The sequence below is a fragment of the Luteibacter aegosomaticola genome (assembly GCF_023078475.1).
Classification (GTDB): domain Bacteria; phylum Pseudomonadota; class Gammaproteobacteria; order Xanthomonadales; family Rhodanobacteraceae; genus Luteibacter; species Luteibacter aegosomaticola.
This window is the reverse complement of record NZ_CP095741.1, coordinates 4220604-4274314: the sequence shown is the minus strand read 5'-3', so window position 1 is coordinate 4274314 and position 53711 is coordinate 4220604. Positions and strand designations below refer to the sequence as shown.

The window sequence follows — 53711 nt, the reverse complement described above, 5'->3', positions numbered from 1 at the left end:
ACCTCGCCAAAGAAGGCCGAGATGAACGTGTCGAGTAGCGGTGAGGAGGTACTTGATTGCGCTGCTTCGGTCAGGACCGGGGTTGGCATGCAGCCGCTATCGCGCAGCCAGCGCAGAAGGTGCCCTCGTGAGAGATCGGTCGGAACGTCATCAATGCCGAGCTTCGGAATGATTTCCAGTGACCTCTCACCAAGTGAAACTATGCCGCAGTAATGTTTCAGGCGAATCCCGCCGTACGAAGCCTCGCAGAGTCCGGGACGCTTTTGGCTCAGTGTGCGGAGGCTGTCAAACTCTTGTAGTGAGATTCCTGTCGAAGCGGAATTTGTGACGGGTAGCCATTGGTACTCTCGCGCCACAAGAGGGGCGCGAGAGTACCGCTTTTCAGGGAGCAAGCCGTCAACCATAGATCGCGACGAAGTCGGCAGCTTTCCAATCTTCCGGCGTGCTCATGCCGACCTGACTTGTTCTTTGCGGCACGCCCTGACTTAGGTTGTGTGCAAACAAGTCGCCTGCGACGATCACCTTCTCAGACACGAAAACGCACGAGCCGTTTTGGTTCGAAAGAACGGCAGCTATGCGATCTCTTTGGTCGAAAAAGAATTCTTCGAGCAAAGGTATGAGTTGAAGGGCGAAGACGGAACGAAGATCGTCTAGCGACCTCACTTTGGCAAGATACCCGTGACCGATGCAGTGGTCTGAGCCAAGTAGAAACTCGAGCCTTTCATTAATCCGCCTCAGCATGCGGCCCAAATCGATACCATCGACGTGCTCTGATAGTACGTCGTAGTCGGTAGCCATCTCGACGAAGCGGAATCGTCGTCGTAGGGCGACATCCATGAGTGCGATCGAGCGATCTGCAGTGTTCATCGTCCCGTAGATGTCGACATTGGAAGGTACGCCGAATGTCTCGCCGCTTGGCAAGTGGATGCGTAGTCCCGACCCAGTGCCCTCTTTCCCAGGTGATATGCGCTTGTCGCCTTCGATAAGCGTAATGAGCTCGCCGAATACCTTCGATACATTAGCGCGGTTGATCTCATCGATGAACATGGCGTAGCGCTGCGAAGGGTCGTGCAGCGCGAGGTCGCAAAGCGTCTTGAACGCACCATCGACCTTTCGGAACGCGATCTCACCGAGTTCATCCTCGGCCGGCCGAATTCCTTGCACAAAGTCCTCGTAACCGTAGCTCGGATGGAACGTGACCATACGATACCGCTGTACAGCGGCGGTCCCGGCGCTTGGATTTGCCTTCCAGAGTTTAAGTAGGCTGAGAGCCTCGGGCAGAGATTCCTGCCAATCGTCTGCGAGAGTCCAATCGCCCGTAGGAAGGCGATCAAATACCAGTGGCTGCCGACGAACGAGGCTCGGCGGAATGGTCACAGACTCGACGCTGTGTTCGAGAAGGTATCCGCTAATGGGGGGCGCGACGGACCGATTTCGCTTTGCGCTGGGTCTCCCCTTGGCGAGGGCGAGCTCGGAGCTTGCGATGTCTACCGCGCGCATCGGCTTTCCGATGCGCGCCATAATTGCAACGAATACGGCCAGCCACCCTTCATCAGCTACCAATTCATCCAGCCACGCTTCTCGGTTAAGGGTTGCCAGCGTGTTTGTATACAGTGCTCGTAATCCATCGATTCTCCGCGTCTTCCCTGTGCCGGGCGGCCCAAAGAAGATTATATTTGTCGGATCGGTAGGTAGAACGAACTCGCCGGCAGTGTGGCCTGCGTCGCCAGTGTCTGGAGAATCTGCGTCGGCTGGCTTCTCGGAGGCCTTGCGCTCCTGCCAATCTTCTTTCAGTGGCGACTCATAGAAATCGAGAACATCTGTTCCGAGTTCGGTCCCGAGACGGGCCCGCAATGCTAAAAGTGCGTCGTCCAGGTCAAGATCCGACCACTTGAAAGACTCGTCTTGCTGGATGTTGGCAAATGCTTCGAGAACATCGCGACGGTTGCGATTGCTCGACATGCGTTCGACGTCCTTGGGGAAGACGAAGTAACGGAACATGTGCCGGTACTGACGGTCTTCTTTAGCGTTCATCTGCGCTTCGAGCCACGGTGTGAATCGGGCGCGATCCTCCATGAGGCTGATCCTCTCATCGCGCGGCATGCGCTTGAGCGCGCTGAATACTGCTGTGGCGTAGACCACCTCGCGCCAGAAATACTGTTGATAGCCAGTGCCGCCAGAGCCGATTCCTCGGAGGACCTCTTTCGACAACCAGCGTTCGCCGCCGGAAGTGTCAAACCTGGCGACGTCTGCGAATTGCCGAAAAAGCTTAACTTTCGTCTCTGCGCGAAGATTGCTCGGGAAAAGCTGGAGAGCCCAATAGAGCTCAGCAAGAAGGGCTTTGACTCGACTGGTTGTTGGCGCAGTCTGCTCGAGCAGCTTGTCGATAAATGAGCCATCCCCAGCGATGGGATGGTCGGCAATAGCTCGATGAAGTTCCTCGATATTTTCGAGAGTCCAGATCTGGTCGGACGTGAACATCGAGCCATCGGCATGGATGCACGTGTTGATCCACTCACGCGCGGCAGAAAGGATGGCCGAGAAGTCCGATCCCGGTGCAGAAGTTGCCATTTCGAATATTCCCCTGATTACTTCTGGTGACGCGGCGGAATATAGCTGCCTTTTTTGGAAGTGAATGTAGGGTTTTGCCTACACTTCCTCCGGGAAGCGCCTTTCTGATTCAGAGCTCCCGGCCGCCATCGTTGGTAATGTCGGCGGCCGGCGGCCGGCGACCGGCGGTACAGCGGGTGGCCTAGCCGTTCACCGCAAAAGAGCGCGACCCCGCTGAGTTACCGCGTCGAAGCTAAACACGTGCTCCCGCGGACTGTCGGAACAGCAGCCAACGAGCCTACCAGGGAAGGCAGTGCCACCTTCGCGAACTTCGATGGCTCCCGCACATACCGGACAACTCGCGTAGAAGCGGACAAGGGAAAATCGCCCGCCGGCCTTCTTCTCGCTGTCTCGAGTTAGGCGGAATTGGGCGTACATCTGCTTCGTGCTGATAAGCCAGTCTGGGGCGATCGTCACGCGGAGGGTGGGTAGGTCCCAAATAGGCTTGAAGGCGCGAAGGGCGATTGCGGAGATGGTCACCGCTAACACGAAAGGGCCAATGTGCTTTAAGAAATTGACGGAGGACGTCGCAAGCCACACCGCGCTTATGATCCCGCAAAAAATAAGAACGGCAAGCGGTAGGCTAACTATAACGAGGAACAACACGCCCTTTGCAGACTTCATAGAGAAAGGTTTGCCAATGACAGGGCGCCAGAGGAGGGCGCTTTCTGCCTGCTCGACCGAATATGTGATCAGGTCTGGAGAAGGCTTAACGGTATGGGGGGCGCCGTCCGTAGAGCGGAAATCCTCCTGTTCTTGACTGGAGGCGGATTCTGGAAACGCGAATCGATACGTCGTGGGATTGCCCCGCCCGCCGCCCAGATCAATGATTAGGTCGACGTCACGCTGGGCCTTTGCCCCTTGTAGAAACTGTCGACGACTGTTTTGTTGGCCCTCCCACCACGTCCGAACCTGGGAGGCGGGGAGCCACTTTCCAGTGATGGGGTCGTTGGCGGCAGGACCTCCTGCTTGATCCCGGTACAAGGCATGGAGCTGATTTACATCCGCCGTAGGCGGCTCGCCACCGCGTTCTAGCGCCTCGCGGGTCTGCGCCGCGAAGGCCATTAGCACCTGTCGGACCTTTCCCTGGGGTGGCTCGGCCTCGAGCCAGCGGGCGAACGCGTCCAATGCGTAAAGCGTCGTGTTACCTGATTCGGTCTGTTCGTCCATGTTTCCCCTTCCATGGAAAGTAGAGTCTCAGCCCACTTCTTAACGGTGGAGCGGAGACATGGCAAGTCGAATTAGTGAAGGCGGGCCGGGGGCAATACAAACGGTGGGGATTCCGGTTGGGCTGAGGAATGGGCGCATGGTGCTCGTCTCAGAGGTCGCCCGAGGACTGGCGTGTGGCTGTACTTGTCCAGGTTGTGGTGCCCGACTGGTCGCCAAGCTGGGAGAGGTACGTCGGCCTCATTTCGCGCACGACGGGCGGGTAGAAGGGCCAGGGTGTCTAGAGACGGCGATCCATCGATTTGCGAAGCAGATTGTGGCTGAGGCGGATCATCTGACGTTGCCCGCCTGGTCAGGGGCAAAAGGCGTCGAGAACCCACCGACGTTCAGGGGTGCCGACGGCATCCTTCGGTATGGGGCGGAGCTCCGGCTGCCGTCCAAAGTCGGCTCTGTTTGGGGCGGTCAGGTGGAGCGGCCGCTTGAGGAGCTTCGGCCCGACGTCGTGCTGATGGATGATGCTGGGAGCCTCTATGTCGAGATCCACGTCCGCCACCTTGTCGACGAGGCGAAAGCCGATAGGGTCAGGGCGTTAGATGTCCGCATGGTTGAGATCGACCTGTCTGAGTTTCAGTCCGGTCCAATTAACGATCTGGCGGGGTTGTCCGATTGGATACTTAATGACGCGCCAAGAACTTGGATCTGGCTACCTGAGGCGGTCCGTCAGCTGGAGGACGAGCGTGCGAGCCTCATGGCACGTTTTTCCGCCCTGCCAGTGGTCCCCGCACAGATACCTAGCCATTTCGTTTCACGTCGGTCCGTTGACCCGAGAGTGTTGCGTCGATCGGTTAATGACCGTCTTATGGAACCGCGTAGGGGGCGTAAGGACTTGGCCGACCCGCGGATAGGTTGTTGGATCTGGGTCGAAGGACGAGGGGCCGCAGAAATCACTCGCAGGCTCACCGTCGCAGGGGGCGTCTACGAAGCTAGGCTCCTCAGTGGCGAGCATCGCATTGTGTATCTCGGGCGTGACGCGCAGCTACACCGAACGTGGGCATCGCTTCCTTGAAAGATGTCGATCCGGCTGTCCGCTTCCGCCCGGATTGAGTGAGGCACTAGCTGTTTGGATGGAATACCCTGCTTGCCGTCGAGGCCGATGACTTGGTGGCCAGAGCGATCTCAATGAACTTGCCAAACGGAAGAAAATCGTTTCGCAACCACGTGCCTGAGATTCGCTAGCCGCCGATCTTCTGATCCTCAGGACATGACACCGGGAGGCCGACCGCCGACTTGGGTATCGCGACGGTCGTGTCCGGATCCAACGTCATTGCTCGGACGAACCGGTACTCGTCGATAACTGGCGTGACGAAGGAGAGTTCAACAGTTGTTCCGCTGTGGGTACTCCTGAGGATAGCGGGAATCTTCTCCTTCTCGGTCGCAACGATTGGAAGAACCGCGCATTTCATGCCGTTCATGCCCATGATCTGAATCGGGATATACAGCAGGCGTGCACCGAGTGGCGCGATGGCAGCGACCACGACGAGCAGGCCCTGGGCGAGAAATAGCGATCGAAGAACGATGTTCTTGCGCGCTGCAAGAGACCGGAATAGTCCGATAAGCACCACCTGCGCACCCGAGAGGGGCCCGGCGACGAGCGCGACCGCAATGAAACTCTTCATGCCGTTGGCAAAAGTCACTGCCCGATCGTCCCCAAGTACGAAGGGGATGACCCATAGGGCAACCGGCACTGATAGCTGGAACTGAGCCATCATTGAACCGACGATTAGTGCCTGAAAATCAAACGACTGGTTACCACCCACCCATTTGGCAAAAGCGGCTGACGGAAATGCAACCGCAGTAACCAGAAATAGAAATATTGCCCAATCCTCACTGCCCTTAAAGTAGGACATGCCGAGCGGCACGAAAGTGGCGCCTGAGATTAGGGCGACCTGGAGGCAGGTGATAACCATCCAGCGGATGGCGGACCTTTTAGGTACGCGAAGGACATTTCGGTCTGTGGCGTTGAGGCGCTTTGGCGTGTCTAGATCGATGAGCTTCGGGCGACCCTCGCCCACTGGGACCAGCAGAAGTGCAGTAGGCATAAGGAATGCCAGAGTAAGGCCTATGCATAGCAAGACGGAGCACAATAGCAATGATGGGAGCGCACCTAGCACGCTGCCAGAGAACACGCCGATGCCCAGGCCATATTTTGCGGAAAAGTCCAGCCATAGCCAGGTAGTTGTTCCTAACGCTATTGCCCCCAGAGTTACCGACCGCTCTTGCACCCACTTCATTGCTTCACTGAGCTCCTTGAGGAGCATCGAATAGCTGTATTTGACTCTGGGATTGGGATCTCGTGTTGGGCCATTGACGGCCGATGCGGCCTTCGGCGTCTTCTTCGCGGCAAACATCTACGTTCCTTGTCGGGCCAAGAGTGGTAACTCGGCAGATTCGTCCCGATCTTTAGTAATCCGAGAATGTGAGGGGCGTGCGCGGCCTCTGGTTCCACTTAACGCCGCACTATGAAACGGCGAGCACCAAACGCCCGTGACAACCACCCCCAAACCCGTCACCATCCACCCCGTAAGGCAGCCACAGGACGGTCTGCACACAGGGGGAAAACATGCTGAAGCAACGGCGCTTACTGATCCTGCCGAGCCTGGCGCTCTGCATGATGCTCATCGCTGCTGCCCTTGGCTACCAGACGACGCTGCCAGCTCCGGTTGGGCAGGTCGGGACAGTCAGCCAGGTCGAACAGCAAAAGCCGCTTGATGCCGATGCCCAGGCCATCCGTGCCAGGCAGGAGGCACTTAAACGGCAACAACGCCTTTACACCCAGTTTTCCTATGGCATCGGCGCGCTCCTCTTCGTGGGCATCCCGCTATTGGGCCTCTACGTGGCGTCCATGGTGCGCAGGTCACCGAGCGCGGGTACGGATGTGGCCATGTATGGGCTTATCTGCCTGGCTTCCGTCACTGCCGCTATTTTCAGCGGGATCTTCCTTGGCTCCGTAGCCTGGATAGCGGCCTATGCATTGTTCATCGTTGCGCTATGCGCGGCGATAGCGGGTTCGATCAAGCTGGTCGCCGCGCTACCCGCCCGGAACCGGGACTGACCAGAACGTGGTTATCACTACTTAGGGAGATAGATGTATGCGGAAGATGTTCGGATTGGCCGTACTGAGCCTGGTCGCACTGAGCGGTTGTTCGGTCAAGTCGGTATGGGCGATAAGCAGGGCAGACCAAGATTCCGGAACTGTGGGCCTCTCCTACAACCGCAACGAGTTCCACAACCCGGCCATGAGCGCCGACCAGGCGAAGCAGATGGCTTCGACTCAGTGCAAGAAGTGGGGCTACCAGGGCGCTGAAGTCGCCGGTACCGAGGACACGGAATGCCTCACGCGCCGTGGGTTCGGTAACTGCGGCTTGCGGCAGATCACCGTGCCTTACAAGTGCGTTGGTGCGCCGGCTCACTAAGGGAGCCGCACCTGGCCAGCGAATAGCCGCCACTCACCATGGCGGCGACACCAGGGGATCAGCATGTCATCGAGAGACAAGGAATGAACGGACCGGAAAAATCTACATCCGCAGTTGGTCTCCAAGAAGACGGAACGTTGATACCGGCGTCGCCCGCGGTGGGCTTCGTAGTCATCTACAGGTGGCGTGTACACACCGGACGAGAAGCATACTTCATCGCTGCATGGTCGACGATCACAGGCTGCTTGAAGCGTGACCGTGGATCCCTCGGAGCACGTCTCCACCGCGGACAGGACGGCATCTGGTACAGCTATGCCCAATGGCCCACCGTGGCAGCTCGAGAAGCAGCGTTCGCCCTCGGCGACGTAGACGCAAGAGCACAGGCTGCCATGAACGAAGCAATCAAGGAGCATCTTCCCGTGATCTTGCTGGAGCCTGTCGCTGATCAGCTGGTCGTGGGATAGCCCTGCGTTACTCCATTGGCGAGCTTAGGCCGTCAGCATGAATCCAAATCGCCCCTGAGAAATTGCCTCAGCTCAGAAGTTCGCTGAAGCAGGCCCGTGCCTTCTCCTTCGGCCCTTGGCGGTGGGTTTCCCCAGTTGCCTAGTCGGCCGCGGCCTCCCCGTCGTTTTGATGGACTTCATGGCTGCAGCCTCGGCGTACCTGCTATGGCGCCTGGCCCGAAGAAGCCGGGCGAGCGCCCACCGCCAGGTTAGGTTGCGGCCATGTCTAAGTGGCTCAAGTGGCGGGTCCTCGGAGGCGCGGAAAAACTCACTCCTTGTCCGCAGGCGATCTGAGGGGTGGGAAGGTGCCGACGTATTTCCAGTTACGTATGAGCTCGTACTCACCAATTGAGAGGTCGTCAGACAGCGCTTCCAGAGGAACAAGATAGTCCACATTTCCGTGAACAATGTGGAAGTCGGCGCTCTCCATCGGGCCGCATACCCTCCCGCGAACAAGAATACGGGCAAGTCCATCGCTGACTTGGTGTTCCGAGCGATAGCGAACAACTCTGCGATACGGGTTTAGCTTGATTCCCTCCGGTGGCACCAACAACTCGGAGGTGAACTCATCCGAGAAGATCTCGATACCAGCTACGAAGTTTGAATAGATCGACCGCATGATTCCGAGGAAATAGGGGCCGTCGCCCAAGTCGGACTTCAAATACATGACTATGGCGGTGTAGAAGCTTCCAACCGCGTCCAACGTCATTCTGACGCGATAGGGTGTTTTATTGTGGGAGTAGTTGATATCGATGTAACCATCAACAATGGAGAACGATGACGAATTGTGGACAAGCGAGTTCCGCATGACCTTCGCGACGCGGAATAGCTCACGAAACATCAAATCGTAGTCGTCGTCTGAAGGAATTGATTTGTATTTCTGCCGGAACGACTTGCCCTCCATGTCGGGGTATGTCACATCAATGTGGAAATCGAGGACGGAGAAGACCATCATCAACTTCATGTGTTGATTCTGTTCGAGGAGTACCCGTCGTCCGGGGCGGGATGTGGCGAATAGCGAGCGCGCCTCGTTCGCGCGGATCCAGTCGACCTCAGGATAGTCGACGGACATGCCGGCATCTTCCAGAAGCATCAGGCTGTGTTGAATGAAGTTCATAAGCAGGCCTTGCTACCGATGCCGCCAATGCGACAGAGCATGTTGAGAGTGTCACAGTTTTGAGACGGCCAAATCGCTGATTGACGGCATCGCTCGCCCAGTCTAGCGTCTCTCGGCGCTGCCAGGTGGCAGCCAGTATCTCCGTATGGGCATCCCCAGAAAGTTTGGGGACTGGTTGGTATTGCCAGAGGATGCGCAGAAATGAGCTACGTAGACGATCTGTCGGTCAACGGGCCGCCAACTGAGCGGGACAGCGCCATCATCGATGGTGCCTTGGAGAGCTTCCATGGCGCCAAGGAGCCCGACGCCAGTGGCATCTTTGAGGGACCACTTACGGACCTTGCGCGAGGGATTGCGCAGCGCTACCGCAGATCACACGAGCATCAGTGGCTAAGTGAGTTGGCGAAGCTCACCCACGCGACGGCGATGATCGAAGCCGAGAATATAAGCGCTATTGCAGACTCGCTTCTTTCTGAGAGTCAAGGTTTGGCTGCGCTTCGACGTAGCAGATTGTTCGATCTGAGGAGCTATACCCCAGAGGATTCAATCTATGCTCCAGTTGATGTTTCGGGAGCCCGGCTCATAGCCACGGCCAATGCCTATAGGATGACATTGCTAGGAAACCCCATATTCCTAGGTACGCTCGAATTGCTAGACGAGGACCGGAAGACAAAGGATAGCTTTAAGTTCGCCACGGGCGGCGGCTCTCAGAGTCACGAGATTACCAACGGGCCTTGCCCGCCAGGTCGGTACACCGCAAGCGGACTTCGCTTGCGGAATGACCTCGGATTTACGGTCGGGAACGTTGGTTACTCTATCAACATCGACCCATGCGATGGGACTCAGGTCTTCGGCCGGAAATATTTTCGTGTACATCCAGACGGGTGGCCCATCGGGACGAAAGGATGCATCGGAATCCAGGGCGATGAAGAGGAACAGCGAAGGTCGATGAACGCACTTAAAGATATGTTGGATAAGAGCGTTGTCCATTCGGTTCTCCTCGCTGTTAGATATACGCGCGACTAATCGCCTCGTTAGGACGCTTGTTTGTTTCGAAGCCCAGTCGGCCGTGCGGTGTGCACAAGGCCGATGGTTCACTGTGCCCATCACGCCCGTTTGGAGGAGAAGCCGGTATGCCTGTCTATTACGACATCAATGGATCACTCTTTGCAGAAGACGAGTACATGACGGCGAGGGAGGCATTCTCGAGCCCTCGTGCGAGAGGTGGGGTTGGCATCAATTTAGGGCCAGGTCGGACCATGTCCGTCCCGAGTTTGCCGACACTGAAACTTTCATCCACAAGTTCTATGCCGGCGATTCAACGGGAGTTTGAGCCTATCGGAATCGGTAAACCGCTTACCTTATGGATCGCGTCGGCATATGTTGGGAAATTGCCGCCCAAGAACTGGCTCGGTGGAAAGGGCTGCTTGCTATCGTCAGCGGTTAAGAGCTGGAGCTATCAAGATGCGCAGCCAAGAGCGTTGAACGCGATAAAGCAAGACGTCGGACGCCAAACTGAACTTCAGTTCGCAGCCAACGAGGTCGGAACTCGGTTGGCTTTCTATTCGCCTGCGCTCGTTGATCGGCAGCTTAGTGTGACGTTTGAGATGGCGTTCGACGATGTCGACGAAGATTTCTACAAGTCCGTCAGTGGGGTCATGTCGGCTGCGGGCGCAATTCCGGCATTTGCTTCCGCGTCGCCGTACTTACTGGCGGCAAGCGCGCTGGTGAATATTGGCTCGAAAATCGCTAACGGCTTATACGACAGCAAGGCTGAGTTCCAAGCGACCGAGACGCTCAATATTGACCTTCCCGGAAATAAACCTCAAGAGGGGTATCGGCTGATTGCCAGGGATGAACTCGATCGAAAATCCCTCGCCGATTATGGGATTAGCGATGGACGGTTGTTGAAGAAGGACGGCTCCGGAACCGCGTACGGTGGCGATACACCCTATGTGATCGTCGCCCTTGACGGAACAACAGACCCGGCTCTGAAGAACTTCTCTGCGAACGCAGCTAGCGCCTCTCTTTTGGAGAAGTACTACAACATTCGTGAGAACGGAGAGACGTCGGCTGATGCGATCATTCAAGCGCTGAAGCTATTCAACGATTTCAAATACAATCGAGAGGCAGCCGATCTCAAAAAGAGCATTGACGGCGGCAATCTGTCTCAGGCTGACAAAGATAACTTTACCGCGCGTTACAACGCGATCGTTAAGAACATTTACACGGACGAATTCAAGCCGAAATAGACCCCAGGGATGTTCAGTACTATTTCGCTCGGTATCGATGGCCGCCGTGGGAAAGAGTGGCGGCCATCGCTCAGGGACATCAGACGATTAACATGTCGGTGACGGAAGATGTTGTCGCTATCGTCCGAAGCGCTACTCCGCTCGGTCGGCTAGCGTAGGCTCTCCGCATTGCCCCAAAGCGCCACTGGAAATCTGCCTCACCACGCACATCCACCAAAGGCATCAAATGGCCTTGGACTCACCCCCATCCATACGCACAGCCGCACCGGTAAGCCAGCGCGCCGCAGGCGACACAAGAAAAGCGATGAGCTCGGCGATTTCACCAGGCTTACCGTAGCGCGCGATATGCGCCTCACTGGCGAATACCGCCATGGCGTCATCAGCGCTAATGGCGTGTGCCGTGGCGTAGCGCGCCAACATGGCCTGGCGTCGGTCTGTCATGACGGGGCCCGGTAGAACGCTATTCACCTGGACGCCATCATCGATCCCTCGTTCCGAGAATGCTTTGGCGAGTGCGGTAATGGCGGCGTTAATCGCACCGACCGCGGCAAACGCAGGCTTGGGCGTTAGCGCACTCGCGCCGGACGTCATGACGACGGCGCCCTTGCTCTCGCGCAAACTCTCCCATGCCGCTAGCGTGAGACGCCGGGCACCATGGAATTTCAGGGCCATGCCGTCATCCCATTCCGCATCGCTCATGGCGAAGAGATCCGTTTGCGGCACCGCGCCCGCGATGTTGACCAGGGCATCGATGCGCCCAAAGCGCTCCAGGGTCTCCCTGACCACGTCGTGCGCAGCGTGAGGCTCCCGCAGATCGGCGGCAACGGCGAGCGCGGAGGCGCCCACCGCTTCGATCTCTGCCGTGGTGGCACGGAGCGCGTCGACGCCCCGTGCCACCACGACCACACCGGCGAAGTCACGTGCCAGCCGCACGGCGGTCGCCTTGCCAATGCCCTTGCTCGCTCCCGTCACGATCGCAATCTGGGTGTTCACGGCCGGGTTCATGCCTGGAACCCGGCATCGATCTCGGTCTGCGCCAAATGCGCCACCGTATTAACGAGGGTCTTGCCAGCCACGGCCATGGCGATGGCCACCGCGGCCGCCCGGTCGTAACCGGCCGCTTTCAGGTCGGCGATATCGGCATCGGATACCTGCGTCCGCTTGCTGACGATCGCCGTAGCAAAACGGCGCACTGCCTCAAGGGCCGGATCCTGAAGGGCTACGCCATCGCGCAGTGCCTGGGTGATAACCGCGGGTGCGCCGACGGCGCCTGCCAGCGTCGCGTGCACGGCAACACCATAGGCCGCGCCGTTGGCGTGGCTCGCAGCGGCCATGGCGACTTGCTGTGCTACCGGACTAAGCGAGCTGGATCCCAGGGCCTGCAGCCAGCCGAGATACGCACCCAACACGGCCGGATCGGCGGCCAGCGCGTAGCCAAGGTTCGGCACGAAGCCAAAGACCTGACGCATCGTGTCGAAGTGGGCATTCGCTTCAGCAGGCGCCGACGTCGCGTCGAGAGCACCAAACAGGGCAGCGCCGTGCTCGGTATCGATATGGCGTGCCAGGAACGGCACGACGATATCGGCGACCTCATCGGCATGCGATTCGAGAGGGAAGTGGCCGCCATCGACGAAGCGGATTTCCGCGGCGGGCAGGTCACGGCGGAAAGCCTCGGCACCGGCGGGCAGGAAGAAGGGATCGTTCTTGCCCCACACAGCCAGGGTCGGCGGCTGGTGCGTACGGAAGTACTCGTGGAACGCCGGGTACGCCGCGAGGTTGGATTGGTAATCACCCAGCAGGTCGAGCTGAATCTCGTCGTTGCCCGGCCGGTCCAGGAAGTACTGATCCAGCGTGTAGCTTTCCGGCGCGATCAGCGACGTGTCGGCCTCGCCGTGCATGTACTGGAATTGCGTGGTGCCCGCCTGCAGGAAGCCGCGTAGTGCGTCGCGGTTTGCCTGCGTGGGCTCCTTCCAGTACGCGCGGATGGGCTGCCACCCATCGCTCAGGCCTTCCTCATAAGCGTTGCCATTCTGGGAGATCAGCGCGGTAACCCGCTCCGGGCGCTGCGTGGCGACACGGAAGCCGACCGGTGCGCCGTAATCGAACAGGTACAGGGCGTAGCGCCCCAGCCCCACGGCGTCGGCGAACGCTTCCGTGACCTGGGCCAGGTGATCGAAGGTGTAGCCGAAGGCTGCGGGGGCGGGTGCATCGGAGAACCCGAACCCGGGCAGGTCGGGGGCGACCACACGGTATTTGGTCGCCAGGCGCTCGATCAGGCGGCGGTACTGGTGGCTCGAGCTCGGAAAGCCGTGCAGCAGGAGCACGGCCGGGGCATGGGCGGGTCCCGCCTCACGGTAGAAGAGGTTCAGGGCCGAGCCGGAAGCCGGGTCGGTGACGGTGACGTGGCGGTGGGTGGTCTGGACGGACATGGCAAATCCTCGTGGGCTAGGCGGATGGCGGACAAAGTCTTAGTTCGTGCACCGAACGATCGGTACAGTAATGAGGCGATTTGTGCTTTGTCAAGCGTTGTTTTTCGCTACTTGGCGCCATATCCTAAATTTGTACCGAACGATACATCCAAGGATCAGTCATGCGTCCCGCCCAAGCCCCGTCACCTGCCGTGCTCGACAGCCTTTTTGCGGTTTTCCGCGAGCAGGGGTTCGAGGGCGCGTCGCTTTCGGATCTTTCCAAAGCGACCGGGCTGGGGCGCTCGAGCCTTTACCACTACTTCCCGGACGGGAAAGAGCAGATGGCGCAGGCGGTGCTTGAGCGCGCGCGGACGATCATCGATACCGAGATCCTTGGCATCGCCAACGCCGCGGGTAGCCTCAAGACGCGTGTGAGGAAGATCATTGCGACGCTGGATCAGATTTACGGCGGCGGTCGTTCCGCGTGCCTGCTGGGTCGCATGGCGACCTCATCCATCGGCGGTGCGGCGCGGCAAGACCTGCAGCTGGCCTTTGATCACTGGATCGAAGCGATCGAGAAACTTGCTATCGAAAGCGGCCAGGCACCAGCGCACGCTCACGACTTTGCCCAGGATTGGGTTGCGCGCCTACAGGGTGCGTTGTTGCTACAAGCGGCAAGCGGTGACGTCGGGCCGTACAACCGCGCGATGGATGCGCTGCAGGACCTTGCCTAGATGGGCTCGCCGCGCTTGAGAGGGACTTCATGGAACGTGAATACACGTCCGCGTGCCGATTTGACCAGCGGATAGTCGCCAATTAGCATCACCCCGTCGCGAAAAACGCCTGCCGGTCCTCTTACCGCCCAGGCGCGCACAAGCCAGCCACGGTCCTCGTAGCTCGGCCAGCGTCTCTGGACACCATCCCGGTGTCCCGTCTGCCCTTGGGGCCGGCGTCTTTCTGAGGAGCGCTTTTCATGCAAAACCCGATCATTGTTGGTGCCGGTCTTGGCGGCCTTGTCCTTGCGCGTGTGCTTCATCGGCATGGTGTGACGCCTGTCGTTTATGAGGCGGAGGCTTCGCCCAGCGTACGTGGCCAGGGCGGCTTGCTCGATATTCACGAAGGTACGGGCCAGGTCGCTCTTCACGCTGCAGGGCTGACAGAGCGTTTCCTGCGCCTTGTCCGGCCTGGTGAGGATGCGAAGCGGGTTACCGATAGTCAGGGGACGATTCTCTTTGACCACCCCGGTGGATCAAGTGCCGCGCGTCCTGAAGTCGACCGGGGTGAGCTTCGCCGGATGCTCCTTGATTCGTTGCCGGTCGGGATGGTTCGGTGGGGCCATAAGCTTCGCTCTCTCGAGCGGGGGCCGGACAACGCCATCACCGCGTCGTTTACGAATGGCGCCGTCGTGGAAGGCAACCTGGTCTTAGGCGCTGACGGTGCATGGTCCAGGGTAAGGCCGAGCGTCTCGACCGCGGTTCCTTCCTACACAGGCACCTGCTTCATCGAGCGCCATCTCGCCGCTGGTGATGCGCGTTACAGCCGTAGCGTTGACCTCATAGGCCAAGGCACGCTGATGGCGGTCGCGCCAGGCAAGGGCGTGCTGGCGCATCGCAATCAGGACGGCAGCGTCCATGTGTATGTCGCCATCAATGCACCTGAAGCCTTCATCGCCGAGCTCGACTTCAGCGACCGAAGGGCAGGGCTCGCACGGCTGGCGCAGATGTTCGATGGCTGGGCACCTGAGATCGTGGATCTCGTCACTGGCGGCGATACCGATCCGGTCATTCGTCCGATCCATGCCTTGCCGCCAGAACACACCTGGGCGCGTGTGCCCGGCATCACGTTGCTTGGCGATGCTGCGCACCTGATGTCGCCGTTTGCAGGGGAGGGGGCCAACCTTGCCATGCTTGATGGGGCTGAGCTCGCCAAGGCACTGCTGGATTCACCGCATGATGTGGAAAAGGCGCTTGGCGTTTATGAGCAGGCGCTCTTCGCGAGGAGCGAGACATCAGCACGCCGCGCGGCTGGCAACCTTGAGCAGTTCTTCGGGGAGGGTGCGCCCCAGAGTGTGGTGGATCTGTTTCGAAAGCACATAGCCAATGGACAGCGGCGAGAGCTGCCCGTATAACCACTCCCTACAAGGGGGGGAATATGGAAGATCCAATCGGGCCGGTGCCGCCACCGTTGCCCTCTGAGAACGTGGCTGCCGAAGAGCCAGCGACTACGCGCCAAAAGAGGCATCCGATCGATAGCGTGCTGATCACCCTTATGTGGCTCGGCATTATTGGAGTGGTCGGCTTCGTAGGATTCTGGGGCGTAATTTTTTTGCTTATGCGGTGTGCCAACCCTGATCACCACGTCTGTTGATCGTCATATGAGCCAGCCGACACATTGTTGTGAAGCACTGAGAGCTGCTTGCGAAGACGAAGACTCTCCGGTCACGTTTATTCCAAAGTACCGGGAATACGGTATTCGGGTACTCGACGGGGGTACGAGTAACGTCGTTATCTCGTTTTGTCCGTGGAGTGGCGACAAACTGCCGGCAAGTCTTCGTAGTGAATGGTTTGCGCGACTTGAGGATCTAGGGATCGATCCTGGCGTTGACGAGATTCCGGAAGAGTTCCAAACCGAACAGTGGTACTTGGGGAAAGAATCGTAGAGATCCGGCCTGTTCGGTCGTGGTCGCTCGATCAACGACTCCCCGGCAAAAGCACCAGCTTCCCCCGGGCCTTCCCAGCAAGACTAATCTCCAAAGCCTCCCGCCAATCCTCAAGCGCGAACGTACGCGCCACAGGAATGTGAAAACGCCCCACAGCGGCGAGCTCGGCGTAATGCCCCAACACATCCCAGCGAAGCCGAAAGCCACCGTCTGCCTGGACGTTCTCGGCTCCGGTGCGTACACCAGCTTTGGCTGCGCCTTCGAAGTCGGCGGCGGTGATCACCCGTGAGGCATCACCGCCAGCGATCTCGACGAGCTCAGGCAGTACGCCCACCGTCCCGGGTTGAAGATTCACTGGCGCGACATCGACGACGACATCCGGTGGTGTGCTGCCAACCGCTCGAACGCGCTCCTTCATGCCTACACCATGCGCGACCACGGTAGCTCCCAGCGCACGCAGGCGATCGGCGAACGTGTTTCCGGCCGTGGCGATCACCCGGATGCCCTGGAGCAGCGCCATCTGGACGAGTGCGTAGCCAACCATCGCGCCGGCGCCATTCACGAGCAGGGTCTGTCCCGCTTTGGCACCTGACCAGGTGAGGTATCGCGCGGCGGTCTCTACCGCCATGGGCAGGGCGGAGGCATCGGTATGCGAGAGCCCGGTGGGTAGGGCATTCCAGTGGTAGAGGATGGCGACATCAGCGGCCCCCGCCGTCGGGTAGGCCCTGAATTCAGCCGGCCCGAACACGGCATCGCCCACGGCTACACCGACGACGCCTTCGCCGAGTGCGACGACCGTCCCCGAGACATCCAGGCCAACGCCACAGGGCAATTCGCGGGAAGGCAGCCCCCGGCAAAGCGCCCAGTCGGCGGGGTTCAAGCCACAGGCGTGGACCCGGACCGCCACGTGGCCGGGGCCCGGCGTGGGGACGGACACCTGGTCGAGGCTCAGGACATCGGCAGGCTCGCCGTGCGCGTGGAAGCGAAGCGAACGCATCGTTGCATCGGTCATGGGGTGCTCCAGGCGGGGTGATCGGATAAAGTCAGTGACTGACACCATATCCTTAATGTCAGTAACTGACAATAGCGAGCACCAGGCATGGCCAGAGATCGAGACAAGGCGCGGCGACACATGCAGGAAGTAGCCGTGGAGCTCTTCCTGGAAAAGGGATTCGATGCCACGACGGCGGCGGAGATCGCCGCCCGTGCCGGCGTCACCGAGCGCACCTTCTTCCGCCACTTCCCGGACAAGCGCGACGTGCTCTTCGATGAAGCCGACTTACACGCGCAACTCGGCGAAGCGATCGCTAACGCCCCAGACAACCTCGGCCCCCTCCGGGTCGTGCTCAGCGCATTCCAGGCCATCGTTCCGTTGTTCGAAGAAAACCGCCCGCTGTCCGAGCCAGCGCAGACGGTGATCGCACAGACACCGGCGTTGCGCGAGCGTCAGCTGACGAAGACGGCGGCGGTGACGCAGACGATGGCGGAAGCTTTGCGTGCGAGAGGCGTTGATGGTTCGCTTGCGGGCTTGGCCGCGGCTACGGGCATGGCTATTGCTGCGCATGCTTTGGGGGAGTGGTTTAAAGATCCGGCGGTCTCGTTGGATGAGCGGTTTCAGCAGGCGTTTGCTGCGGTTGAGGCGATGGCGGTGCCGGCTAAGAAGGTGAGGGCAACGGCAGGGCGATCATCGTCATGATCGATGCGGCTTACGCAAGGCTTGAAGCCGAAGGGCTTGTCGATTGGGGCGTGATCTACCACGGCCTCGTGCATGTTCCCGGGCACTCGGATAGGTTACCCATCGAAGTGGTCGCAGACTTTGCCTTACGCCAGCTGGAATACGTCGAGCTATCTAGCCCGCTTCTGACGAAGATCGTGACCCTTGCTACTAGCTGACTAGGTTCAATCGGCCACTTCGTACGAGTGCAATCAATGAATGCTGCGAAAAATGTCCTTCTTTTAGCTGGGTTCGCCTTGTTGTCCGCCTGTGCCGCGCCTGGAGAGGGTGCCAAGGCAAAGAGCGGCTACGCGGCTGCTGCACCGGTGATCAAGGCGCTCGAGGCATACCACCAGGCGAATGCCGTCTATCCAGCTTCGTTGGATATGCTAGTCCCAACGTTCATTGCCGGAGACAGGCTGGCAGCTACCATGCCGGATAAAAAGGCAACGCCGTTTGCGTATCGACAGGTCGCCAATGGCTATGAGCTCTCGTTCTCCTATACCGGTACCGGGACAAACCAGTGCGTGTATAGGGCCAATACTGAGGGGTGGAAGTGCTACGGTGCTTACTAGGTCTGAAGCGTTGCCCGGCACCTCGTGCCGTATCAAGGCCCTGCGTGCATCAACGCGCTCCAGGTGGCATTCAGCACGCGCATCTGGAAGCTACGTCGTTCCGACCTGCATCTGGGCATGTGCCGCACCATCATCCACAAAAGACGCGTAACCGTTTCGTCCGGCGCGTTTAGCGAGGTAGAGGGCGAGGTCCGCCTGGCGGAGGAGGTCGGCTCCCGTCGATGTGACGGCCGATGCCATGCCAATGCTCACGGTGACCCGGCGGTCGATCCCATGCTCAAAGGCAAGGGCGGCGTCGTGTACGGCTCGCGTCATGCGGCGTGCGACCACCTCCGCACCTTCCCCGGGCGTGTTGGGTAGAAGAACGACAAACTCCTCGCCGCCGTACCTGGCAATGAAGTCAGCGGGACGACGCAGGGCGCCGGCCAGAAGGCGGGCGACCGCGGTTAGCGCGACATCGCCCTCGGGGTGGCCCAGCGTGTCGTTGAACGTCTTGAACAGATCGATATCGATCATCAGCGTGCTGAGTGGCCGGCCCTCTCGCTGGGCGTCGCCCATTCGGGCGGCGAGGGCCCGATCGAACGCACGGCGGTTCGGCACGCCGGTGAGTTCGTCCAGGAGCGCCATGCGCTCGACGGCCGATAGCGCCTCCTTGAGGCTGTCGCGGGCAGCCACGAACCAAAAAATTGGGTCTGCGCCACGCGAATGACGTAGATCAGCATGGCCAGGGCGAGAGCGATATTGCCGACCGTGCTCTCGGCCTGCCGGATGCCGATGCTCAACGCGAAGATGGCCGAAAGCAAAACGCCTGGCGCGTAACCTGCGACGACCATGCGCGCCCAGCGATAGTGAGGTCTGCGGACGGGGCCGGGGTGGCGTTCTGCGAGTAAGAGGCTCGCCAGAAGCACAAAGGCGATAGCGGGAAGCGAGTCGGTCAGGCGCTGAAGAACAATGGCGGAAGGATAGAGACTGTCGTGATTATGGAGCGCTGCGGCGATCGCATACACGCCAAGGAAGAGGGTCGTGATGCGAAAGAACCGATAGTCGCGGTCGTTCTCACAGGCCAGCGTTCGGATGAGGAAGACGACGAAAAGGAAGATGTTCTCGACATCGAAAGCCGTGGCCACCGAACCCACATACTCGGCACGAAGCAGCCCGTGACCATCCTGGAGATTCTCGACACCCAGGTAGCAGAGAAGCACTAGCAGTACGAGAAGGATGGCATCGATGATGCGTCGTGATGTCGTGGTCGGCTCATCGGGGTTTGCCACGGCGGCATACAAAAGGGGTAAGCCGTAGGCGACAAAGATGACGTAGTCGATGATCGCGTTCTCGTCGGTACCGGAATTGGCAATGCCATTCGCCATGCCTGCGGCCCAGCAGCCGAGGCCAAGTGCGAGGCAAAGCATCATGCGCCGGTCGTAAGCCGGCGACCTCATGAGTGCCAGGGCGATCACGCTGGCGAGGGCTGCCGCTACCAGCATGAGGTAGTACGGCAGCTCGGGGAGGTCGTGGCCCGCGATCGCCGGCACCGCGGTCGCGATGAGCGGAACCGCAAGAAGCGAGGCCCCATAGCCTGCGTAGCGCATCACCGATGCCATGTCCCTGCTCCCCTGCATGGTCGACGTCTGCATCGTGCCATGTTGGGGGCGGGTTGACGATGTGGGGCCCCGGCCGCGCCGGCGGGGTTGTTGCCGATTTTGTGAGTTGCGTGGTGAGCGGGCGGATGGAGGCGGCAGGCCCAGTCTTCGTCTCGCTCCTTTTGGCCATCCGATTAGCTCCGGACAGGCACGTTTTCCATCGCCGCCTCCCAACTCATCTGGGCTCTGGCCTCACCCAATTGCCTTGTCCCATGCGACGTCATGGCGGCGATAGCCTCCAGCGTCAGCGAAAGCTGCCTGCAATCGACGCCGTCAGCCTCGTGAATCAGGTCGGCCAGGGTGGCCGTGACACCACGGGCATATTGAAGCCATTGCGTGGCGTCGTTCAGAAGATCGTGGACGCTCGATGGTTGTTCGTCGGTAGTCATGCGTGTTGCCCCTTCAGTCGTGGATCGCCCACGGACCATAGGCTCGCGGGTTCGCCGGCCACCCGTGTCCGGGTGACGGATGGCTTGGTTGACGAAGTGGATGCGGCAAAGGGCCGGCGTTGAGGTGCACCAGGCGTGATGCCTGCCTCATCCGATCAAGAATTACCTCAAAAACGGACCGCGCCGCGGTTCGTCAACCGTGCCTGCAGATCAGGCAGGCGGTCCGTGTAACGGCGAGGTGCCACCAAGGGGATTCGGAGGGCGAGGGAGTGCCGTATGATCGGGGGTAGCCATAATCAACCTCTAGACAGTTGCTTGTGGTTAGCGGGTCAGGGGTGCTCTAACACCTCTGGCTCGCGACTCTCACCGCAAGAGTGCGGTGGTCACCAGCGCCGTAGCTTCGTGGTTGCGCTGGTGACGAGAGAAACCTAGCAGATCAGGCGCGTGTTTTGTTCACGAAGTCGGAAGCAATCTGTTCTTCGTGCATCGCGCGAACGTTGGAGCATGGCGCGGTTGAGAGGGATTTCGATGGAACGTGAATACACTGCCTGCACCTTCCGCCTCGATGGTCATGACCGGCATTTCTTGTGGTACGCCGACGAGCCGGACGGCGTGGTCGTTGGCGCTTCGGGTGAGATGGTGACGTTTGCCAGTGAAGCCGAGTTGCTTGCGTTCGGGGCGACGGAGGGCATTAGCTGGCCGCTCGATTTCACCGTGTCTTATGACTTGGATGCCGTGGCCGCGTGGACCGCGCAGCGAGATGCGGAAGCGATCGACTGCATCATGATGCTCAATGCGTGGAACCTTTTCGTCGATATCGCGGCCACGTTCTCTTGCAAGCTGCTCGAGCCGCGCGGCGCCAATGCCGTCTACGACAAGATTTTCTGGGGTAACAACCTCCCGACCATGACGCCGCCGGGCGAGCACTACGTTCCTGCGTGGTCGCAGGAAGAGGCCGACGTGCTCGTGGGTGTCTGCAAGGCGGGGTTGTCCCTGTTGAGGCGGGCTATTGAGAGCCCGGTGGCGAGATGAGGCTCACGAGCGCGCTGCACTCGTTAGTGCTTTTATGTGGCGCGCCCCGGAAAGTGCCTCCCATGCGAACGAGCTCTGCCACGATCGAAATGCACTCTCGGGCAATTTTTAGGATGGTTAGGACGGTGTCGCCGTGGTCCATGTGCGTAGCCTCTATTTAAGACAGATAGCGCGCGTTGTGAGCGCTGATCTAGCCTATGAGGTGAGAAGCGTTGCAGTTCGGCGTTATGACGGCGTGCGAGGGTGGAGAAACCCCTTGAGGCGTTCCTACTTCTTCCGCCGAGCCGCCTTCAAAGGCACCGCACTCCCAGACCGCTGCCCCGCAGGCCCCGCAGCCTTAACCTGATCGATACACGCCAGGAAGCTCTTCAGCACGGGCGACGGGTTGTCTTCCCGATAGCCGACGGCAAGGTCGATGGTTGGTGCATCACCCACGAGCGGGCGGCTTACCACCGACCATGGCAGGAGCGGTTCCACATAGGCGGGTAATAACGCGACACCGCCCGTCGAAGCAACCAGCGAGATGCCGACCGCGAAGTTATCGATATGGTGGCTCGGCGTCAGGTGCACATGGCGCTTGCGCAGATACGCGTCGACGACATCGCGCAGTACGTGCGGGATATCCGAGAAGCCAATGAACGTCTCGCCCGTGAGGTCACGGGGATCGACCTCTTTATTCGTCGCCAGCGGGTGGCTGCTCGGCAGTATCGCGACGAGGGGTTCTTTGGCGATGACGCGGTAAGTAACATCCGGGCGCGGCTCGATGCGCGAGAAGCCGAGGTCGATCTCGCCACTCTGCAAGGCATCACCGACATCGGGCGAGTAGAGGCTGACCACCTTGAACTCGATCGACGGGAGGTGATCGCGGAGCACGCGCGTGACGTTGGGAAGCCAGTCGGCTTCCTGACCCGTGAGAAAGCCAACAGAGAACGTCTCACGCGCCGGGCGTACGGCACGGCGCGCCGCTTCGACCGCTTCCTTCGCCTGGCTGATCGCGAGGCGTGCGTGGTCCAGGAAAGCCTTGCCGGCGGGTGTGAGTTCGACGCCCCGCGTGGTGCGTGTCAGGAGCGTGGCGCCGACCTCGTATTCAAGATCACGCAGCTGCCGGCTGAGGGAGGGTTGCGAGGTATGTAGCCGTTGCTCGGCGGCGACGGTAAGGCTGCCTTCCTCCGCGACAGCGATGAAGTACCGGAGGTGGCGAAGTTCCATGGGGGATGCTTCCGAGGCATGGCCGGGGTACCAAAGAAGTCTTTTTCAGGCGGGAAGTCAAGGCGTAACTTCTCGCCATTCCCAGCTACCCCCTACCTTTGGAGCATCCCATGAGCAACCTCAGCAACAAGACCGCGTTCGTCACAGGCGCCTCCCGTGGCATCGGTGCGGGCATCGCCCGCCGCCTGGCGGCCGATGGGGCGAACATCGCCATCACCTACACCCGGGGCGTCGAAGCGGCTGCACAGGTCGTCAAGGCGATCGAGCAGGCCGGCGGCAAGGCCATCGCCATCCAGGCGGATGCCGCCGATCCTCAGGCCGTTGCGGCGGCTATCGAGAAGACCGTCAGCACCTTCGGTGGCCTCGATATCCTGGTGAACAACGCAGGCACCGCCATTCCGAAGCCGTTTGTCGACGCTACCCTCGAGGAGATGGATCGCGTGGTCGACATCAACCTGCGCGGCGTGTTCATCGCGACGCAGGCTGCGCTGAAGCACATCCCCGATGGCGGCCGTGTCATCAACATCGGCTCGTGTGTCGGCGAGCGGATGGGCACGCCCGGACTCGCAGCGTACGCAGCGACCAAGGGCGCGGTGAAGATGTTCACCCAGGGCCTCTCCCGCGAGCTCGGCCCGCGTGGCATCACGGTCAACAACGTGCAGCCCGGCCCGATCGGCACCGACCTGAACCCGGCGAACGACGAGTGGGCCGCGCCGCAGATCGCGAACACCGCCCTGAAGCGCTATGGCCATGTCGATGATGTCGCCGCACTGGTGGCCTTCGTCGCCGGCCCGGAAGCCGGTTACATCACCGGTACTAACCTGACGGTGGATGGTGGTACCAACGCCTGAGTTGGGTTAGTTGGTCGTGGCACCCTCGGCGGGGTTCGCCGGGGGTGCCGTCCGTTGTGCGTCATCCTGCTTATGCAGGCGGCGGTGTTTGTCGCGAGTCCTGCGAAGGCATTCCCTTGTCCGACAGGACGCCGCCCGGCATTCGTGATTCCCACATCGCGCTCTCGCAGGCGAGATGGGTTTCCATGGCGTCCTTGCTTTCCGTCATCGGTGCCGGCCATTCGGAAGGCTGGGCAGTGGAACTCAACCGGTAGTTCTCGCGTATGGGAACAAAGTCCGGCACCAGATGAATTTCGTCCATCCATCCCTTCGGGAGGCCAGTGGCGCATTCAACTCCGCGCGCCACCAACGTGTCGATGTGGCTGGCCAGAAGCATCTTGACGAGCTTGTGGGGCGTGACAATGTTGGCAAGGGCGTACGCCTGCTCAGGGGCGCATGAGATTCCTGCCATCTCAAAGGCGCTAAGGACGTGGCCGAGGTTGTGACGTCGAATCGTTTGAATGTCCATGGCGTTGCTGCTGCGTGATGCTTCATTGGTCATAGCGGCAGCTGGCCGAATCCGCTTTAGGCGGGAAGGCCGGTCAAGAGGCAACTTCGCGTTGGGAACTGACGCCTCGGGGAGGTTGCTCAGGTTATTGCGTCACCGCGGGTTCGTTGGGCACAGGTTGTGCATGCGCCGCTCGTGCAAATTCCGGGCATTTCCAACAAGCCGACCAGATATAGGAAGGTGATGGTCCCCAGGTTCCCCTCTCATGAGTATTGGATCGTGAAAAATGAAATGACCATCAAGACCGACGCAGGTGACTTTGCCGCCTACGTGGCTTACCCGGATGTAGATAAAGCCCCGGCGGTAGTCGTCCTGCACGAAGTTTTCGGGGTCAACGACGATATCCGGCAGACCTGCCAGGCTCTGGCTGCGCAGGGCTTCATTGCCATCGCGCCGGATCTCTTCTGGCGGCAGGAGCCCGGGGTCGATCTGAGCGTTACGTCAGAGGCGGACTGGAAGAAGGGGCTTGCGCTCTATATGGCCTATGACCGCAACGCGGGCGTCTCCGATGTCGCAGCGACTGTAGCGGCGGCACGGGAGCTGCCTCGGTCTACTGGTCGTGTCGCCGTGATGGGCTACTGTCTCGGTGGTCTGATGACATTCCTCACCGCGGCGCGCAGCGAGGTGGATGCCGCCGTGGCTTTTCACGGTGGTGATACCGAGAAGTACCTCGATGAAGCGGACTCAGTCAACGCACCTTTCCTGATGCATCTGGCGGGTGCCGACGAGTTCATCAGCACGGAGGCCCAGACGCAGATCAAGGAGGCGTTAGCGGGCAAGCCGAACGTCGAGATCCATACCTATGCAGGCTGCCACCACGCGTTCTCTCGCCATGGCGGTGCGCATTACGATGCGGCCGCGGCCAAGCTGGCTAATGACCGGACTTGGGCGTTCTTGAGGGCGCGGCTCGGATAGGCCGCTCTCCTAGTTCCTTTGCCGGCTCCACCGCCACCCAGACGCTAACCTAAAGTTCTTACGACTCCGGCCGATTATGCATTATTGAAGACCGGCCGCGGCCACCCGTGAGGGGTTCCCGCGTGCCATGACCAGGACGGTTTGGAGCAGTAAAGAACATGAGGTTTCTGTCAGCGAAAGGCTTGCCTGCTACATCGCGGGTCCAGCGGATTGTCGTCTTGCTGATAACGGGAGGCATAGCCGCGTCGCTCATATGGATACCCGTTCTGATCAGTGCGAACGCAGAGCCGAGAGAATGGGTGGGGCTTGCCTACTTCTTCCTGATCGGCGTTGTCGTATCAGCCATCATTGGTATTCCGCTCCTCTTCGCCGTCGATCGTTTCCTCGTAACGAGATGGCGATATCTCATTGGCGGAGCCGCCTACGGGCTGGTGTTCTGGGTATTGATGGATGCGCCAATCTTCCCTAAGGATTGGCATAGCCTAGCTACGTCGTCATTCTGGTTGGACTACGCGCCGCGCCGCGTTGCTTTCTGGGCTATGTTCGGTGCCATCGTAGGTGCGCTGTACACGGGAATACTGTGGTGCCTTGGGGCACTAGGCCGGTGCTTGAATAAATGATGGCGATGAAATTTCTGCTTGATGCATTCGACGAATTCGGTCCGAAATCCGCGTTCGACGAGGCTCTTCGGTTTTGTCTTATCGAGCTACTGGATGCTCACAGGACCGAGGATCTACACCGGCTTGTGACGGCTGATGGCGATTCATTCGGCGTGGCAGGTGACCCGGATTGGTTCATTGACCGAATCGATAAGGCCAATAGCGATAAGAGAGAGGGTTGGCCGGCGGAGGCAGAATTCCATGCCTCGGTGAATCCAGGCGAATTTTGGATGTCACATCCGGATTTCTTCGCTTCGCGAGATGTGTTCCTGACGTACGTGGAGGCGATTGCTGTGCCATATATCGAAAGGCGCCCGGAGGACAAGGAAGTGATGCGGGAAGTTCTGGATGCCTTGCGGACGAGACGATGATGGCGCCGTAGATTCGCCGGGCCGCGCTTAGTCAAGATCACACCGTCTGCATATGCGAGATTTCGCACGCGGGAGCAACGGAAAGATGACGGATTTGCAGGGGTGGATATGTCAATAGTTCTGAGGTCGCGCAAGGAGGCAGTTCTCCACCGCCGCCTTGCCTCGGTTGATGACCGTGTGGTTGACGAGTTTCGATCGGATGTTTCAGCCAAGGTCAACGGTATGTATGACGTTGTTGACGGTCATTTTGTCGCTATCTTCGTGAATGATTCTCAGATATTTGTTCGAGTCGATACCACGTTGGTGGCGCTTCAGAGGGGCAGGTCGAGAGTCTGTTACGCCCGCGGTGAGCGTCAATGTGTGTTTTCTATTGCTAATGATGAGGAAGCTTTCGCTGAGATCACGTATGACGTGCCGTCAGATCCAATTCTTACCGGGCAACTATTCAACTATGTACCTGAGTCGGACTTGGATATCGGATTGGCAATCTACGAGATTTCATCGGACCTCCAGAGGCAGCGTCAAGTAATGCTTGTCTGGCGCTAATCTGCGACAGGCTGTCGAAGGAGCTGTGGTTTAGATGATCGGTCCATCTGACTTCGAACTGAAAGTCATGCGCCTTGCTCTGAGGGGAGAGGAGTCTTGGCGGCAGACATTGAGAATGCAGCTTCCGCATCTCCTGGTCGCTCGTAGGGATGTCTATGCCTGCGGAGTAACGACTCACTTCACAAGCTCGGGAGTCGTCGATACTGTTGTTATTCCGCGCGGAGAGGATGGCCTTCCAGTCAGATCCTATCCGCCGACCGTTAACGCCATTCGGGAGCTTCCAACGCCTGGACTGGCGAGCTTCGTACTCTGGATAGGCAGGGACGGGGTTATCGTCGAGCTCGAGGCCTTCTCTCTTGTCGACGATACCTGGCCGGAACAGTCTGAGATGGGATTTCATTCCTTCCAGGATGACGAGGGTTGTCTGGTCGAGGAGGCGCAGGACGGTGTATTGGTACGCGGTAGCTCTTCGGGAGCGGCTGCTGCGATGAGACGACACTCGGTGGATAGGGAGGATCTTCGTTAGTTATGAATCTGGTCATCGATGGGTCGAAGATTGCCTCTGCATCTGACTTTTACCGGCAGTTGGCGGACGCGCTTGATCTTCACTCTTACGGAAGGAACGTCGACGCACTTTGGGATCTCTTAAGCGCTAGCGTCGAGCGCCCTTTCTCGATTGAGTGGAGGGATTCCGATCGTTCAAGAGAGGTGCTCCGCGAGGACTTCCACGCGATCGTGAGGACGTTGGATCGCGTCGTCGAGTACGACAAGGCTGCTCGGTGGCCGGACAAATTCCACTACTCGCTGCTATAGATGCGTTGGCGTATCTATTGGATGATTAATGACAGCGACTAATTCGGGCGAGGAACGGAGGCGCGAAGTAGACGATGCTATCGCGAGACTCGTGCCTGACGGATCACGATTTCGCCCCGTTCAGCGGACTCTTCTGTCGGATGCGATGGCGATCGCTAAGCTCTATTCGGACCTTTCGGTGCCGGACAGGCAGCTTGTCTCGACGAAGCTAGGTAGCTCGATCAGAAAGAAGCTTCTTCACGCCAGTGGACGTATGGCAGAAGAGGCCATGAACGATGGTGACCGGCGATGGATTCAAATCGCGGTCGTGCTGAATGTGATCGAGGGTTTTGAAGTCGATTATCGCGAGAACTTCCGGTGCATGGTGCTCGTCAGGCATGCGGCGAGGTACCTGGGTGTGGATATGGCGGAAGTGGTCGAGTTCGCGATGACCTTGGCATCAGGGCAATCGAAGCAGCAGCTGGAGATCTTCGTTAGCAGGGACGACACGCAGAACAGGATTGAGAAGGTCGAGGTGGGTGTCGAAAGGGTCGATGGCCGCTGGCGATTCGTTCCTAAATCGCGCTAAACGACGGCCAGATCAGAGGGGCGGATCGAGAATGAGTTACGCCCGCGGCGAGTATCGATGTTGTCGACTACGACAAGGATGATCCTCCGACGGAAAGATTCCACTACTCGCTGCTATAGAAGAGCCCGCTTTGGGGCTGGAGGAGATCTTCCGTGTCCTTTGCAGGGACCTTCGAGGTGGTGAGGCCTGGCGGCGCGAGCTTGCAGTTTTTCGCGATGAAGTGCGTGACAAAAGGACGCGATGACGTGGTAGATAACAAAGACGACCAGTTCCAATACTGGCTTATGGACATGCACGACGCGATCCAGCGGTTCAGAGATGGCGCGGACTTGAATGATCGCGAGTCGCTGGACAAGAGTCATGAATCGTTGATTCGGCTCGAGGCCATGCTGCTCGCCCGTTACTCGTCTCCAGAAGCAGCGCGAGCCATGGAGCACGCGGCTTACATGGACGGCGCTGCGCGATACCTAGGTGAGACACTCCGTCGTCAGCTTGGCGGGAAGTGGTTCATCAACAACATCGACGAGAAGAATGTCTTCTTCGGCCTGCCGCAACTCAAGGAAGTGGCTGGTCAGCAGACGCAGCTATGTCCGTTGACCCTGGTATCCGCGACGTTGGATCGTCGGAAGGGCGACTATCTGTTCACAATCATGGCTAACTTGATTGCGAATGACCGACGTTCGCTGCCATAGCAGCGTTCAAGTGCGATAGCCCGTCAAAGGACGGAAGAGCCATGAAAGTAGGTCAACCTCGATCGATCATCAACCTATACGACTGGCTGCCTGGATACGGGGAGTCGGAAGTGCGTGCCGCGATGGAGGGGGCGGACCTCCGTCTAAGCGTTCTCTACGAGAAGGAGGTTGACGACGATCTAAGGATCATGAAGATCGACTTGATCTTTGTACGCGCCAGGATGTTTCTTAAGCAATCATTCCCGGGCGGCTGGATGTTTGAGTCGATCGCTGCGGAGAATCTGATCGAGCTGGGTCACGTATCGGAATACGTGGTGTCGGATTTCGTACAGCGTTTTCTGGAAAAACAGCGAGCCGCATTTCACTATGCCCCGACTGACGTGAGGCATTTCAACGTCCAGTTCCTGTATGAGAACATCGAATTCCACATCCTGGCGTCCGATGTCCTGGTGGGCGAAGAGCTACCCGCTGCCTTGAGTTGAACGCTCTAGGACAGGAAGTCTGGCGGAACGGCGTCGACCAGCCAAACACCGTTATCGGCGATGTAGAAGCGGTGCCCCTGTTGACTCATGCTTGCGGCCTGAACGACGAGAACCACGGGTTCGCCGTGCCGCGATCCCGTTTGCCTGGCGATTTCGCGGTCGACGGTCAGGTGTACGTGGTGGCGCTGGCCGGGCACTAACCCGCGTTCACGAATCGACGAAAGGAAGCGGGTGGCGGTGCCATGGAATAGCTCGGCAGGCGGCACCTTCTCGACGTGTTCGATGGCGACAGACGTTGTCGTGTGACCCTGGGCGGCTCGGATGCGCAGACCATCGTCAGAAATGGTGAAGCGCTTCTTCTCACTCGTTTCAACAACTTGCCTGATAGCCTCTTCAGTGAATGCGCGGCCAGAAAGCACGGCAGCTTCGATAAGGCTGCTGATCGAGACCCAGCCTTCGCTATCCAGCACGATCCCAATGCTTTCGGGGCTATGCCGAAGCACGTAGCTCATGAACTTACTCAGTTCTGTCGCGTTATCTTTGGGCATGGCCTTCCTCCATCCTTAGCACCTGATTGATAGCATCAATCACAATTTCAGGCCGATCATAGTTAATGATATGCCCCGCCCGCGGCACGATCTCGTTAATCCCATGCGTCGACATCGCAGCCACTTCGTTGTGCATCTGCTCGATCGTCGCCGTACGCTGATCCTGCAGTAGCTGCGTCACGCCAGCGACCGGCTTATACGGCGCATGCGTGAGATACACGATGGGCATGTCCCCAAAATCCTTCCGCGTCGCGCGGGCTTCATCAGCACTGGCCCACCAGGAATTAGCGATCTCCGACCGCGTCGCCTTCTGATACTTGGCCTTCGACGCATAACCAAGCTGCGCGGCGTTGATGGCCGGGCTGAAGCGGGGATCATCTTTACCGACACACCGCTCGTAAACCGGCGACGTCTTCGGAATCTCACCATCCTTCAAGGCATCGACGCAGGTGGTGTCGTTGATCTCGTCGTACCAGTGCAGCTTCGCCTCAGGCGTGGCGATGGCCTTGAGACGGATGGCCTGGTCTTCATGCGCCCCATCGACAATGACCAGCCCGACCACTTCATCCCGGAAGCGATCCGCGAAGATACGCGTGGACATCCCTGCTGCCGAATGGCCGACCAGCACGTAGGGTGGGGCGATGTGCGCCGCTTTCAGCGCCCTATGCAGGTCGTCAGCCTCATTGGCCGACGTACCCGGCCGCGTGGGCGCATCGCTGAAGCCCAGGCCAGCCCGGTCGAACGAACAGGTGGCGTGCTTCTCGCTGATCACCGGCTGGACCAGGGCCCAGGCAATCGTCGTATCAAGCGCCCCCGAGGCGAACACGACCGTCGGTGAGCCAGTACCGCGGCAATACAGGTTGATCCGCCGCCCACCACCCACATCGACCAGTTGGGCCGGCCCGGTATAGACCGGGTCGGTCACGATGGGGTTGATCCGCTTTTCCTTCGGTACAGGCGTCGGCCCCGGCGAGGCGGCAAGGGCCAGCGCCTGTTCGATCGCATCCACGACAATCTCGGGCCGGTCGTAGTTGATGATGTGCGTACTACGGGGAACGATCCAGTTCACGCCATGTGTCGACATGGCGGCCACCTCGTTGTGGAATTGCTCCCACTCCATCGTGCGCCGATCCTGGAACGCCTGTGGCAGACCCTTGGGCGCGGGCTGCTGCGCCTGCGTGAGCATGATGATGGGCATGTCGCCGAAGTCATGCCGCGTGGCGCGGGCTTCATCGGCGCTTGCCGTGACGAAGTTCGCCATCTCCGAGGCGTAAGCCTTCTGTGAGGTGAGGGTGGCCATGGCGGCGAAGGTTGCGTCGCTGACGGCCTGGCTCACGCCCGGGTACATACCGCCGAGGCAGGGCTCGTAGGCGGGCGAACTCTTGGGGATGGAGCCGGACTTCGCGGCGGCGACGCAGTCGGGCTCGGGCGTTTCCTTCTCGTGTTTCGGCGGGGGTAGCGCGAGAGCTTCCAGGGCCCTGCGTGCCTTGGCTTTGGGTATCTGGTCCTCGTGCGAACCATCGACGATGACCATGCCCACCACTTCATCACGGTGGCGGTCGGCGAACACCCGCACGGCCAGGCCGGCCGCGGAATGCCCGACAAGCAGATAAGGCGGTTTGATCCCGGCGACCTGCAAGGCCTTGTGGATGTCATCCACATCATTGGCCGCGGTGCTTGGGCGGTTGGAAGGATCGCTGAAGCCGAGCCCCGCACGGTCGTAGGAGCAGGTCGTGTGCGTCTTGCTGACCTCCGGTTGCACCCGCGCCCAGCCGAGCATGCTGTCGTTGAGGCCGGAGTCGAAGATCACCGCCGGCGAACCGGTGCCACGGCAATACAGGTTGAGGCGCCGGCCACCGATGTCGACCAGCTGGACAGGGCCGAGGTAGGCCGGGTCGGAGACGAGTGGCTGGGAAGGGGCGTCTTCCGCCCTCGCCATGGAGGCCATTCCGAGACAGCCCATCGCCACGAACGTGGCGAGGATTCGCTTGCTCATACTTATTCCCCTGTGTCCCTACTGGTTTGCGCGGTGGTTCCGGTTGCGCGGGATGAGGGGGAGGATGGCATTAATGGGCGGGCGGTGGCTAGGCAGGTTGCTGCGGCGTGGTTGGCGTTTGTCGGGCCCGTCGGTTAGATTCCCCGGGCGTGCGGAACGACGCACGCGTGATAGAACAGGGGAGTTCGATTCGTGACCAAGGCGATTCTGCGCGCAACCATGGTGTTGCCGCTTCTCGGGATGCTTATCCCGATGCTGGTGGGCTTTTTCGTTCCGGGGTATTCGTCGATCCAGCAGCACATGAGCGAGCTGGAGCTTCTTTCGCCAGATATTGCGATGTCATGCCGCGTGGGTGCGGTGATCGCGGGCGGTTCCATCATGGCCTTTGCCGTGGCGCTTCTGCTCCAGGGCGGCTCGCGTTATGCGTTCACGGCACTGACGGCCGTCATTTTCGGCGTGAGCATGGTCTCGAATGGCATCTTCACCATGGGCAGTCCATTGCATGGGCTCTACGCCATCGGGCTTTCCGTGATTCTTTGCCCGGCGTTCTTCGCCGCGGAGCGTGGGAAGGGTAGGGACGTTGTTTCTCTTATCGCCGCGTTCCTCGTGCTGGTTTACATGTGGGCCTTGATGACGGGGCTTGATCCGGCAGCGACCAAGGGGCTAACGCAGCGCCTGACTACCCTTCCGATGTTTGGGTGGTTTGGGTATGCGAGTTGGCTGGTGTTGCGAGATGGGCTTGCGAAACGTCCAGCTTAAGAGGCTCAAACGTGATCATCGCGCCTGTCGCAGCTGTTACGAGTCTTGTCCTGGCCTTGGTGTCAGGACTTGGTGCTCGCGAGAGGGCACGGCACGTCGACGGCCAATCGATGTTTCGCATGGAGCGATCGCTGGTCTTCGGTTGCGTGGCCATTTCGGTCGGGATGGTCATTGTCGCCGCGACTATCATGATTCGGTCGCTGCACGGTGGCAGTCGGAGCGCAGCCGACGCCGGGGCACCTGCATGCATCGCGCTTTTGGCAAGCGGGTGCGCATACATCTGGACTGTGTACCGGGTGAAGCTCGAAGGGACGGTGCTTCGCATGGGGCTGTACGGGCACCGTACGGTTCCATACGCGGAAGTAAAGGCAATCCGTGAGATCCGTGGGCAGGGAAGCCCGCGAGCCAAGCTAATCCTCGCGTCGAACCAGGTGATCAACATCTGGAGCAACCTGGTCGGCTTCGACGATTTGATAACGCAGTTGCGGGAGAAGTGTCCCGCCGCACAACATAGCGTTGGAGGTCCGCTCAATGACACATAGCTCAGAAGCCCCCCTCATCCTCATCACCGGCGGCAGTCGCGGCATCGGCGCCGCCACGGCACGGCTCGCGGCGGCGCAAGGCTACGACGTGGTCGTTACGTTCGTTTCCGACGCGAAAGCAGCGGCTTCAGTGGTTGCCGATGTTGAGGCGGCTGGCCGCCGTGGTGTGGCCGAGCGTATCGACTCCTCGGATTCGATACAGGTAGAAGCGCTCTTCGGCAGGATCGATAAGGTATTCGGACGTATCGATGTGCTCGTAAACAACGCGGCCATTCTTGCGAAGCAATCGCGTTTTGAGGATCTCGAGGTTGACCGTATCCATCGCATCTTCGCAGTGAATTCGATTGGCCCGATGCTCTGCGCTCAGCAAGCCGCAAAACGGATGTCGCAGCGCCATGGTGGCAAGGGCGGTTCGATTATCAACGTCTCTTCGGCAGCGGCGCGTCTCGGCAGCCCCAATGAATACGTCGACTACGCTTCTTCCAAAGGCGCCCTTGAGACGTTCACCACCGGCCTGGCCAAGGAAGTCGCCCGCGAAGGCATCCGCGTGAACTGCGTACGCCCGGGGCATATCTACACGGATATGCATGCCAGCGGTGGTGAGCCGGGCAGGGTGGATCGCGTGAAGGATTCCATTCCGATGGGCCGTGGTGGACAGCCGGAAGAGGTGGCGCGGGCGATCCTGTGGCTGGCGAGCGCTGAGGCTTCGTTTGTCACCGGGACGTTCCTGGATGCCACCGGCGGGAAGTGAGCCCTGCATCATGCCCTGGGGCCTACCATGCGACTGTCCACCCCATGTTGTGGTATTAACTCGTTACTGATGCGGGGCTGGCTCTTCGAGCCTGATGACGTGGGGTCGACATATCCAGGGAAGGAAAGGCATGGGTTTTCGGAAGGCAGCGAGCGACGTAAATCCACGCGCTGACACTCCGCGCTCACCGGGCGCTGCGGCGTCATCGCGCCTCTCCACAGCACTTCGCCTTTTCGCCATCCTGCTCGCCGGTAGCCTCGTGATGGCGGCCTCCGCGGGCGGCATTTTCCTCAGCGCTTCCGTCGACCCGTACCAGAGGCCCCTGAACCTCTCGAACGCCGATGTCCGCCATGATTACCTTTTAGCGTGGCTGTTCTGTGTGGTGGGGCTCGTCGTTGTCGCGTTGCTATGCCTCTGGCGCCGCTCACGTGGGCATCGATCGTGGCGCTACAGCGGCGCCCTCGGCGTGGCATTCATGGCCATGCTGGTGGTGTGGTTCTTCCCGTCTTTTGCGATGGGCTTAAACACACCACGCACCGGCGGAACCCTGATCGGCAATATCGGCATGGCCTTCGTCATGTGGCTGCTGACCAGCTTCTACGCCATGTTCTTTAATGTGGCCAATCTGTTGTTGGTCGTGCCGGCCACCATCGACGCCTGGTACGCCGTGCTCAATCGCGGAACACCGTATGCAGAGCCCTGGAGCACAGTCCGCAAGCGCCGCGCCTGGCTTTACAGCCTGGCCGTGGCGTCGCTGCTCCTTGTCGGATGGGTCGGCCAATGAACCGGAAGAACTTCTGGCTTTACCTGCTGCCAGCGAGTCTCTTCGTACCGCTGTTGATCCTTTGCTTGTGGATTCAAAGCTGGGATACGCGCGCCTCGGATGGACAGGGGCCAAACCCTGAGCTGCTGCTGTGGCTGCTCGCCGCTTGCGTGCTTGGCTTCGCGTTGGCGCTAACGACGCTTTATGCGCTTTTGGGGACGGTGCCTCGCTCACATGGTGTGAAGCAGCGCCTCGGCTTCGCGGGTTATCACGTCGCTATGTGGCTCCTGCTCGGTCTCACGTTTGCCATTCCGTCCTTGAACGAAGCTTTTGCACAACGGCAGGCCGACAAGTCGCCGGAGAGTGTGGCTTACAGGGCGCTCGACGAGGGACGTATCGAGGACTTCAAACGGCTCTATGTGGAAGCGCGAAAGACGCCCTCGTCACGGGAGGTTCTGGACGACGAAGCGGTCTCGTGGGCGCTCGTAAACTACCGCCCGGATATCCTGGACTTCATGAGAGCCAATGGCGTGCCGCTGGTTGTCGAAGGTGTGGGACGGCAGTGGGAGGATCGTGTCATGACGGTGCTGCGATCGCGCGGCCATCGGCCCGCACGCGAGACGCTTGATATGTTGAACTGGGTCCTCGCACAGAGTGCGCCTAACGACGTTTCCTTCAAAGGTTCGGTCGCCTTTTCAGATACCGAGCTGTACGAGTCGGCGTATCGGGACATCGATAGCCCGGATACCCGTGAGCTGCTCAACGTGCTGGTCGCGCATGGCGCTGATATCGTGGGGTGCACCGAAGCGACGACGCGGGAGTGCCCGCTGATCTACTTCGCACGGCGCGGCGAGACCCCCATTGTCCGCTTTCTTCTTTCGCAGGGTGCGAACCCCGATTCGGAGAATACGGGCGGATCGAGTGAGACCGCGCTTTCGGCGGCGATTGCCACCGGCCAGGCGGACACCCTGAAAGTGCTCCTCGCGAACGGCGCCCACATCAGGAAGGGCGAGTACGAGAACGATATTATTTTTGCTTGCTGGCACGGTCCGGACGCGGACGAGCCGCAACGTCAGGTATCCAGGCAAACCCTGCACGATGCAGGTATTCATCTGACCCAGGACGACCTTTCCCGATACAAGCTCGACTTCAATGACGATCAGCGCCCCTGTATCGAGAGCTTCATGGAGCATCCTCTGGATCGGTCTCCAGGGCGGGCTTTATGAAGAAAGGCCGACGCAGCACGGAACCCTCTGCCGAGGGGCGCTCCAGTGGCGCAACGGAAGAGTCGTCGACGCTGTTGACGATCCCGGCAGCGAAGGCCACGACGTTTACCACCCCGCTCGATGGCGTGCCTGACCTCCCCGGCACCCGCCTGCTTTGTCTGGGTGCCATGGTCGCGATTGCCGCCTTCGCTATCCTCATGGGCAGCCTGCCGAAGGCCGCCGCCGATCGCTTCGCGCCGAAGGATGCGTTCCTCATCGATGCACTGGTCGTCATCGCGTTCGGCCTGGCCGTGGGCATGCTTGTCGCCACGGTCAGGGCCTTCCTCCGGGTGGGCGCATGGTTCCGTATCGACCAGCACGGCTTTGCTTACGGCATTGGTCGTAAGGCGCCCGACGCGTGGGCTACGGCCGCACCCACCTACGTCGCCTGGTCCAGCATCGCGCGGCAGCCCGATCTTGCGTACGACGTGGGCGTGGCGAACACCAGCCGCGCCGACGCTTTGAACCCCTCGCTCAGGTTCTGGTACCGGTCCAGGGAGGGCGCGCTGGCGCAGTACGTCATGCCGATGCAGCTGCGGGACGATGTCTTCCGCTGCCTGCGCTTCCGCAATAGCCATGTGCTGCGGGTGGTCCTGTTGCAGCAGCTGGCAAGCCGGGGCCTGCGCTTCCATCCCGATGTGTTCCTCGAGGCGGCCGTCGACCCGGAGACCTGGGAGCAACGACGAGCGTTGCGCTGGGTACCGTGGGTGGGTACGGGCGTGACGCTGGGTTCGCTCTTCCTGCTTATCGACATCACCTGGCCGACGGCCCGGATCATCGCCTGCACGCTGGCGATCCTGGTCCTTGGTTCTGCGGGGACGATCGCTATGATGCGCAGGGACCCCCGGTTGAATCGCGTTATTACATTTACCCCAACAGCGGAGTGATGAGATGGCCTGTAAGACGTGGCGTAACGTGATGGGACGCTGGCTAATCGTAGCCATGTGCAGCGCTACGGCTTCCTTGCCGGTATATGCCGCCAAGCCGGCTCCCGGATCGTACACAGGCACGTTGCAGGGCGCTCTCTACCGCATCGATGTCCCGGACCACTGGAATGGCGATCTCATCGTGCTGATGCATGGCTACCAACCCGTGGGTGCGCCTGTTTCCACGCCGATGACGCCTGCCGACGCGACGCCCTGGCTTCTCAAGAAAGGCTTTGCCGTAGCCCAGAGCCAATACGCCTCGCAGGGCTGGGCGGTGAGCGATGCCATTGCCGACACCGAGCGACTCCGCCAGTACTTTGTCAAAACGTATGAGCAGCCGGCCCATACCTATCTCTATGGGTTCTCGCTGGGTGGGATGGAGGTCGCCGCGAGCATCGAGCGTTATCCGCATACCTATTCCGGCGCGTTGATCACCTGCGGGCTTACGGTGTCCACGCCACAGATTCTCGACGAAGGCGTCGTGACGCTGCTCGTGGCCTTCGATGCGTTGATCCCGGGTGTCATCCCCGATCTTGCGTCGCCTGAGTCGCCCCCGATGATCTCGCCCGACGCTATCGCCAGCGCGGTGGCTGCGCATCCTAAGGAAGCCGCGATCCTGGCGAAGCGCCTGGAGGAGCGAGTGGAAACGCTACCGACCCTGGCGTTGTATTACATGGTGCTACGCGAGATCGAAAAGCGCGCGGGCGGGATGCCCGTCGATAACCGCAAGGAGGTGTACAAGGGCTTCGGTGACGACGCGGCGTTCAATCGCAGCGTGCATCGCTACAGCGCCTCGGCCGGTGCCGCGACCTATGCCAGGAACAACGTCACCCTGACGGGCCATGTCGAGGTACCGGTGGTCATGCAGTGGAATGCGTTTGATCAGACGATTCCTGAGCGCTTCCATGCGGTGTACCCCAGCCAGATCAAGGCGGCAGGGCGCGGCAAGTGGCTTACCGTCCTGGATCCGGTGGGCGAGGGCCATTGCGAGTTCACCGAGGAGCAGACGGTGACGGCCATCGAGACATTGGTGCAGAAGGCGAGTGCCCACTGAGGTAGGTTTCGCGTTTGTCTGTGGGCCGGTGTTGGGGAAAGCTACGGCTGGGCTCGATCGCGACTTGGCCGGAGGCGCTGGGACCTTAGAGGTCCTTCGCCTTCCGGTCGAGGAATTCCGCCGGGATCCAGTAGGGCGCTTCGCCGTTCGGGCCGGAGACCTTTGCGTTGTTGGTCTTCTTGCTCAGCTCGACGATGACCACGTCGCTGCCGGCCTTGGCCTGCGAGCATGCCTTGAGGGCGGCATTGGCCGAGGCGACGCCCGATGCGTCGCGCAGGCGCTTGGCGACATCGGCGCTATCGCCCGTCGCGTTGGCCTCGACGGTATTGGCATCGATGGTGTCTTGCTGGGTGCTCGCTGCATTCGTCGCCACGAGATAGAGCGTGAAGTTGCTATAGGCGGCCAGGGCGTCCGTGGCGCAGACCGCCACAGGCTCGGCGGGCGAGGTGTGGATCGTGGCGTGTTCGCCGACATCGCATTTTTCTTCGCCACAGGTGGATGCGGTGGCGGTGGTGGCGGCGAGGGCCAGGGCGAGCGAGATGAGAAGCTTTGTCTTGTGGCGCATTAGGCTAGCTCTGGCCTTTTGATATCCAACTGTCAGGCAGCCATTAGAGATTCGAACCTGAAAGGGGTCAAGCTTGCATTCTTAAATCTACATATGTTGAAATCGAGCCATGAAGCGCAATCGTGGCCCCTCGAGCCAGATGGAAAAGCTCCTCGCCGTATTGGCTGAGGCGCCGACCCAATGGTTCTATGGGTACCCCTTGATGAAGGCCACGGGGCTGCAGTCCGGCACGCTGTATCCCTTGTTGGTTCGCATGGAGGGGCAGGGGCTCGTCGCTTCCGAGTGGCGTGAGCCGGAGCAGGCAGGGCGGCCGCCGCGGCATGCGTATCGGTTGACCGCGGGAGGTATCGCCTTGGCGCGTTCCCTGGGCGAGCGGGACGCTGGTGTTGATGGGGTGCTTTCCACATGAGGCACCGCCTGGCCCTGTTCCTGGTGGCATGTGCCGCGCGGTGCTCGCGGCATCCCTGGATGGGTGAGGCAATGCGCGCCGAGTTCCATGCGGCCCAGGAAGACGGCCGTGGGCTGTCTTTTGCGCTTGGCTGCCTTTGGGCGTCGTTGGCGGCAGTCCCTTCGGAGCGCCGTGGCGCTGCCATTGCTATCCGCTTGTTGGTGGGCCTCGTTCTCGCGTTGCCGTTTGCGATCCTTGAGATCAATGGCGTGCGGCTAAGCGTGCAGTTTCTTGCTACCGGCCAGAATCACTACTACGCCTCGCTTATGCAAGGCGACGAAGCGCAGCAGGCACTCGCCGCTGTCTATCGCCAGGCCACGCCGATGATCACGCTCCTGCTAGCGATGATGGGGCTGAGCCAGCTGGCCCTTATCGGCCTGATGGCCTGGGGCCGCCATGACATCGCCGCTCGCGTCGCGCAGTGCGCCGTCGTGGCCGGGCTGGTGATGGCAGCGATCATTCTTCGCATTACGGCAGACAACGTCGCGCTGGCGATCTATGCGGGCGTTCCTGCGGTGCAGTGGTGGCTTGTCCGATGGATGAACACCCGCACGACTGTTTAAGTTCGTCGCTTCAACCCAATCCAGAGGAAGCATGATGGTCGCTGCACTCGCGATGTTAGCCATGGCCGCCGCTGCGGCACCCGCCGTTCCTATGGATGCTGCACGGTTAGCCCCCGGCAACACGTGCTACGCGATTGAGGTGAAGGGCAAGGTGGTCGGTTCCACCTGGCAAAGCATCCACGCGGGTGACCAGAAAGGCCGGCTTACCTGGGATATCACCATTCACCAGGTCCACAGTGGTGGTGGCTTCGATATGCGCGATCACTTCGTTGTCGATCGCAGCACGCTTCGTCCGATATCGATGGAAAGCGATCGTGGGAAGGATAAAAGCGAGAAAGGCTGGCACCGCATTCGCCTCACGTATACCGACAACGGCGTAACCGGCACACGCGAAACCGCTGCTGGCACCGAACCGATCCACGTCGTCTTCGATCACCCGGTGTGGGAAGGCAACCTGTGGGGCGTTACCTTCGCGTCGCTGCCGCTAAGGGAAGGCGCGGTGTTCTTCGTGCCTACGTGGCAGTACGACAAGGGTCTCGGCAACTTCACCGTGAAGGTCGTGGGCAGGGAAATCGTGCACGCCGAGAAGGGTGATATCCAGGCGTGGCATCTTGAGGCTGGGGATTCACCTGAGCAGCTGGTGCATTACTCGATTGCGCTGAATCCGCGGCAGGAGCTGGGGTATGAGGCTGGGGCGTTTAGGCAGAGGTTGGGTGGGAGTTGCTCCCCGGCAGGGTCTACGGACTCGCCTCGATAGCTTCTCGCCTCAGATGAGCTTGAATGCCCGCAGGTTCTGCTGGCGTACTTTGTCCAACAGCTCAACTGCAGCCGGAAGGCCCTTCTGGAGAGCCTCCTGAAGTCGACGGCAATGCTCCGCATCGCGTGCGGGCAAGCGAGGCAGGATTTCCGCCAGCATTTGCTTGGCTCGCACCTCCTCGCCAGCCATTACAAGTCCCGCAGCAAAGATGAGCTGCGCATGCTCGTTAAGCATCGCCGTCGAACCTTCAAGAAACTGGAAGAACTGCTCCAGGCTCATGGGCGGACCAGGACGAAAGGCTTCCTGCACGTCCGGATGAGCCAGTGCGCCTTCCACCATCGCATCTTCGGTGATTTGTCCCTTCTCAATAAAGCCAGGGGGCCGCAGTCGATCGCTGTAAAGCAGGTTCTCACCGAAAAAATCGAACAACGGGAATCGAAAATTCCAGACATATACACCGCGAGGAACATACTCGAAGAGGACCCCGCGAAGAATATGATCGAACTCGGCGCGGAAGAAGTACCCGCCCGATTGCTTTATGTTCCCCGCCCGCAGTCGCATAGTTCGGGCGATCAGTCGTTTATTCATGGATCTTATTCTGAAGGCGTGCGCGAAGCGGTATGTCAAACATTTCTATCTCTCCATCGAAGAAAGCGAAGGCCAAGTACGAATACGGACGAAGTCACGAAAGGACTAAACGCCAACTCCGTTAGCCTCGGGCGCTACGTAATCAACCCAGCGGTGGAGAGAATCCCCACTGCCACTACGGCGAAGATGAGCGCCTTCCAAACACGCCGAAAGCACGTCCTTTCCGAGGTCGTAGCTTCGCGACGCCACAGGATATGGGGCGGTTACCGCGTGCAACTGCCCAGCCCTTTGATCGCCTCCTCGCGAAGTTCTGCGCATTTCTCTACGGCCTTCGAGAAGTACCTTCGTCCTTCCTCTGGATCATCGAGAACGTTTGCGAAAAGCCATCCTAGTTCAAGAAGAGCATTGACGTTCTCTTTGTCCTGCCTGAGTACGCTAAGGAAGCACTCTTTGGCGTCATTGAGTGTATGGACGTTACCTTCTGAGAGCTGGATAAGTCTCCCTTTTAGCAGAAGCATCTCAGCCGTGAGCTCCTGCGCTTCCTTGTAGCGGTCGAGCGTTGATAGCGCGGCGTCGTACTGCTTTGAGGCATAGAGTTCGCGCACCTTATCCAACGTTTCGTTGATCATGTCAGCAACCTTTGCCTTTTTATCCGCTCAGCCAGCGCAGAATTTCTAGCTCAGTCACGCCGCCCGCGTATCGCCCAGTCGCCGGTTCATAGTCGAGGTCGATGGTTTAGTCCCGCCTTCTCTCCGCATCGAAGTCCTGGCCCGTCCTGCGTTGGAGGCATTCGCGAGGGCTCGACCTATCGGCTTCGTCGGTGGCATAGGTCATCACCTTCTCTGCTAGCGCGTGGCATCGGTAGCGCATGGTCGATGAGGTCATTCTCCGAGCAGAGTGCGGCCTGATGGGGAGTCGAGGAGTATGTTCTCTCCGAGTCGGTGTAGAAGTTCGGCTTCGAGGGCTTTAGTCCGTTCTTCCGGAATATGCACTTCTGTAAATAACTGACGCCTCCCGTCGCTATACAGGCGCGTAATTCGAACAGTGCGATTCTGTTCATCCACCTCAACCAAATGGTCGAAACTCGACATCGTCATGCCTCAGGGGACTGGTACTGCATCGCGCGGCGGAAACAAACGACTTCCTTCAGAAATGATCAAGTAGGCTCCGAGTGCTGCTCCTGTAAGCCCAGTGGTCTTTTCCCACTAGCCCTCGTCGGTTGGGGACGGTGCATCTCGATTGTTCCATGTATTGCGGTTCGGTATGGGGTGCCCACGAAGGCAGGCTGCGTAGCGCCCACTAGCAGATTCGTGGCACGCAGCCTCTCGCAGGATCTCCGACGAGAGCCTCCCCCATCACAGGAAGAGGATTTCCCGGGGGATCGCCATCTCGGCGTCGGCGGTGAAGTAGTTCATCGACCATCCTCCTGGTGCGTGACATCGGTAGCGGATTATCGCGCTACCGATGTCATGTGATCGTGGTGCTCAACCGACGAAGCCGGAGGCGATGGAGTGAAGATAACCAATCACGGCGTCGGTGCGGCCTTCAGCGATTAGCTGCAACGGGGTTTTGCCATCAAGTGAGGCGAGTGGCTGGTTTAGCCACTCGTCTGCTTTGGCAGGATCGCCGGACACCATCTTGGCGGCCAGCATGACGCGCTCTATATCCCGCGTCAGCATTTTCGCGGGCATCGCCTAGCCACCTTTTGGTTCGGCGTATTGGTGGCTCGACTGGAGATCACAAATCACGATCTTTTGTTACATGCCAAGCAAAGCAACCGGCGAGCTTTGCCGGTATGCCCGGAGCATTTTGTACAGCCCAAGACCGAATTTTCTCTTCCTCATCACGGGCCGCACCACCACTCCACATGGTGACATATCGAGAAGTCAGGGGATCATGCGCATAGAACAGGAATACCTCATCCGACTGATGGGTATCGACGTAAATGATGCTCCAGTCACCAAGCTTAAAAGACTGGAGCACATCGATGCTGGGCATTTCGAGCTGCTTCGCAATTGCGGGTGCCAGAGCTTCTTTTCGCTCAACAGTGAGACTACGACTCACATTCGCACAGGGCGGCTCGGACGCGCACGCCGAGAGCGCTGCGAATATCAGCATTGCAAGGACGAACTGACGCACTTTTGATTGCCTCACAAATTACGGGTCGTTGTAGCGGTACCAAACCGGAGTCCCGTACCAACCGCTATTTGCCGGACCAAACGCCGGGCCTCCGGAGTGGGAGGCACTCCATACATCTTTGCCCGCCCATGTGTCGCCACTGTAAATGACTACATGGCCGGGATAGACACCAACATCGCCAACCTCTAAAGGCGTACCTGAAGGGACTGGCTCGAACGGTGATTGCTTAAACTGCTGCGATTGCTTGATGCGCGTCCATACCATCCCCTGGCGTTTCGGTGTGCGAATGGTATGTGGCGAACGCTGTAGGTGTGTGCCCCATTCTCATGTAGTCCTTGTCCTACACAGAAATGTGATGGGACTCACATAGCGCTGGTGGGGGCGGTGAATCGCAGAGCCCACGCGCGAAAGGCACCCTGCGCGGACTCTGGGGGCGCCAGGTAAGCAATAACGCCTCGGCGATGCCAGGTTATTGCCGAGTCCCCAGCTCGAAATAGCTGCCGGCCGACCACTGGATTCGTAATGGCTCACCCGCATCGGCTATCGACTCGCTGCTCACATCACGACCGGTCCCGTAGTTGATCTGGGCGTAAGGGCTTTTGGGTACCCCTACCACCGCGACGATTCGGCTGCCTGGCTTGAGCTGGCGAGCCGTGAGGGTCTGGCTCTGGAAGGAAAGGACCTGTGGCGTTCCCGGCTGAAGCAGGTGCCGCCTTGTCCTGTCCTGCATATAGCTCGCGCGGCCGAGATAAGAGGCGAGGTCGAGATAGGTGCCGTCTGCCTGTTCTTCGTAGAAGTTCACTGCGATGTCGACGTCGTGTTTGTTGGTTACTAGTTCGAGATGCGCCTGGAAAAGGCCATCGATCTCGAGCGGCGACTTCAGGGGTTCTGTCCTGAATACCTGGGCATGTCGCATATCGGGCACACCGGGCGGTGGGGCGGAATCCAAATCGCTGCGATCCGCTAGATCGACCACCAGTACGGGTGGCGTCTTTTCGCCGGGCTTTTCACTGAACTGCAACCCGTCGCCATCACGTTCACCCGACAGATAGAAGCGCCGTTTCTGGTTCGCCATGGCATCGAGCGTGGCTACGTGTCGCCAGGTATTGGCACCCATGACCTGGAAGTTGATCCGGTCGCTGAGGATCTCAGGCATCGGTGCACCGCGGAACACGTGATCGAACCAGGCGAGACGCACTTCCTTGAGGTTTATGAGGGCGGCCTGGTCGACCTGATAGCCGTCGATGCTTGGGCGCACGCCCGTTTGCATGGCGGTGTGGTGATAGGGACCTACGAGCAGGCGGTGGTCGGCGTTCGGGCGGTATTTGTAGTGCTCCTCGAGGTAGTAGAGCGCGCCGACCATGCCACCGTCGTAATAGCCGGTCTGGACGAAGACGGGCAGATCGATGTCGGCGAACTCATGCCCGTACGGAATCAGCTTCTGCCAATAGCTGTCGTAATCGGGGTGCGCGAGCCACGTGTCGAAGATGGGGTTGGGGGTGCCGTCGATCTTGTCCAGATCGCGATAGGGGCGGCCGCTTCGGTACCACGTCCGCTTCAAGTTCTCCCAGCGGTCCTTGTCGCCATAGGTCTTGTCATCGAGACCTTGGGTATCGGTGGTGTAGAACGGCCAGGGGTAGATGAAGCTCTGGAACACACCGCCTTGCATGGGCGTGTCGATGCCGGGCGCATTGGTCGCGTTGGTGGCGATCGCCTTCAGGGCGGCCGGGTGGTGCTTTGCGGCGGCCCATTGGGTGAAGCCGTTGTAGCTGCCGCTGAACATGCCTACACGCCCATCGCTCCATGGCTGCTTCGCGAGCCATTCGATCACCGTGGCGGCATCGCCGCCGTCGTAGACATAAGGCGTCACCGGAGCAGGGCTGTGGCCGTCTCCCTTGCCACGGGTGTAGGCGACGACGCCGGCGTAACCGTGAGCGGCCATCTGGACGGCGTCCTCGAGCGACCAGTCGTCACGCGCGTAGATGGTGAAGTTCAGGAGGGAGGTGAGAGGCACCTGGGTGGCGGTGCGCTTTCGGACGATCAGGGCGGCGATTTGCGCGCCGTCGGGCGTCGGGATGAGGACGTGCTCGATGATGTATTGGCGTTCGAGATTCGCTGTCACAGGCACCTTATCGGGTGCCGTCGCGGTGGGCGTCGCCGCACAGCTGGCTAACGAGGTGGCCAGGCTGGCAAGAGCCAGCAGGCGCAGGATGGACAAGCTCATTCGGGGACGCCCCTCGGGTTCGGCTGGAGGTGGCGATGATCGGGAAACCGCCCGTGGCGGCGGGAATTATTCGGCGAACGGACACCGTCGCACGGTGAACGGGCACGGCGGGCGGTCAGATCACGCGGTTGCGCAGCAGCCTGGCGCCTTCCCGGCTGGTCGAGATCGTCTGGCCCGTGTCCAGGTGCAGCAGGAGTCGGCCACCGCCGGCCGGTTCGGCCCAGGCAATGCGGTCGGTGTTGACGATCCAGGAGCGGTGGACCCGTACGTACCTTGCCGGGTCGAGCGAGCTGGCGAAGTCCGTCAGGGTGACCCGGACCAGATGGGTCCCGGTGGCGGCCTGCACTTCGGCGTAGTCGCCGGCGCCACGGATGCTGACGACGGAGGCCAGGTCGAGGGGGCGTAGCTCATCGCCGATCTTGACGAAGTAGCGGGTTGGGGCCGGTTCGGGGCGTGCTTCGGGGGTGGCGGGGTCGGGGGTGCCCGTCGTCGCGGTGGCCTGTTCCGCTTGAGCGCTGGCAAGGGGCGGGGCGGGCTCGTGGGCGTCTGGCCGTGGTGCCGCGGCGGCCGATCCCTGAAGGTAGGAGACGGCTGCGATCAACGCATAGGTGGTGACGTTCTCCAGCGACTGCCAGGCTGCTGCGCCGACATGGAACGGCTTGACCACGAAGCCACCCGGGCCGCCACCGTAGAACACACCGAGCAGCACGATCAGAAGCCCGTACGAGAGGAGCATGTACGCCGCGCAGAGAAACACGTGCGCTACCAGCTGGGCGAGGGGAGGGCGCCCCATCAGATGACTCACGACGATCCGCCGCACCGCCAGGCCGAAGATCACCACGGGAATGGTGTTGGCGACGCCACCCAGCAGCGAGCCTTTCAGGTCCAGTCCCAGGGCTAGCCGGATGGTGATCGTGTACGCAATAAAAATCGCGCCGACAGCCAGGAGGTCGAAACGTCGCTGCTTCATATGCTCTCAAGCGAGAAACCAGGCGTCGTTGCCTGGGGTACCTGCGGGGCATTCTAGCGGGCAAGCGTGCCGCAGCGGTCCTTGTGCTCCAGGGCGGTCGCGGCCCCATGGGATGCGCTAATGTACGACGTAATGCGTGTCGTCAATGGGGAGCGGGATGGGCATCAGCCGATATCTGCAGGCAGTAGCGTCGTCCGTGGCGCTGTCTCTTGTTCTCATGACCAACACCGTCAGCGCCGCCGATTCGCTGACGCTTCACGTTCGTGTCGTCGATCCCGACACACAAGCCCTCCTCCCTTCCATGAAGGTGAAGCTCGGCTACTGGCACTGCGTCCTGGGTATGGCCTGCGCGATCAAGCCGCTGATGGAAGGCGTAACCGGCCCCAATGGCCAGGCCGACCTGGTCGTTGAAAAGCGAAACCGCCTCTACGTCCGGGTGGAGTCATGTCCCGGCGAGGTCACCATGCTCGGGGTGCCGGTGCCGCCTGAAGATCTGAAGCAGAGCGAGGCAACGGTCGATATTTCCGCGCGGGTCGAGGCATGCAGGGCGGGAATCGCTTTGATACACCACCCCTAAAGGGCTGCTCTTGTAGGAGCGCGCTTGCGCGCGATTCAGGTTGCCGCTAGCACCTATCGCGCGCGAGCGCGCTCCTACAAGGGCCGGGGTCGAGCAAGAACCATCAAATGCCCCCTCCCGCGTTCCCCGTATGATCGGGGGGAGCTACTAGGGAGGGGCGCATGGCGGTTGTGCAGCGGGCGGTCTGGTTTATCGAGAGCCACTCGGGAGAGGAGCTTTCGCTGGGCGATGTGGCGGGTGCGGCCGGGGTGTCGGCTTTCCACCTGGCGCGGCTGTTTCGGGCTGCTACCGGGTGGTCGGTGGCGCGGTATATCCGGGTGCGCAGGCTCAGTCAGGCTGCCGCTGAACTCGCGGCTGGCGCGCCGGAGATTCTCCCGCTCGCCCTCAGTTCGGGCTACAACTCCCATGAGGCCTTCACCCGCGCCTTTCGCGATGCGTTCGGCTTGCCTCCGGAGGATGTACGTAAGCGGGGGCATCTGGATGGGCTGGCGATTCTCGCCCCTATGCGGGTGATGGAGGAGCCGGTCGCTCAGCAGCCCGTATTGCGGACGGAAATCATCGGGCCGTTGCTCCTGACCGGTATCGAGGCTTCGTATCTGTCGAGCGATTCGGCAGGTATTCCCTCGCAATGGCAGCGCTTGCATACCGAGCAGTCATTGGATGTGAGTCGCACCACGTACGGTGTGTGCAGCGCGACAGATAGCGAAGGGCGGTTCGATTATCTCGCCGGCTATGAGGTCGAGCATTTCGGCCAGGCGCCTAACGGCTACCGCCGGCTTCGTTTGCCTCGCCAGCGCTATCTCGTGGCCCGGCATGAGGGCCACATCGGTTCCATTCCGCAAACCTGGCGCGCCTTGCTTGGTGAATGGCTCCCCGCGGCCGGCTTTACTCCCGTAGATGCCCCGGACTTCGAACGCTACGACGCTGCGTTCAATCCGGACACGGGGTATGGCGGCGTTGATATCTGTATTCCTGTCGAATGATGGAAACGACCATGAAGCACGTGAGCATTCGCCGTATCGTCATTGTCTTCGCCTTGCTTGCGCTCGCAGGGCCTGCCCTTGCAGCCGTGGGCGAAACCCACCGTTCCACCACGACACCCACGGCCGCGCTGCGCAATGCCGATGGTTCACCGGGCGTGGCGATCACCGTGTGGTATCCCGCGAAGGATGGTGCCAAAGAGGCGCCGCTAGTTATCGGCCCCGACGACGCTCCTCTGTTCGCCACCGGCAGCGTTGCCGCCGATGCGCCACCGGCCGCCGGCCGATACCCAGTCGTACTGCTCTCGCATGGCTTCGGCGGCACGGCCCGCATGATGGCCTGGTTCGGCACGGCGCTGGCCCGAGCGGGTTTCGTGGTCGTCGCGGTGGATCATCCGGGCAGCAACGGCCGGGGGCCCATCACGGGAAATGGTGCGGCCTGGTGGTGGGAACGTTCGGAGGATCTGAAGGCCGCGTGGGCCACGGTGCAGGCCGACCCCGACCTTTCGCCGCACGTTGATGCGAAGCGCCTTGGTGTGGCGGGCTTCTCTGCCGGCGGGTTCGCGGCGCTTGTCGCCGGCGGTGCGCGAGTCGATGTGCGGCACTTCGCCGACTTCTGCCAGAAGCACCCCGATGACGGCGTCTGCGCGCCGCAGCTCGAGGCGCCGGAGCTGACCGGACGCGATATGGGCACCTGGCTCAAAGACCCTGCCATGCAGCCGCGCATCAAGGACGCCGCACGCGATCATTCCGTACCCGGTGTGCGTGCCGTCTTCGTCATGGCTCCAGCGATTGTGCAGGCGCTGGCGCCGGAATCGCTTCCGCGCATGAAGGTGCCTGTGTCGATCGTGGTTGGCACGGCGGATACCGTCGCGCCGGCGGCGACTAACGCGGACGTCGTGGCCAAGCTCGTGCCGGGCGCGAAGGAGCAACGTCTCGCCGATGTCACCCATTACGATTTCCTGGGCGAATGCTTGCCCGCAGGAAAGAAAGTCGTCCCCCAATGCGCGAAGGCAACGCACCAGGAAGCCGCGCACGCGGCAGCAATAGCGGCTGCGCTAAAGATCTTCCAGCCCTTGTAGGAGCGCGCTTGCGCGCGATTGAGTCTTGCCGCGAGCACCCCATCGCGCGAAAGCGCGCTCCTACAGGGGCATCGATCAACCGCGGGTCACTGCTACATCGATCAGCCACGTGATGCCGAAGCGGTCCTGCAGCTTGCCGTACTGCGGCGACCACGGCGATGGGCCCATCGGTTCGATGATGGTGCCGCCGACGCCGATTGCTTGCCACGCGGTGCGGGCTTCGCTCTCGCTGTCACAGCGCAATGAAATGAAGAAGGCGTTCTCGCCCGGGTTCCAGGGCTGTGCGGCCTGTACGTCGTAGGCCATGACGTGGAAGCCGCCGTCTGTGACGACCTGGCCCCAGATGATGTGTGACGGATCGACCGCCAGGGCGCCCTGGCCGGTGTCGCCGTAGCTCACGGCGGTCATCTGGCCATCCAGGGCGTGCTGGTAGAAAGCGAGGGCTTCGCGGGCCTGGCCGCGGAAGTTGAGGTGGGTGACGGTCTTCACGGACATGGCTCTTGGCTCCTAAGCGGGCTGCGGGGTGAGCGCTTAAGATAGGGACCCCTACTGCCAGTTCCTGTCAGCTGACATGTCGCGCTCGGATCGCCTCTTTCGCTTGCTCCACCTCTTGCGGAGCCTGCCGCCACCCGTCACGGCGCAGCAGTTGGCGTCCTCTGCCGAGGTGTCGCTGCGCTCGGTCTACCGGGACATCGAGGTGCTGCGTGCCGGTGGCGCGGAGATCGATTCCGAGCGGGGCTACGGCTACACGCTCATCAATGACGGCATCCTGCGGCCCCAGGGCTTCACCCGGCTGGAGATCGAGGCGATCACGCTGGGCATGGCCGAGGTGCGGCACATGGGCGATCCCGCGCTCGTCGAGGCAGCCGAGGCCGTGCTGGCGAAGGTCGCCGCGACGCTTCCGTCGAAGACCCAGGAGCATCTGGTCCACGCGATCTCCCACGTCCGTCGCCTCAGCCGGCGTTATGACCACCCGCAGGATATTGAAGTCATCCGCGAGGCCTGCTGGCACGAACGTGCGCTGGCCATCACCTACACCGATCAGTACGGCGCAGCGACAGAACGCACCATCTGGCCGCTAGCCATCGTCTACCTCGAACAGACCCTCATGGTGCTGGCCCGCTGCACGCTGCGCGAAGGCTTCCGCATGTTTCGCGTCGAGCGGATCCAGAGCGTAGAGCCAACGACCATCAGCTTCCGCCCCCGCCGCGCCAACCTGCTACGCCGCTACCTCCGCGAACTGAAAGAAGAAGGTGCCCGCCGAGCAAAGCAACCGTCCTTGTAGGAGCGCGTTTACGCGCGAGAGGCCCTCGCCACCCCGCCCATCGCACCAGCGTAAACTGCGCAAACCCCATCCCCCCAGCCAGCCTTACCCCCATCGTCAAGGTCAGCCATGTCCACCCCGATCAACCTCCTCAAAGCCCTCGAAACCGTCGACGCTCACTGGAGCCCGCGCGTCGTGGGCCGCGTCAACGACCAGTACATCAAGGTCGCCAAGGTGAAAGGCCAGCTCGTCTGGCACGCCCACCCCGATGAAGACGAAATGTTCCTGGTGCTCTACGGCCAGTTGAAGATCGAACTGGAAGACGGCGTCATCACCCTCGGCCCCGGTGAGTGCTACACGGTGCCGAAAGGTGTACGGCACAACCCGGTCGCCGACGAAGAGTGCGGCATCGTGCTGATCGAGACGGTGACGACCCTGCATACGGGCGATGCAAATGATGACCGCGCGGTTTCGCTGGATGAGCAGTTGTCGGGTTTTGCCGGGAACGGCTAATAGGTGGGAGATGTGACGTTGTCCCGAATTCCAGGCCTAGTCGACCGATAGAATCCTTTGATACGGCAGACCGTACTCGATTTCAGGGAAGAAACGTGGACTTCAGGAAGGTGTTCTACATGCTGCTGGCCCTACCCATGACCTGGTCGGTCGCGGATCCGGTGTTCTCACAGGAGCTGCCGGGCGAGCCTGGTTCGCTGGACGAGCGAAACGCCTATCTGAAAATCCGTCCGGGCTATCAGAAATGCCTAGATGCAGCGGATGCTTCCATGCCCGCTATGATCCGCTGTAATCAGGCCGAATTCACGTATCAGGATAAGCGCCTGAACGCCGCGTATAAGCGTCTTAATTCAACGCTTGACCCAGCGGCGCGCGAAGTGCTGGTGAAGGAAGAGCGTGCATGGATCGCGGATAAAGAGCGAGATTGCGCGATCCCAAAGGATGCAGGGCAGGGGGAATTGCTCGATGCAGTGACCTGCTCGGTAACGTATACCGTTCGCCGATCGACGGTATTGGAACGCCGCTTAGGCGATTAATGGACGTACGGAAGGGGTGGTCAATGAGTGATCAAAAGACGGGAACGCTTGGGATGACTTCGCTATATCGCTACTTCGTAAGAGGCTCTTGGCTCGCGCTCCTGCTTCTCGTTTTGGCTGCGCTGCCGGTTTCCGCTTCGGCTGGTTCGACCGGGACCGGCCACGATCCACTGGCGTGCAGCGAAGACCTTCTCGCCACCGTGGCGGATGCGCTACATCTGGGCGATCCCGATCAGCTTTCGACCTGTCGGCGTGATCCTACGTCTCCGGATCAATGGATTGTTGCGCTCTATTTCCCGGCACCTGCATCGCCGGGCCATGACGAGGGCGCCTACAACCTCGCGCTCGTGATCTGGAACACGAAGAAGGCCATGCCGGTTGCTACGCTGATGCAGCCCAACGCTGTGGAGTTCGACGACCCGATACGCGGCTCTACCACGATCGATACGGCGCGCTATAAGCTGGCCGATGGCGTACGTGCTTTTGGTGTGCGCAATAGCTTATCCACGTCGTGTGGTGGCTGTACGTACAGCGAGACCAAACTTGCTCTCTATGTCCCCAGTGGACGGACGTTGCGTCCCATCCTCTCGACACACGTTTACCTTTCGGGCGACGGTTTCAACGTAAATGGATGCAGTAACGCCCTGCGCCAAGTGAAGACGACGCTTGAGCCTGCGCCCACCGTCACGAACGGATGGAACGATCTGACGCTCACGACGACCAAAAGCTATATCGATGTTGATGCCGATGAAAAGCCTTGTGGAGCCCCGGAGAGCAAAGTCGTGAAGGTGTCTTACGACGGCAAGAGTTACGGCGAAGACGTCAACGCAGCGGCGTACAAGGATTAGTGGCGTGCGCTAAGCGGCCATGAGAGCTTCACCTTCATATGTCGAAGGCGCCCTGAAGGGCTGCTACTACAATGCGGCGCGGAGCTGGGCGGCTATGTCGATACGCTCCGCGACGGTGTACGGCGATTTCTTGCCACCATACAACCCATCGTGCGAATAACGAGGGAAGACATGCAGGTGGTAGTGCCACACATCCTGGTTGCCAGCCGGGCCATTGTGCTGGCGCGTTGAAATGCCTTCGCAGCCGAACGTTTTCATCATCGCCTTTGCCAGGCGGCGCGTCGCGCGGAAGAATTCATTACCGAGATCGTCAGGGATATCCAGTACGTTCTCGTAGTGAGCTCGCGGAATGATCAGGCAGTTGCCCTGGATCCCGGCGTAATGGTGCGTGGGTACGAGCGCGTAAAGGTTCGTATCCACCAGCACCACGGCGGATTCGGGTGCCGGTGTGGGCAGCGTGGCGGCAATACCGCAGAACGGGCAGTCGTATCCGGGTGGCGCGTTCTTCATGAAGCCTGGCTCCGTGCGGCACCTCGAGGTGAGGTGCGTTCCGGATTCTGTGGCGACCCGTGCCGAAGGGTCAAGGAATCACAAGGCTTTTGTAGGAGCGCGCTTGCGCGCGATTGGGGCCTGCCGCGAGCACCCATCGCGCGCAAGCGCGCTCCTACAAGGGCTGGGTAGGATCGTTTTAGTTCGCGTCGTCCGCGACCACGACCACCTTGCCCATCATGCTTCCGGCTTCCACCAGCTTGTGTGCCTTGATGAGACCTTCAGCGTTCAGGCCATCGACGCGCTGGGTGAGCGTATGCGCGATGTCGCCCTGGTCGACCAGTTCTGCAACACGGCGGAGCAGGGCGTGCTGGCGTGCGATCGTCTTGGTGTTGAAGATCGGCCGCGTGTACATCAGCTCCCAGTGGATCGAAATGGACTTCGCCTTGAACGGGCCGATGTCCAGGCCGACGGGATCGTCGATGAGCGCGAACTGGCCTTCCGGTACCAGTACATCGGCGATCTGCTTCACGTACTCGGCACTGTTATTGAGGCCGGCAACGTAGGCGACTTCCTTGATGCCGAGCGCTTCGAGCTGCGCCTTCCACGGCTGGTGGTGGTCAATGACGTGATGCGCGCCGTGTGCGAGCACCCAGTCGCGCGTGTTCGGACGGGAGGCCGTGCCAATGATGGTCAGGCCGGTGAGGCGGCGCGCAAGTTGGGTGAGGATGGAGCCGACACCGCCCGCGGCACCGACCACCAGAATGGCGCGGCTTTCGGTGGGATCGGCTTCGTGCACCCGCAGGCGATCGAACAACAGTTCCCACGCGGTGATGCTGGTGAGCGGCAACGAAGCGGCTTCGGCGAAGCCGAGCGTGGTGGGCATGGGGCCTACGATCCTTTCATCCACCGCCTGCAGCTCGGCGTTGCTGCCGGGGCGGGTGATGTCACCGGCATACCACACGCGATCGCCCGGCTTGAAACGGGTGGCCAACGGGCCGGTGGCGCGGACGATCCCTGAGGCGTCCCAGCCGAGGATGCGCGGCTGGCCTTCGGGGATGTCCCCGTTCTTGCGGACCTTGGTGTCCACCGGGTTCACCGAGACGGCTTTCACTTCGACCAGGATGTCGTGGTCGCGGAGGGTCGGGGTGGGCAGCTCCACGTCCTGCAGGGCCTGCGGGGCGTCGATCGGGAGGTTCTGGAAGAAGCCGATGGCTTTCATGGCGGTAGTCCTGAGGCGGGAGAGGCGTTGGTGGCCATTGTTCCCTTCCTCATTCACCTGAAAAACAGGCAAACTGACGGAACACTTTCTTTGATTTGAAGAAAATGATCCGACTCGATGACGTCCAGATCTTCGTCCAGACCGTGGAAG

Annotated in this window: 62 protein-coding genes (2 of these 62 cut by a window edge); 37 read left to right on the top strand and 25 right to left on the bottom strand. The window is 60.5% G+C overall.

Annotation, left to right across the window (positions count from 1 at the left end):
- The 3 genes from L2Y96_RS19210 to L2Y96_RS19200 form a co-directional block, all read right to left on the bottom strand.
- Positions 1-404, bottom strand: partial view of an McrC family protein gene (locus L2Y96_RS19210; protein WP_247329440.1) — the 5' end (the start) only. The gene continues 886 nt to the left of window position 1, outside the view; the window shows 404 of its 1290 coding nt (coding positions 1-404); it begins with the start codon at positions 402-404; the stop codon falls past the left edge of the window.
- Positions 397-2571: an McrB family protein gene (locus tag L2Y96_RS19205; protein ID WP_247329438.1), complete on the bottom strand. Its 2175-nt coding sequence runs from the start codon at positions 2569-2571 to the stop codon at positions 397-399. The genes L2Y96_RS19210 and L2Y96_RS19205 overlap by 8 nt, the downstream gene beginning before the upstream one ends.
- Positions 2572-2760: 189 nt before the next feature.
- The gene (locus L2Y96_RS19200) at positions 2761-3780 is read right to left on the bottom strand and encodes a hypothetical protein (protein ID WP_247329436.1); all 1020 of its coding nucleotides are present in this window, start codon (positions 3778-3780) and stop codon (positions 2761-2763) included.
- A gap of 58 nt (positions 3781-3838) precedes the next feature.
- Between L2Y96_RS19200 and L2Y96_RS23130 the strand changes: the two genes are divergently transcribed.
- Positions 3839-4843 (top strand): competence protein CoiA family protein, encoded by a 1005-nt coding sequence (locus tag L2Y96_RS23130; RefSeq protein ID WP_484497397.1) that lies wholly within the window; start codon positions 3839-3841, stop codon positions 4841-4843.
- 166 nt (positions 4844-5009) lie between these two features.
- On the opposite strand, the gene L2Y96_RS19195 is transcribed toward L2Y96_RS23130, so the two are convergent.
- Positions 5010-6185, bottom strand: a complete 1176-nt coding sequence (locus L2Y96_RS19195) for a hypothetical protein (RefSeq protein ID WP_247329434.1) — start codon at positions 6183-6185, stop codon at positions 5010-5012.
- 212 nt (positions 6186-6397) lie between these two features.
- On the opposite strand from L2Y96_RS19195, the gene L2Y96_RS19190 reads away from it, so the two are divergent.
- The 3 genes from L2Y96_RS19190 to L2Y96_RS19180 all read left to right on the top strand — a co-directional run bounded on the left by L2Y96_RS19190 (position 6398) and on the right by L2Y96_RS19180 (position 7714).
- On the top strand, positions 6398-6889 hold the full coding sequence (locus L2Y96_RS19190) for a hypothetical protein (protein WP_247329432.1): 492 nt from the start codon (positions 6398-6400) through the stop codon (positions 6887-6889).
- Between the two features lie 142 nt (positions 6890-7031).
- Positions 7032-7250, top strand: coding sequence for a YecR family lipoprotein (gene yecR / locus L2Y96_RS19185; protein WP_247329430.1), 219 nt, complete (start codon positions 7032-7034; stop codon positions 7248-7250).
- Between the two features lie 38 nt (positions 7251-7288).
- Positions 7289-7714, top strand: a complete 426-nt coding sequence (locus tag L2Y96_RS19180) for an antibiotic biosynthesis monooxygenase family protein (protein ID WP_343218422.1) — start codon at positions 7289-7291, stop codon at positions 7712-7714.
- A gap of 307 nt (positions 7715-8021) precedes the next feature.
- Here L2Y96_RS19180 and L2Y96_RS19175 read toward each other — a convergent pair whose 3' ends face one another.
- Positions 8022-8870: a hypothetical protein gene (locus tag L2Y96_RS19175; RefSeq protein ID WP_247329426.1), complete on the bottom strand. Its 849-nt coding sequence runs from the start codon at positions 8868-8870 to the stop codon at positions 8022-8024.
- A gap of 201 nt (positions 8871-9071) precedes the next feature.
- Here L2Y96_RS19175 and L2Y96_RS19170 point away from each other — a divergent pair, with 201 nt between their 5' ends.
- Complete coding sequence (locus L2Y96_RS19170) at positions 9072-9896, top strand: hypothetical protein (protein WP_247329424.1); 825 nt, start codon at positions 9072-9074, stop codon at positions 9894-9896.
- 107 nt (positions 9897-10003) lie between these two features.
- The gene (locus tag L2Y96_RS19165; RefSeq protein ID WP_247329421.1) at positions 10004-11122 is read left to right on the top strand and encodes a hypothetical protein; all 1119 of its coding nucleotides are present in this window, start codon (positions 10004-10006) and stop codon (positions 11120-11122) included.
- A 222-nt stretch (positions 11123-11344) separates the two neighbouring features.
- Here the strand turns inward: L2Y96_RS19165 and L2Y96_RS19160 are convergent, their stop codons facing one another.
- Complete coding sequence (locus L2Y96_RS19160) at positions 11345-12115, bottom strand: SDR family oxidoreductase (protein ID WP_247329419.1); 771 nt, start codon at positions 12113-12115, stop codon at positions 11345-11347.
- A gap of 8 nt (positions 12116-12123) precedes the next feature.
- Positions 12124-13551, bottom strand: a complete 1428-nt coding sequence (locus L2Y96_RS19155; protein ID WP_247329416.1) for an alpha/beta fold hydrolase — start codon at positions 13549-13551, stop codon at positions 12124-12126.
- Positions 13552-13712: 161 nt separating this feature from the next.
- On the opposite strand from L2Y96_RS19155, the gene L2Y96_RS19150 reads away from it, so the two are divergent.
- From L2Y96_RS19150 to L2Y96_RS23100, 3 genes are all read left to right on the top strand, one after another.
- Positions 13713-14264, top strand: coding sequence for a TetR/AcrR family transcriptional regulator (locus L2Y96_RS19150; protein WP_247329414.1), 552 nt, complete (start codon positions 13713-13715; stop codon positions 14262-14264).
- A 239-nt stretch (positions 14265-14503) separates the two neighbouring features.
- A complete protein-coding gene (locus tag L2Y96_RS19145; protein ID WP_247329411.1) occupies positions 14504-15658 on the top strand; it encodes an FAD-dependent oxidoreductase in 1155 nt (384 codons plus the stop codon).
- 246 nt (positions 15659-15904) lie between these two features.
- The gene (locus L2Y96_RS23100; protein ID WP_425492630.1) at positions 15905-16189 is read left to right on the top strand and encodes a DUF6980 family protein; all 285 of its coding nucleotides are present in this window, start codon (positions 15905-15907) and stop codon (positions 16187-16189) included.
- 31 nt (positions 16190-16220) lie between these two features.
- Here the strand turns inward: L2Y96_RS23100 and L2Y96_RS19140 are convergent, their stop codons facing one another.
- Positions 16221-17201 (bottom strand): alcohol dehydrogenase catalytic domain-containing protein, encoded by a 981-nt coding sequence (locus L2Y96_RS19140; protein ID WP_247329409.1) that lies wholly within the window; start codon positions 17199-17201, stop codon positions 16221-16223.
- 120 nt (positions 17202-17321) lie between these two features.
- Between L2Y96_RS19140 and L2Y96_RS19135 the strand changes: the two genes are divergently transcribed.
- Together L2Y96_RS19135 and L2Y96_RS19130 are read left to right on the top strand one after the other, a co-directional pair.
- Positions 17322-17885 (top strand): TetR/AcrR family transcriptional regulator, encoded by a 564-nt coding sequence (locus L2Y96_RS19135; protein ID WP_247329406.1) that lies wholly within the window; start codon positions 17322-17324, stop codon positions 17883-17885.
- Between the two features lie 233 nt (positions 17886-18118).
- Positions 18119-18478, top strand: a complete 360-nt coding sequence (locus tag L2Y96_RS19130) for a hypothetical protein (protein WP_247329403.1) — start codon at positions 18119-18121, stop codon at positions 18476-18478.
- A gap of 90 nt (positions 18479-18568) precedes the next feature.
- Here the strand turns inward: L2Y96_RS19130 and L2Y96_RS19125 are convergent, their stop codons facing one another.
- From L2Y96_RS19125 to L2Y96_RS19115, 3 genes are all read right to left on the bottom strand, one after another.
- The gene (locus L2Y96_RS19125; RefSeq protein ID WP_247329401.1) at positions 18569-19105 is read right to left on the bottom strand and encodes a GGDEF domain-containing protein; all 537 of its coding nucleotides are present in this window, start codon (positions 19103-19105) and stop codon (positions 18569-18571) included.
- Positions 18994-20079, bottom strand: coding sequence for a hypothetical protein (locus L2Y96_RS19120; RefSeq protein ID WP_247329398.1), 1086 nt, complete (start codon positions 20077-20079; stop codon positions 18994-18996). Before L2Y96_RS19120 ends, L2Y96_RS19125 begins: the two co-directional genes overlap by 112 nt.
- A 173-nt stretch (positions 20080-20252) precedes the next feature.
- Positions 20253-20507: a hypothetical protein gene (locus L2Y96_RS19115; RefSeq protein WP_247329395.1), complete on the bottom strand. Its 255-nt coding sequence runs from the start codon at positions 20505-20507 to the stop codon at positions 20253-20255.
- A gap of 528 nt (positions 20508-21035) precedes the next feature.
- Here L2Y96_RS19115 and L2Y96_RS19110 point away from each other — a divergent pair.
- On the top strand, positions 21036-21539 hold the full coding sequence (locus tag L2Y96_RS19110) for a hypothetical protein (protein ID WP_247329393.1): 504 nt from the start codon (positions 21036-21038) through the stop codon (positions 21537-21539).
- Positions 21540-21806: 267 nt separating this feature from the next.
- On the opposite strand, the gene L2Y96_RS19105 is transcribed toward L2Y96_RS19110, so the two are convergent.
- Positions 21807-22748, bottom strand: coding sequence for a LysR family transcriptional regulator (locus tag L2Y96_RS19105; protein WP_247329391.1), 942 nt, complete (start codon positions 22746-22748; stop codon positions 21807-21809).
- A 110-nt stretch (positions 22749-22858) separates the two neighbouring features.
- Between L2Y96_RS19105 and L2Y96_RS19100 the strand changes: the two genes are divergently transcribed.
- Complete coding sequence (locus L2Y96_RS19100) at positions 22859-23599, top strand: 3-oxoacyl-ACP reductase family protein (RefSeq protein WP_247329388.1); 741 nt, start codon at positions 22859-22861, stop codon at positions 23597-23599.
- A gap of 70 nt (positions 23600-23669) precedes the next feature.
- Here L2Y96_RS19100 and L2Y96_RS19095 read toward each other — a convergent pair whose 3' ends face one another.
- Entirely contained in the window at positions 23670-24140 is a 471-nt protein-coding gene (locus tag L2Y96_RS19095) for a hypothetical protein (RefSeq protein ID WP_247329384.1), read from the bottom strand.
- Positions 24141-24377: 237 nt separating this feature from the next.
- On the opposite strand from L2Y96_RS19095, the gene L2Y96_RS19090 reads away from it, so the two are divergent.
- From L2Y96_RS19090 to L2Y96_RS19060, 7 genes are all read left to right on the top strand, one after another.
- Positions 24378-25061 carry a dienelactone hydrolase family protein gene (locus L2Y96_RS19090; protein WP_247329382.1) on the top strand — a complete coding sequence of 228 codons (684 nt, stop codon included), beginning with the start codon at positions 24378-24380 and terminating at the stop codon, positions 25059-25061.
- A 616-nt stretch (positions 25062-25677) separates the two neighbouring features.
- On the top strand, positions 25678-26091 hold the full coding sequence (locus L2Y96_RS19085) for a hypothetical protein (RefSeq protein WP_247329379.1): 414 nt from the start codon (positions 25678-25680) through the stop codon (positions 26089-26091).
- A 580-nt stretch (positions 26092-26671) separates the two neighbouring features.
- Entirely contained in the window at positions 26672-27163 is a 492-nt protein-coding gene (locus tag L2Y96_RS19080; protein ID WP_247329376.1) for a hypothetical protein, read from the top strand.
- Positions 27164-27165: 2 nt separating this feature from the next.
- Positions 27166-27450, top strand: a complete 285-nt coding sequence (locus L2Y96_RS19075; RefSeq protein WP_247329373.1) for a barstar family protein — start codon at positions 27166-27168, stop codon at positions 27448-27450.
- A 145-nt stretch (positions 27451-27595) separates the two neighbouring features.
- Entirely contained in the window at positions 27596-28018 is a 423-nt protein-coding gene (locus L2Y96_RS19070) for a hypothetical protein (protein WP_247329370.1), read from the top strand.
- Between the two features lie 152 nt (positions 28019-28170).
- Positions 28171-28710, top strand: coding sequence for a hypothetical protein (locus L2Y96_RS19065; protein WP_247329367.1), 540 nt, complete (start codon positions 28171-28173; stop codon positions 28708-28710).
- Positions 28711-28751: 41 nt separating this feature from the next.
- Positions 28752-29192 carry a hypothetical protein gene (locus L2Y96_RS19060; RefSeq protein ID WP_247329365.1) on the top strand — a complete coding sequence of 147 codons (441 nt, stop codon included), beginning with the start codon at positions 28752-28754 and terminating at the stop codon, positions 29190-29192.
- A gap of 5 nt (positions 29193-29197) precedes the next feature.
- On the opposite strand, the gene L2Y96_RS19055 is transcribed toward L2Y96_RS19060, so the two are convergent.
- On the bottom strand, positions 29198-29740 hold the full coding sequence (locus L2Y96_RS19055) for an RNA 2'-phosphotransferase (protein WP_247329363.1): 543 nt from the start codon (positions 29738-29740) through the stop codon (positions 29198-29200).
- On the bottom strand, positions 29727-31736 hold the full coding sequence (locus L2Y96_RS19050) for an alpha/beta fold hydrolase (protein ID WP_247329361.1): 2010 nt from the start codon (positions 31734-31736) through the stop codon (positions 29727-29729). The genes L2Y96_RS19055 and L2Y96_RS19050 overlap by 14 nt, the downstream gene beginning before the upstream one ends.
- A gap of 192 nt (positions 31737-31928) precedes the next feature.
- On the opposite strand from L2Y96_RS19050, the gene L2Y96_RS19045 reads away from it, so the two are divergent.
- The 6 genes from L2Y96_RS19045 (at position 31929) to L2Y96_RS19020 (ending at position 37796) form a co-directional block, all read left to right on the top strand.
- Entirely contained in the window at positions 31929-32495 is a 567-nt protein-coding gene (locus L2Y96_RS19045) for a DUF998 domain-containing protein (protein WP_247329360.1), read from the top strand.
- A 531-nt stretch (positions 32496-33026) separates the two neighbouring features.
- Complete coding sequence (locus L2Y96_RS19040; RefSeq protein WP_247329358.1) at positions 33027-33788, top strand: SDR family oxidoreductase; 762 nt, start codon at positions 33027-33029, stop codon at positions 33786-33788.
- 262 nt (positions 33789-34050) lie between these two features.
- The gene (locus tag L2Y96_RS19035) at positions 34051-34572 is read left to right on the top strand and encodes a hypothetical protein (protein ID WP_247329356.1); all 522 of its coding nucleotides are present in this window, start codon (positions 34051-34053) and stop codon (positions 34570-34572) included.
- Positions 34569-35777: an ankyrin repeat domain-containing protein gene (locus L2Y96_RS19030; RefSeq protein ID WP_247329354.1), complete on the top strand. Its 1209-nt coding sequence runs from the start codon at positions 34569-34571 to the stop codon at positions 35775-35777. The genes L2Y96_RS19035 and L2Y96_RS19030 overlap by 4 nt, the downstream gene beginning before the upstream one ends.
- Entirely contained in the window at positions 35774-36703 is a 930-nt protein-coding gene (locus L2Y96_RS19025) for a hypothetical protein (protein WP_247329352.1), read from the top strand. Before L2Y96_RS19030 ends, L2Y96_RS19025 begins: the two co-directional genes overlap by 4 nt.
- A 4-nt stretch (positions 36704-36707) precedes the next feature.
- On the top strand, positions 36708-37796 hold the full coding sequence (locus tag L2Y96_RS19020) for a hypothetical protein (protein WP_247329350.1): 1089 nt from the start codon (positions 36708-36710) through the stop codon (positions 37794-37796).
- Positions 37797-37881: 85 nt separating this feature from the next.
- Here L2Y96_RS19020 and L2Y96_RS19015 read toward each other — a convergent pair whose 3' ends face one another.
- Positions 37882-38361 (bottom strand): hypothetical protein, encoded by a 480-nt coding sequence (locus L2Y96_RS19015; RefSeq protein WP_247329347.1) that lies wholly within the window; start codon positions 38359-38361, stop codon positions 37882-37884.
- A gap of 109 nt (positions 38362-38470) precedes the next feature.
- Here L2Y96_RS19015 and L2Y96_RS19010 point away from each other — a divergent pair, with 109 nt between their 5' ends.
- The 3 genes from L2Y96_RS19010 (at position 38471) to L2Y96_RS19000 (ending at position 40129) form a co-directional block, all read left to right on the top strand.
- Entirely contained in the window at positions 38471-38770 is a 300-nt protein-coding gene (locus tag L2Y96_RS19010; RefSeq protein WP_247329344.1) for a PadR family transcriptional regulator, read from the top strand.
- A 71-nt stretch (positions 38771-38841) separates the two neighbouring features.
- Positions 38842-39372 (top strand): hypothetical protein, encoded by a 531-nt coding sequence (locus tag L2Y96_RS19005; RefSeq protein ID WP_247329341.1) that lies wholly within the window; start codon positions 38842-38844, stop codon positions 39370-39372.
- Positions 39373-39406: 34 nt separating this feature from the next.
- Positions 39407-40129 carry a DUF3108 domain-containing protein gene (locus tag L2Y96_RS19000; RefSeq protein WP_247329340.1) on the top strand — a complete coding sequence of 241 codons (723 nt, stop codon included), beginning with the start codon at positions 39407-39409 and terminating at the stop codon, positions 40127-40129.
- A 9-nt stretch (positions 40130-40138) separates the two neighbouring features.
- Here the strand turns inward: L2Y96_RS19000 and L2Y96_RS18995 are convergent, their stop codons facing one another.
- The 6 genes from L2Y96_RS18995 to L2Y96_RS18970 form a co-directional block, all read right to left on the bottom strand.
- On the bottom strand, positions 40139-40717 hold the full coding sequence (locus L2Y96_RS18995) for a hypothetical protein (protein WP_247329337.1): 579 nt from the start codon (positions 40715-40717) through the stop codon (positions 40139-40141).
- A gap of 263 nt (positions 40718-40980) precedes the next feature.
- Complete coding sequence (locus L2Y96_RS18990) at positions 40981-41346, bottom strand: tetratricopeptide repeat protein (protein WP_247329334.1); 366 nt, start codon at positions 41344-41346, stop codon at positions 40981-40983.
- Positions 41347-42201: 855 nt separating this feature from the next.
- Positions 42202-42408, bottom strand: a complete 207-nt coding sequence (locus tag L2Y96_RS18985) for an MbcA/ParS/Xre antitoxin family protein (protein WP_247329331.1) — start codon at positions 42406-42408, stop codon at positions 42202-42204.
- 46 nt (positions 42409-42454) lie between these two features.
- Positions 42455-42715, bottom strand: coding sequence for a hypothetical protein (locus L2Y96_RS18980; RefSeq protein ID WP_247329330.1), 261 nt, complete (start codon positions 42713-42715; stop codon positions 42455-42457).
- A gap of 610 nt (positions 42716-43325) precedes the next feature.
- Positions 43326-45080 carry a CocE/NonD family hydrolase gene (locus tag L2Y96_RS18975; protein WP_247329328.1) on the bottom strand — a complete coding sequence of 585 codons (1755 nt, stop codon included), beginning with the start codon at positions 45078-45080 and terminating at the stop codon, positions 43326-43328.
- 115 nt (positions 45081-45195) lie between these two features.
- A complete protein-coding gene (locus tag L2Y96_RS18970) occupies positions 45196-46050 on the bottom strand; it encodes a LytR/AlgR family response regulator transcription factor (RefSeq protein ID WP_247329326.1) in 855 nt (284 codons plus the stop codon).
- A 157-nt stretch (positions 46051-46207) separates the two neighbouring features.
- Here L2Y96_RS18970 and L2Y96_RS18965 point away from each other — a divergent pair, with 157 nt between their 5' ends.
- The 3 genes from L2Y96_RS18965 to L2Y96_RS18955 all read left to right on the top strand — a co-directional run bounded on the left by L2Y96_RS18965 (position 46208) and on the right by L2Y96_RS18955 (position 48689).
- Positions 46208-46627, top strand: coding sequence for a hypothetical protein (locus tag L2Y96_RS18965; protein ID WP_247329324.1), 420 nt, complete (start codon positions 46208-46210; stop codon positions 46625-46627).
- Between the two features lie 161 nt (positions 46628-46788).
- Positions 46789-47610: an AraC family transcriptional regulator gene (locus L2Y96_RS18960; protein ID WP_247329323.1), complete on the top strand. Its 822-nt coding sequence runs from the start codon at positions 46789-46791 to the stop codon at positions 47608-47610.
- An 11-nt stretch (positions 47611-47621) separates the two neighbouring features.
- Entirely contained in the window at positions 47622-48689 is a 1068-nt protein-coding gene (locus tag L2Y96_RS18955) for an alpha/beta hydrolase family protein (RefSeq protein WP_247329321.1), read from the top strand.
- A 75-nt stretch (positions 48690-48764) separates the two neighbouring features.
- Here L2Y96_RS18955 and L2Y96_RS18950 read toward each other — a convergent pair whose 3' ends face one another.
- On the bottom strand, positions 48765-49184 hold the full coding sequence (locus L2Y96_RS18950; protein ID WP_247329319.1) for a VOC family protein: 420 nt from the start codon (positions 49182-49184) through the stop codon (positions 48765-48767).
- A 103-nt stretch (positions 49185-49287) separates the two neighbouring features.
- Between L2Y96_RS18950 and L2Y96_RS18945 the strand changes: the two genes are divergently transcribed.
- The 4 genes from L2Y96_RS18945 (at position 49288) to L2Y96_RS18930 (ending at position 51850) form a co-directional block, all read left to right on the top strand.
- Positions 49288-49974 (top strand): helix-turn-helix transcriptional regulator, encoded by a 687-nt coding sequence (locus L2Y96_RS18945; RefSeq protein ID WP_247329318.1) that lies wholly within the window; start codon positions 49288-49290, stop codon positions 49972-49974.
- A gap of 108 nt (positions 49975-50082) precedes the next feature.
- Positions 50083-50466 (top strand): cupin domain-containing protein, encoded by a 384-nt coding sequence (locus L2Y96_RS18940; protein WP_247329316.1) that lies wholly within the window; start codon positions 50083-50085, stop codon positions 50464-50466.
- A 95-nt stretch (positions 50467-50561) separates the two neighbouring features.
- Positions 50562-51002, top strand: coding sequence for a lysozyme inhibitor LprI family protein (locus tag L2Y96_RS18935; protein WP_247329314.1), 441 nt, complete (start codon positions 50562-50564; stop codon positions 51000-51002).
- Between the two features lie 23 nt (positions 51003-51025).
- The gene (locus L2Y96_RS18930; protein ID WP_247329311.1) at positions 51026-51850 is read left to right on the top strand and encodes a PA3715 family protein; all 825 of its coding nucleotides are present in this window, start codon (positions 51026-51028) and stop codon (positions 51848-51850) included.
- A 66-nt stretch (positions 51851-51916) separates the two neighbouring features.
- Here the strand turns inward: L2Y96_RS18930 and L2Y96_RS18925 are convergent, their stop codons facing one another.
- Positions 51917-52360 (bottom strand): HIT family protein, encoded by a 444-nt coding sequence (locus L2Y96_RS18925; protein ID WP_247329309.1) that lies wholly within the window; start codon positions 52358-52360, stop codon positions 51917-51919.
- A 178-nt stretch (positions 52361-52538) separates the two neighbouring features.
- Positions 52539-53561 (bottom strand): zinc-binding alcohol dehydrogenase family protein, encoded by a 1023-nt coding sequence (locus L2Y96_RS18920; protein WP_247329306.1) that lies wholly within the window; start codon positions 53559-53561, stop codon positions 52539-52541.
- Positions 53562-53665: 104 nt separating this feature from the next.
- Between L2Y96_RS18920 and L2Y96_RS18915 the strand changes: the two genes are divergently transcribed.
- A protein-coding gene (locus L2Y96_RS18915; RefSeq protein ID WP_247329304.1) for a LysR family transcriptional regulator crosses the window boundary here: on the top strand, positions 53666-53711 show its start. Its footprint extends 875 nt past the window's final position; 46 of the gene's 921 nt are visible here — the first part of the coding sequence; its start codon is at positions 53666-53668; its stop codon lies beyond the right edge, outside the window.

What these genes read in the sequence shown, in the direction of transcription:
- L2Y96_RS18950 (WP_247329319.1), bottom strand. Translation starts at nt 49,184, where the DNA reads ATGTCCGTGAAGACCGTCACCCACCTCAACTTCCGCGGCCAGGCCCGC.
- L2Y96_RS18985 (WP_247329331.1), bottom strand. Translation starts at nt 42,408, where the DNA reads ATGCCCGCGAAAATGCTGACGCGGGATATAGAGCGCGTCATGCTGGCC.
- L2Y96_RS19205 (WP_247329438.1), bottom strand. Translation starts at nt 2,571, where the DNA reads ATGGCAACTTCTGCACCGGGATCGGACTTCTCGGCCATCCTTTCTGCC.
- L2Y96_RS19075 (WP_247329373.1), top strand. Translation starts at nt 27,166, where the DNA reads ATGAATCTGGTCATCGATGGGTCGAAGATTGCCTCTGCATCTGACTTT.
- L2Y96_RS18995 (WP_247329337.1), bottom strand. Translation starts at nt 40,717, where the DNA reads ATGAATAAACGACTGATCGCCCGAACTATGCGACTGCGGGCGGGGAAC.
- L2Y96_RS18955 (WP_247329321.1), top strand. Translation starts at nt 47,622, where the DNA reads ATGAAGCACGTGAGCATTCGCCGTATCGTCATTGTCTTCGCCTTGCTT.
- L2Y96_RS18990 (WP_247329334.1), bottom strand. Translation starts at nt 41,346, where the DNA reads ATGATCAACGAAACGTTGGATAAGGTGCGCGAACTCTATGCCTCAAAG.
- L2Y96_RS19015 (WP_247329347.1), bottom strand. Translation starts at nt 38,361, where the DNA reads ATGCGCCACAAGACAAAGCTTCTCATCTCGCTCGCCCTGGCCCTCGCC.
- L2Y96_RS19150 (WP_247329414.1), top strand. Translation starts at nt 13,713, where the DNA reads ATGCGTCCCGCCCAAGCCCCGTCACCTGCCGTGCTCGACAGCCTTTTT.
- L2Y96_RS19200 (WP_247329436.1), bottom strand. Translation starts at nt 3,780, where the DNA reads ATGGACGAACAGACCGAATCAGGTAACACGACGCTTTACGCATTGGAC.
- L2Y96_RS18925 (WP_247329309.1), bottom strand. Translation starts at nt 52,360, where the DNA reads ATGAAGAACGCGCCACCCGGATACGACTGCCCGTTCTGCGGTATTGCC.
- L2Y96_RS19035 (WP_247329356.1), top strand. Translation starts at nt 34,051, where the DNA reads ATGGCGGCCTCCGCGGGCGGCATTTTCCTCAGCGCTTCCGTCGACCCG.
- L2Y96_RS19195 (WP_247329434.1), bottom strand. Translation starts at nt 6,185, where the DNA reads ATGTTTGCCGCGAAGAAGACGCCGAAGGCCGCATCGGCCGTCAATGGC.
- L2Y96_RS19125 (WP_247329401.1), bottom strand. Translation starts at nt 19,105, where the DNA reads ATGGCGCTCCTGGACGAACTCACCGGCGTGCCGAACCGCCGTGCGTTC.
- L2Y96_RS19030 (WP_247329354.1), top strand. Translation starts at nt 34,569, where the DNA reads ATGAACCGGAAGAACTTCTGGCTTTACCTGCTGCCAGCGAGTCTCTTC.
- L2Y96_RS19025 (WP_247329352.1), top strand. Translation starts at nt 35,774, where the DNA reads ATGAAGAAAGGCCGACGCAGCACGGAACCCTCTGCCGAGGGGCGCTCC.
- L2Y96_RS19135 (WP_247329406.1), top strand. Translation starts at nt 17,322, where the DNA reads ATGCAGGAAGTAGCCGTGGAGCTCTTCCTGGAAAAGGGATTCGATGCC.
- L2Y96_RS19010 (WP_247329344.1), top strand. Translation starts at nt 38,471, where the DNA reads ATGAAGCGCAATCGTGGCCCCTCGAGCCAGATGGAAAAGCTCCTCGCC.
- L2Y96_RS19090 (WP_247329382.1), top strand. Translation starts at nt 24,378, where the DNA reads ATGACCATCAAGACCGACGCAGGTGACTTTGCCGCCTACGTGGCTTAC.
- L2Y96_RS19100 (WP_247329388.1), top strand. Translation starts at nt 22,859, where the DNA reads ATGAGCAACCTCAGCAACAAGACCGCGTTCGTCACAGGCGCCTCCCGT.
- L2Y96_RS19070 (WP_247329370.1), top strand. Translation starts at nt 27,596, where the DNA reads ATGGCGATCGCTAAGCTCTATTCGGACCTTTCGGTGCCGGACAGGCAG.
- L2Y96_RS19190 (WP_247329432.1), top strand. Translation starts at nt 6,398, where the DNA reads ATGCTGAAGCAACGGCGCTTACTGATCCTGCCGAGCCTGGCGCTCTGC.
- L2Y96_RS23130 (WP_484497397.1), top strand. Translation starts at nt 3,839, where the DNA reads ATGGCAAGTCGAATTAGTGAAGGCGGGCCGGGGGCAATACAAACGGTG.
- L2Y96_RS19000 (WP_247329340.1), top strand. Translation starts at nt 39,407, where the DNA reads ATGGTCGCTGCACTCGCGATGTTAGCCATGGCCGCCGCTGCGGCACCC.
- L2Y96_RS19175 (WP_247329426.1), bottom strand. Translation starts at nt 8,870, where the DNA reads ATGAACTTCATTCAACACAGCCTGATGCTTCTGGAAGATGCCGGCATG.
- L2Y96_RS19050 (WP_247329361.1), bottom strand. Translation starts at nt 31,736, where the DNA reads ATGAGCAAGCGAATCCTCGCCACGTTCGTGGCGATGGGCTGTCTCGGA.
- L2Y96_RS19165 (WP_247329421.1), top strand. Translation starts at nt 10,004, where the DNA reads ATGCCTGTCTATTACGACATCAATGGATCACTCTTTGCAGAAGACGAG.
- L2Y96_RS19170 (WP_247329424.1), top strand. Translation starts at nt 9,072, where the DNA reads ATGAGCTACGTAGACGATCTGTCGGTCAACGGGCCGCCAACTGAGCGG.
- L2Y96_RS18980 (WP_247329330.1), bottom strand. Translation starts at nt 42,715, where the DNA reads ATGCCCAGCATCGATGTGCTCCAGTCTTTTAAGCTTGGTGACTGGAGC.
- L2Y96_RS19080 (WP_247329376.1), top strand. Translation starts at nt 26,672, where the DNA reads ATGATCGGTCCATCTGACTTCGAACTGAAAGTCATGCGCCTTGCTCTG.
- L2Y96_RS19155 (WP_247329416.1), bottom strand. Translation starts at nt 13,551, where the DNA reads ATGTCCGTCCAGACCACCCACCGCCACGTCACCGTCACCGACCCGGCT.
- L2Y96_RS19005 (WP_247329341.1), top strand. Translation starts at nt 38,842, where the DNA reads ATGCGCGCCGAGTTCCATGCGGCCCAGGAAGACGGCCGTGGGCTGTCT.
- L2Y96_RS23100 (WP_425492630.1), top strand. Translation starts at nt 15,905, where the DNA reads ATGAGCCAGCCGACACATTGTTGTGAAGCACTGAGAGCTGCTTGCGAA.
- L2Y96_RS18975 (WP_247329328.1), bottom strand. Translation starts at nt 45,080, where the DNA reads ATGAGCTTGTCCATCCTGCGCCTGCTGGCTCTTGCCAGCCTGGCCACC.
- L2Y96_RS19055 (WP_247329363.1), bottom strand. Translation starts at nt 29,740, where the DNA reads ATGCCCAAAGATAACGCGACAGAACTGAGTAAGTTCATGAGCTACGTG.
- L2Y96_RS19145 (WP_247329411.1), top strand. Translation starts at nt 14,504, where the DNA reads ATGCAAAACCCGATCATTGTTGGTGCCGGTCTTGGCGGCCTTGTCCTT.
- L2Y96_RS19105 (WP_247329391.1), bottom strand. Translation starts at nt 22,748, where the DNA reads ATGGAACTTCGCCACCTCCGGTACTTCATCGCTGTCGCGGAGGAAGGC.
- L2Y96_RS19085 (WP_247329379.1), top strand. Translation starts at nt 25,678, where the DNA reads ATGATGGCGATGAAATTTCTGCTTGATGCATTCGACGAATTCGGTCCG.
- L2Y96_RS19115 (WP_247329395.1), bottom strand. Translation starts at nt 20,507, where the DNA reads ATGACTACCGACGAACAACCATCGAGCGTCCACGATCTTCTGAACGAC.
- L2Y96_RS19110 (WP_247329393.1), top strand. Translation starts at nt 21,036, where the DNA reads ATGGAACGTGAATACACTGCCTGCACCTTCCGCCTCGATGGTCATGAC.
- L2Y96_RS19020 (WP_247329350.1), top strand. Translation starts at nt 36,708, where the DNA reads ATGGCCTGTAAGACGTGGCGTAACGTGATGGGACGCTGGCTAATCGTA.
- L2Y96_RS19060 (WP_247329365.1), top strand. Translation starts at nt 28,752, where the DNA reads ATGAAAGTAGGTCAACCTCGATCGATCATCAACCTATACGACTGGCTG.
- L2Y96_RS18930 (WP_247329311.1), top strand. Translation starts at nt 51,026, where the DNA reads ATGAGTGATCAAAAGACGGGAACGCTTGGGATGACTTCGCTATATCGC.
- L2Y96_RS18970 (WP_247329326.1), bottom strand. Translation starts at nt 46,050, where the DNA reads ATGAAGCAGCGACGTTTCGACCTCCTGGCTGTCGGCGCGATTTTTATT.
- L2Y96_RS19040 (WP_247329358.1), top strand. Translation starts at nt 33,027, where the DNA reads ATGACACATAGCTCAGAAGCCCCCCTCATCCTCATCACCGGCGGCAGT.
- L2Y96_RS18965 (WP_247329324.1), top strand. Translation starts at nt 46,208, where the DNA reads ATGGGCATCAGCCGATATCTGCAGGCAGTAGCGTCGTCCGTGGCGCTG.
- L2Y96_RS19140 (WP_247329409.1), bottom strand. Translation starts at nt 17,201, where the DNA reads ATGACCGATGCAACGATGCGTTCGCTTCGCTTCCACGCGCACGGCGAG.
- L2Y96_RS18920 (WP_247329306.1), bottom strand. Translation starts at nt 53,561, where the DNA reads ATGAAAGCCATCGGCTTCTTCCAGAACCTCCCGATCGACGCCCCGCAG.
- L2Y96_RS19095 (WP_247329384.1), bottom strand. Translation starts at nt 24,140, where the DNA reads ATGACCAATGAAGCATCACGCAGCAGCAACGCCATGGACATTCAAACG.
- L2Y96_RS19130 (WP_247329403.1), top strand. Translation starts at nt 18,119, where the DNA reads ATGAATGCTGCGAAAAATGTCCTTCTTTTAGCTGGGTTCGCCTTGTTG.
- L2Y96_RS19180 (WP_343218422.1), top strand. Translation starts at nt 7,289, where the DNA reads ATGGCGGCGACACCAGGGGATCAGCATGTCATCGAGAGACAAGGAATG.
- L2Y96_RS18940 (WP_247329316.1), top strand. Translation starts at nt 50,083, where the DNA reads ATGTCCACCCCGATCAACCTCCTCAAAGCCCTCGAAACCGTCGACGCT.
- L2Y96_RS19120 (WP_247329398.1), bottom strand. Translation starts at nt 20,079, where the DNA reads ATGGCATCGGTGATGCGCTACGCAGGCTATGGGGCCTCGCTTCTTGCG.
- L2Y96_RS18960 (WP_247329323.1), top strand. Translation starts at nt 46,789, where the DNA reads ATGGCGGTTGTGCAGCGGGCGGTCTGGTTTATCGAGAGCCACTCGGGA.